Origin of the sequence: Pseudaeromonas paramecii (assembly GCF_039540575.1) — a bacterium.
Taxonomy (GTDB): domain Bacteria; phylum Pseudomonadota; class Gammaproteobacteria; order Enterobacterales; family Aeromonadaceae; genus Pseudaeromonas; species Pseudaeromonas paramecii.
Map to the genome: position 1 here is coordinate 173015 of NZ_BAABFC010000009.1, position 55216 is coordinate 228230.

Annotated in this window: 53 protein-coding genes and 11 tRNA genes (2 of these 64 cut by a window edge); 30 read left to right on the forward strand and 34 right to left on the reverse strand. The window is 60.9% G+C overall.

What is annotated here, in order from left to right; genetic code table 11:
- From flgG to ABD847_RS06260, 8 genes are all read right to left on the reverse strand, one after another.
- On the reverse strand, positions 1-50 hold the 5' end (the start) of the coding sequence (flgG, locus tag ABD847_RS06225; RefSeq protein ID WP_345011104.1) for a flagellar basal-body rod protein FlgG. Its footprint begins 739 nt before the window's first position; the window shows 50 of its 789 coding nt (coding positions 1-50); the start codon lies at positions 48-50; the stop codon falls past the left edge of the window.
- Between the two features lie 17 nt (positions 51-67).
- Positions 68-814, reverse strand: coding sequence for a flagellar basal-body rod protein FlgF (flgF, locus tag ABD847_RS06230; RefSeq protein ID WP_345011105.1), 747 nt, complete (start codon positions 812-814; stop codon positions 68-70).
- A 169-nt stretch (positions 815-983) separates the two neighbouring features.
- On the reverse strand, positions 984-2294 hold the full coding sequence (gene flgE / locus ABD847_RS06235; RefSeq protein WP_345011107.1) for a flagellar hook protein FlgE: 1311 nt from the start codon (positions 2292-2294) through the stop codon (positions 984-986).
- Between the two features lie 29 nt (positions 2295-2323).
- Positions 2324-3007: a flagellar hook assembly protein FlgD gene (locus tag ABD847_RS06240; RefSeq protein WP_345011109.1), complete on the reverse strand. Its 684-nt coding sequence runs from the start codon at positions 3005-3007 to the stop codon at positions 2324-2326.
- A 10-nt stretch (positions 3008-3017) separates the two neighbouring features.
- Positions 3018-3443 carry a flagellar basal body rod protein FlgC gene (gene flgC / locus ABD847_RS06245; protein ID WP_345011111.1) on the reverse strand — a complete coding sequence of 142 codons (426 nt, stop codon included), beginning with the start codon at positions 3441-3443 and terminating at the stop codon, positions 3018-3020.
- Positions 3440-3847 carry a flagellar basal body rod protein FlgB gene (gene flgB / locus ABD847_RS06250; protein WP_345011113.1) on the reverse strand — a complete coding sequence of 136 codons (408 nt, stop codon included), beginning with the start codon at positions 3845-3847 and terminating at the stop codon, positions 3440-3442. Before flgB ends, flgC begins: the two co-directional genes overlap by 4 nt.
- A gap of 56 nt (positions 3848-3903) precedes the next feature.
- Positions 3904-4728, reverse strand: a complete 825-nt coding sequence (locus ABD847_RS06255; protein WP_345011115.1) for a CheR family methyltransferase — start codon at positions 4726-4728, stop codon at positions 3904-3906.
- A 22-nt stretch (positions 4729-4750) separates the two neighbouring features.
- Positions 4751-5662 (reverse strand): chemotaxis protein CheV, encoded by a 912-nt coding sequence (locus ABD847_RS06260; RefSeq protein WP_345011117.1) that lies wholly within the window; start codon positions 5660-5662, stop codon positions 4751-4753.
- Positions 5663-5832: 170 nt separating this feature from the next.
- Here ABD847_RS06260 and flgA point away from each other — a divergent pair, with 170 nt between their 5' ends.
- From flgA to ABD847_RS06275, 3 genes are all read left to right on the forward strand, one after another.
- A complete protein-coding gene (gene flgA / locus ABD847_RS06265) occupies positions 5833-6549 on the forward strand; it encodes a flagellar basal body P-ring formation chaperone FlgA (RefSeq protein WP_345011119.1) in 717 nt (238 codons plus the stop codon).
- A gap of 86 nt (positions 6550-6635) precedes the next feature.
- Positions 6636-6971 (forward strand): flagellar biosynthesis anti-sigma factor FlgM, encoded by a 336-nt coding sequence (gene flgM, locus ABD847_RS06270; protein WP_345011121.1) that lies wholly within the window; start codon positions 6636-6638, stop codon positions 6969-6971.
- Entirely contained in the window at positions 6968-7387 is a 420-nt protein-coding gene (locus ABD847_RS06275; protein WP_345011123.1) for a flagella synthesis protein FlgN, read from the forward strand. Before flgM ends, ABD847_RS06275 begins: the two co-directional genes overlap by 4 nt.
- A gap of 43 nt (positions 7388-7430) precedes the next feature.
- Here the strand turns inward: ABD847_RS06275 and ABD847_RS06280 are convergent, their stop codons facing one another.
- Complete coding sequence (locus ABD847_RS06280) at positions 7431-7853, reverse strand: LPP20 family lipoprotein (RefSeq protein ID WP_345011125.1); 423 nt, start codon at positions 7851-7853, stop codon at positions 7431-7433.
- Between the two features lie 9 nt (positions 7854-7862).
- Positions 7863-8474 carry a FlgO family outer membrane protein gene (locus tag ABD847_RS06285; RefSeq protein ID WP_345011128.1) on the reverse strand — a complete coding sequence of 204 codons (612 nt, stop codon included), beginning with the start codon at positions 8472-8474 and terminating at the stop codon, positions 7863-7865.
- A 163-nt stretch (positions 8475-8637) separates the two neighbouring features.
- Between ABD847_RS06285 and ABD847_RS06290 the strand changes: the two genes are divergently transcribed.
- The 4 genes from ABD847_RS06290 to ABD847_RS06305 all read left to right on the forward strand — a co-directional run bounded on the left by ABD847_RS06290 (position 8638) and on the right by ABD847_RS06305 (position 11266).
- Positions 8638-9804: a flagellar assembly protein T N-terminal domain-containing protein gene (locus tag ABD847_RS06290; RefSeq protein ID WP_345011130.1), complete on the forward strand. Its 1167-nt coding sequence runs from the start codon at positions 8638-8640 to the stop codon at positions 9802-9804.
- Between the two features lie 80 nt (positions 9805-9884).
- Positions 9885-9960 (forward strand) — tRNA-Arg (locus ABD847_RS06295).
- Positions 9961-10096: 136 nt separating this feature from the next.
- Positions 10097-10420 (forward strand): YebG family protein, encoded by a 324-nt coding sequence (locus tag ABD847_RS06300; protein ID WP_345011132.1) that lies wholly within the window; start codon positions 10097-10099, stop codon positions 10418-10420.
- Between the two features lie 12 nt (positions 10421-10432).
- Positions 10433-11266, forward strand: coding sequence for an SDR family oxidoreductase (locus tag ABD847_RS06305; RefSeq protein ID WP_345011134.1), 834 nt, complete (start codon positions 10433-10435; stop codon positions 11264-11266).
- Between the two features lie 21 nt (positions 11267-11287).
- Here the strand turns inward: ABD847_RS06305 and ABD847_RS06310 are convergent, their stop codons facing one another.
- Positions 11288-11623 (reverse strand): DUF1904 family protein, encoded by a 336-nt coding sequence (locus ABD847_RS06310; RefSeq protein WP_345011136.1) that lies wholly within the window; start codon positions 11621-11623, stop codon positions 11288-11290.
- 12 nt (positions 11624-11635) lie between these two features.
- On the opposite strand from ABD847_RS06310, the gene ABD847_RS06315 reads away from it, so the two are divergent.
- From ABD847_RS06315 to ABD847_RS06335, 5 genes are read left to right on the forward strand one after another with little or no spacing between them, the layout of a single operon-like run.
- Positions 11636-12544 (forward strand): TraB/GumN family protein, encoded by a 909-nt coding sequence (locus ABD847_RS06315; RefSeq protein WP_345011138.1) that lies wholly within the window; start codon positions 11636-11638, stop codon positions 12542-12544.
- A complete protein-coding gene (gene smrA, locus ABD847_RS06320; protein ID WP_345011140.1) occupies positions 12541-13137 on the forward strand; it encodes a DNA endonuclease SmrA in 597 nt (198 codons plus the stop codon). Before ABD847_RS06315 ends, smrA begins: the two co-directional genes overlap by 4 nt.
- Before the next feature lie 30 nt (positions 13138-13167).
- On the forward strand, positions 13168-14658 hold the full coding sequence (locus ABD847_RS06325) for a carboxypeptidase M32 (protein WP_345011142.1): 1491 nt from the start codon (positions 13168-13170) through the stop codon (positions 14656-14658).
- Positions 14655-15200 carry a hypothetical protein gene (locus ABD847_RS06330; RefSeq protein ID WP_345011144.1) on the forward strand — a complete coding sequence of 182 codons (546 nt, stop codon included), beginning with the start codon at positions 14655-14657 and terminating at the stop codon, positions 15198-15200. Before ABD847_RS06325 ends, ABD847_RS06330 begins: the two co-directional genes overlap by 4 nt.
- Positions 15187-15672, forward strand: a complete 486-nt coding sequence (locus ABD847_RS06335) for a methylated-DNA--[protein]-cysteine S-methyltransferase (RefSeq protein ID WP_345011146.1) — start codon at positions 15187-15189, stop codon at positions 15670-15672. The genes ABD847_RS06330 and ABD847_RS06335 overlap by 14 nt, the downstream gene beginning before the upstream one ends.
- Before the next feature lie 12 nt (positions 15673-15684).
- Here the strand turns inward: ABD847_RS06335 and ABD847_RS06340 are convergent, their stop codons facing one another.
- The 4 genes from ABD847_RS06340 to ABD847_RS06355 form a co-directional block, all read right to left on the reverse strand.
- Positions 15685-17556, reverse strand: a complete 1872-nt coding sequence (locus ABD847_RS06340) for a peptidase U32 family protein (RefSeq protein WP_345011148.1) — start codon at positions 17554-17556, stop codon at positions 15685-15687.
- 74 nt (positions 17557-17630) lie between these two features.
- Positions 17631-18926: an L-cysteine desulfidase family protein gene (locus ABD847_RS06345; RefSeq protein ID WP_345011150.1), complete on the reverse strand. Its 1296-nt coding sequence runs from the start codon at positions 18924-18926 to the stop codon at positions 17631-17633.
- Positions 18919-19590, reverse strand: a complete 672-nt coding sequence (locus ABD847_RS06350; RefSeq protein WP_345011461.1) for a helix-turn-helix transcriptional regulator — start codon at positions 19588-19590, stop codon at positions 18919-18921. Before ABD847_RS06350 ends, ABD847_RS06345 begins: the two co-directional genes overlap by 8 nt.
- 249 nt (positions 19591-19839) lie before the next feature.
- On the reverse strand, positions 19840-20361 hold the full coding sequence (locus ABD847_RS06355) for a VC2046/SO_2500 family protein (protein WP_345011152.1): 522 nt from the start codon (positions 20359-20361) through the stop codon (positions 19840-19842).
- Positions 20362-20488: 127 nt separating this feature from the next.
- Between ABD847_RS06355 and ABD847_RS06360 the strand changes: the two genes are divergently transcribed.
- The 6 genes from ABD847_RS06360 to xthA all read left to right on the forward strand — a co-directional run bounded on the left by ABD847_RS06360 (position 20489) and on the right by xthA (position 23517).
- A tRNA-Tyr gene (locus tag ABD847_RS06360) sits at positions 20489-20573 on the forward strand.
- A 25-nt stretch (positions 20574-20598) separates the two neighbouring features.
- A tRNA-Tyr gene (locus ABD847_RS06365) sits at positions 20599-20683 on the forward strand.
- A 26-nt stretch (positions 20684-20709) separates the two neighbouring features.
- Positions 20710-20794, forward strand: a tRNA-Tyr gene (locus ABD847_RS06370).
- Between the two features lie 29 nt (positions 20795-20823).
- Positions 20824-20908: transfer RNA gene (locus tag ABD847_RS06375), tRNA-Tyr, on the forward strand.
- A gap of 118 nt (positions 20909-21026) precedes the next feature.
- Positions 21027-22691, forward strand: a complete 1665-nt coding sequence (locus tag ABD847_RS06380; protein ID WP_345011154.1) for a response regulator — start codon at positions 21027-21029, stop codon at positions 22689-22691.
- Positions 22692-22710: 19 nt separating this feature from the next.
- The gene (gene xthA, locus ABD847_RS06385) at positions 22711-23517 is read left to right on the forward strand and encodes an exodeoxyribonuclease III (protein WP_345011156.1); all 807 of its coding nucleotides are present in this window, start codon (positions 22711-22713) and stop codon (positions 23515-23517) included.
- On the opposite strand, the gene ABD847_RS06390 is transcribed toward xthA, so the two are convergent.
- The 7 genes from ABD847_RS06390 to asd all read right to left on the reverse strand — a co-directional run bounded on the left by ABD847_RS06390 (position 23434) and on the right by asd (position 31422).
- Positions 23434-25446, reverse strand: coding sequence for a DUF3857 domain-containing protein (locus ABD847_RS06390; RefSeq protein WP_345011158.1), 2013 nt, complete (start codon positions 25444-25446; stop codon positions 23434-23436). The two genes, xthA and ABD847_RS06390, sit on opposite strands and share 84 nt — an antisense overlap.
- A gap of 3 nt (positions 25447-25449) precedes the next feature.
- A complete protein-coding gene (locus ABD847_RS06395) occupies positions 25450-26148 on the reverse strand; it encodes an ABC transporter permease (protein WP_345011160.1) in 699 nt (232 codons plus the stop codon).
- 2 nt (positions 26149-26150) lie between these two features.
- Positions 26151-26891, reverse strand: coding sequence for an ABC transporter permease (locus ABD847_RS06400; RefSeq protein ID WP_345011162.1), 741 nt, complete (start codon positions 26889-26891; stop codon positions 26151-26153).
- A gap of 59 nt (positions 26892-26950) precedes the next feature.
- Positions 26951-27727, reverse strand: a complete 777-nt coding sequence (locus ABD847_RS06405) for an ABC transporter substrate-binding protein (protein WP_345011164.1) — start codon at positions 27725-27727, stop codon at positions 26951-26953.
- A 49-nt stretch (positions 27728-27776) separates the two neighbouring features.
- A complete protein-coding gene (locus ABD847_RS06410) occupies positions 27777-28547 on the reverse strand; it encodes an ABC transporter ATP-binding protein (protein ID WP_425568414.1) in 771 nt (256 codons plus the stop codon).
- A gap of 186 nt (positions 28548-28733) precedes the next feature.
- Entirely contained in the window at positions 28734-30149 is a 1416-nt protein-coding gene (locus ABD847_RS06415) for a Sapep family Mn(2+)-dependent dipeptidase (RefSeq protein WP_345011166.1), read from the reverse strand.
- A gap of 160 nt (positions 30150-30309) precedes the next feature.
- Positions 30310-31422: an aspartate-semialdehyde dehydrogenase gene (gene asd / locus ABD847_RS06420; protein ID WP_345011168.1), complete on the reverse strand. Its 1113-nt coding sequence runs from the start codon at positions 31420-31422 to the stop codon at positions 30310-30312.
- A gap of 210 nt (positions 31423-31632) precedes the next feature.
- Between asd and ycaO the strand changes: the two genes are divergently transcribed.
- The 4 genes from ycaO to pflA all read left to right on the forward strand — a co-directional run bounded on the left by ycaO (position 31633) and on the right by pflA (position 37759).
- Positions 31633-33390: a 30S ribosomal protein S12 methylthiotransferase accessory factor YcaO gene (gene ycaO / locus ABD847_RS06425; RefSeq protein WP_345011169.1), complete on the forward strand. Its 1758-nt coding sequence runs from the start codon at positions 31633-31635 to the stop codon at positions 33388-33390.
- 321 nt (positions 33391-33711) lie between these two features.
- Positions 33712-34542, forward strand: a complete 831-nt coding sequence (gene focA, locus ABD847_RS06430) for a formate transporter FocA (RefSeq protein WP_345011171.1) — start codon at positions 33712-33714, stop codon at positions 34540-34542.
- A gap of 45 nt (positions 34543-34587) precedes the next feature.
- On the forward strand, positions 34588-36870 hold the full coding sequence (pflB, locus tag ABD847_RS06435) for a formate C-acetyltransferase (protein WP_345011173.1): 2283 nt from the start codon (positions 34588-34590) through the stop codon (positions 36868-36870).
- 142 nt (positions 36871-37012) lie between these two features.
- Positions 37013-37759 carry a pyruvate formate lyase 1-activating protein gene (pflA, locus tag ABD847_RS06440; protein WP_345011175.1) on the forward strand — a complete coding sequence of 249 codons (747 nt, stop codon included), beginning with the start codon at positions 37013-37015 and terminating at the stop codon, positions 37757-37759.
- 60 nt (positions 37760-37819) lie between these two features.
- Here pflA and yfbV read toward each other — a convergent pair whose 3' ends face one another.
- The gene (gene yfbV / locus ABD847_RS06445; protein ID WP_345011177.1) at positions 37820-38242 is read right to left on the reverse strand and encodes a terminus macrodomain insulation protein YfbV; all 423 of its coding nucleotides are present in this window, start codon (positions 38240-38242) and stop codon (positions 37820-37822) included.
- Positions 38243-38523: 281 nt separating this feature from the next.
- Here yfbV and ABD847_RS06450 point away from each other — a divergent pair, with 281 nt between their 5' ends.
- A complete protein-coding gene (locus ABD847_RS06450) occupies positions 38524-39729 on the forward strand; it encodes an acetate kinase (protein WP_345011179.1) in 1206 nt (401 codons plus the stop codon).
- Positions 39730-39814: 85 nt separating this feature from the next.
- The gene (gene pta, locus ABD847_RS06455; protein WP_345011181.1) at positions 39815-41986 is read left to right on the forward strand and encodes a phosphate acetyltransferase; all 2172 of its coding nucleotides are present in this window, start codon (positions 39815-39817) and stop codon (positions 41984-41986) included.
- Positions 41987-42163: 177 nt separating this feature from the next.
- Here the strand turns inward: pta and ABD847_RS06460 are convergent, their stop codons facing one another.
- A complete protein-coding gene (locus tag ABD847_RS06460) occupies positions 42164-43207 on the reverse strand; it encodes an AI-2E family transporter (protein WP_345011183.1) in 1044 nt (347 codons plus the stop codon).
- A gap of 119 nt (positions 43208-43326) precedes the next feature.
- Here ABD847_RS06460 and ABD847_RS06465 point away from each other — a divergent pair, with 119 nt between their 5' ends.
- The 3 genes from ABD847_RS06465 to ABD847_RS06475 all read left to right on the forward strand — a co-directional run bounded on the left by ABD847_RS06465 (position 43327) and on the right by ABD847_RS06475 (position 45120).
- Positions 43327-44223: a TIGR01777 family oxidoreductase gene (locus ABD847_RS06465; RefSeq protein WP_345011185.1), complete on the forward strand. Its 897-nt coding sequence runs from the start codon at positions 43327-43329 to the stop codon at positions 44221-44223.
- 61 nt (positions 44224-44284) lie between these two features.
- Positions 44285-44863 carry a sigma-70 family RNA polymerase sigma factor gene (locus tag ABD847_RS06470; protein ID WP_345011187.1) on the forward strand — a complete coding sequence of 193 codons (579 nt, stop codon included), beginning with the start codon at positions 44285-44287 and terminating at the stop codon, positions 44861-44863.
- A complete protein-coding gene (locus ABD847_RS06475; protein WP_345011189.1) occupies positions 44863-45120 on the forward strand; it encodes an anti-sigma factor family protein in 258 nt (85 codons plus the stop codon). The genes ABD847_RS06470 and ABD847_RS06475 overlap by 1 nt, the downstream gene beginning before the upstream one ends.
- Before the next feature lie 26 nt (positions 45121-45146).
- On the opposite strand, the gene ABD847_RS06480 is transcribed toward ABD847_RS06475, so the two are convergent.
- Both ABD847_RS06480 and ABD847_RS06485 read right to left on the reverse strand, forming a co-directional pair.
- Positions 45147-47579: an ABC transporter permease gene (locus ABD847_RS06480; RefSeq protein ID WP_345011191.1), complete on the reverse strand. Its 2433-nt coding sequence runs from the start codon at positions 47577-47579 to the stop codon at positions 45147-45149.
- Positions 47576-48259, reverse strand: coding sequence for an ABC transporter ATP-binding protein (locus tag ABD847_RS06485; RefSeq protein ID WP_345011465.1), 684 nt, complete (start codon positions 48257-48259; stop codon positions 47576-47578). The genes ABD847_RS06480 and ABD847_RS06485 overlap by 4 nt, the downstream gene beginning before the upstream one ends.
- 4 nt (positions 48260-48263) lie before the next feature.
- Between ABD847_RS06485 and ABD847_RS06490 the strand changes: the two genes are divergently transcribed.
- From ABD847_RS06490 to ABD847_RS06500, 3 genes are all read left to right on the forward strand, one after another.
- Positions 48264-48887, forward strand: coding sequence for an arylesterase (locus tag ABD847_RS06490; protein WP_345011467.1), 624 nt, complete (start codon positions 48264-48266; stop codon positions 48885-48887).
- Positions 48888-49008: 121 nt separating this feature from the next.
- Positions 49009-49689, forward strand: coding sequence for a response regulator (locus ABD847_RS06495; RefSeq protein ID WP_345011193.1), 681 nt, complete (start codon positions 49009-49011; stop codon positions 49687-49689).
- Position 49690: 1 nt separating this feature from the next.
- A complete protein-coding gene (locus ABD847_RS06500; RefSeq protein ID WP_345011194.1) occupies positions 49691-51145 on the forward strand; it encodes a HAMP domain-containing sensor histidine kinase in 1455 nt (484 codons plus the stop codon).
- Positions 51146-51293: 148 nt separating this feature from the next.
- On the opposite strand, the gene ABD847_RS06505 is transcribed toward ABD847_RS06500, so the two are convergent.
- The 8 genes from ABD847_RS06505 to ABD847_RS06540 form a co-directional block, all read right to left on the reverse strand.
- A tRNA-Ala gene (locus ABD847_RS06505) sits at positions 51294-51369 on the reverse strand.
- Between the two features lie 10 nt (positions 51370-51379).
- Positions 51380-51455, reverse strand: a tRNA-Ala gene (locus ABD847_RS06510).
- 45 nt (positions 51456-51500) lie between these two features.
- Positions 51501-51576: transfer RNA gene (locus tag ABD847_RS06515), tRNA-Ala, on the reverse strand.
- Positions 51577-51616: 40 nt separating this feature from the next.
- Positions 51617-51692, reverse strand: a tRNA-Ala gene (locus ABD847_RS06520).
- A 209-nt stretch (positions 51693-51901) separates the two neighbouring features.
- Positions 51902-53311 carry a glutamate--tRNA ligase gene (gene gltX, locus ABD847_RS06525; protein WP_345011196.1) on the reverse strand — a complete coding sequence of 470 codons (1410 nt, stop codon included), beginning with the start codon at positions 53309-53311 and terminating at the stop codon, positions 51902-51904.
- Positions 53312-53416: 105 nt separating this feature from the next.
- Positions 53417-53491 (reverse strand) — tRNA-Gly (locus tag ABD847_RS06530).
- Between the two features lie 19 nt (positions 53492-53510).
- A tRNA-Gly gene (locus ABD847_RS06535) sits at positions 53511-53584 on the reverse strand.
- Between the two features lie 109 nt (positions 53585-53693).
- On the reverse strand, positions 53694-55216 hold the 3' portion of the coding sequence (locus tag ABD847_RS06540; RefSeq protein WP_345011198.1) for a sensor domain-containing diguanylate cyclase. 16 nt of this gene lie beyond the right edge of the window; the window shows 1523 of its 1539 coding nt (coding positions 17-1539); the start codon falls outside the window, past its right edge; its stop codon occupies positions 53694-53696.

A 55216-nucleotide genomic window follows, 5' to 3' on the forward strand; every position in this document is an offset into this window, starting at 1 on the left:
GTCTGCTGGGCGTCGAGCCCCGTCTTACTGATCCACAATGCCGGATTCATAATCTTCTCCTCGTCGCTTAGCTCAGACGCAACAACTGGGTATGGGCTTCATCGTTCTTCTGGGCGGTCTGCATCATCTTGACCTGCGTCTCAAACTGCCGCTGTAATCGGATCAGGTTGGTCATCTCATCCACCACGTTGACGTTACTGGCTTCCAGGGCACCGGAGACCAGCTTGACGTCAGCCGAGGCCGGCTCAGCCTGGCCGTCCTTGCGGCGAAACAGGCCATCATTGCCCTTGTCCACGCTACGGATATCCGGATTGACCAGCTTGATGCGCTGAAACTCTTCCATGCCGTTGGGTGCCGCCCCTTCGGGACGACCGACTATGGTGCCGTCCTTGTTGATGGAGATTTTCTCCAACGGCAGGGGCAAGACTATGGGTTGACCCGCATCATCCAGCACATTGAGTCCATTGCTGGTCTGCAGCACCCCATAGGGGGAGAGCTGCAGGTTGCCCATGCGGGTGTAGGCCTGACCACCTTGGGCGTCCTGAACCGTCAGCCAGCCGTCACCTTCCACCGCCACATCCAGATCCCGCCCCGTGGTCATCAAGCCGCCCTGGGCAAAACTCTGGCCCGGACGTTCCGTCATGGAGAACACCCGGGACGGCAGACCGTCGCCAAAGGCCTGCATGGCCCGCGCTTGCTCCAGGTCCGCTTTGAAACCAACGGTGTTGGCGTTGGCCAAGTTATTGCTGCGCAACGTCAGGCTGTTCATGTTTTCTTTGGCGCCCGACATGGCCAGGTACAACAGATGGTCCATAACCCACTCCAGTCAAAATGGTGACTTAAGTGAGACGAAGCAAAGATGATGCCAAGTAATGTTCAGCGGCTAGCGAAGCGGGAGAAGGAGGAAAATAAGGGGGTAACGACCAGGCTAAAAGTCAAAAAAAACGGGCAGCCTGTCAGCTGCCCGTGAGGTGATGCCGGTGTTAGCGGATCTGCAGTATGGTCTGTTGCAAGGTACTGTTGACCTCCAACGCCCGAGAGTTGGCCTGGTAGTTGCGCTGGGCCGTAATCAGCTCCACCAGCTCAGAGGTCAGGTTGGAGTTGGACGCCTCCAAGGCCGAGGACTGGATCTTGCCGAAGGTACCCGTATTGGCCTGCCCCGGCACCGCATCGCCGGACGATAAGGATGCCTTCCAAGAGGTATCACCCACCTGAGTCAACCCTTGTGAGTTGGGGAAGTTCGCCATGGCGATAGCCCCCAGCTTGGTGGTGGTGCCGTTACTGTAGGTGGCCGCCACCAGACCGTCTGCGCCGATATCCACCTTGGTCAACCGACCGACGGTAGAACCATCCTGAGACAAAGCCGTCACTTCAAAGGAGGACGAATATTGCGTAATGCTATCGAAGTCAATCTCGATGGTCTGAGTACCATCGGCGCCATTAGTGATGATGCCGGCGCCCCCGCTGCCCAGCTGTTCGGTCACAATGGGATTGGGATTGGGGTTAGTGGCCACTGTGGTATCCAGCAGGCCCTGAGAATTAAATACCAGGGTGGCACCTGACGGCACTGAGCCCCCAGGCGTATACCCGCCGGTAATATCCACCGGTTGATCATCCATATAGCTGAACATGCGCCAGGTATTGGTGGCCGTCGAGTCTTTGACGAAGTAGTGGGTCATGGTGTGAGACTCACCCAATGAGTCATACACCACCACTGACGTAGAAGAGGTATAGGTATCGGAATCAGTGGGATCAAAATTGGCAGGATCCAGGGCTGTGGAGCCCGCCGGCAAGTTCATGCTCATGTTGACCTTTGAGGTCGCTTCCGGACTCCCCGCCGCATCCGGAATCCTCAAGGGAATAGTGGAGTCCAGGCTGACCGTCTTGGGAGTGCCATCATCGTTGACGTCATAGACCTGCAGGTAATCGCCCTGGGCTGTGGTGACATAGCCACTGGAATTGAGCTGAAATGCCCCAGCCCGCGTGTAGGTGCGATCCAGATCGCCGATATTGGCTGCGGTGACGAAGAAGCCGTTCCCTTGAATCGCCAGATCCAGCGAGTTATTGGTGAAGTTCAACGCCCCCTGGTGAAACTGCTGAGCAACGGTCGAGGTGGAAACCCCACTGCCCACCTGGGTCTTGGCATTGGCAAAGATCGAGGAGGAGTACACATCGGCAAACTCGGCGCGTGACCCCTTGAAACCAACCGTGTTGACGTTGGCAATGTTATTGGCGGTGACATCCAGGTGTTTCTGGGCCGCATACAGACCACTCAGGGCAATATTAAATGACATGGGTATTACCTCTCACTTAGCGCCGACGGCTAGTTGGATATTTCCAGGATCTGCGACAACGGTATGCTGCCTATCCCTTGAACCTTCACTACGGTGGCAACCTGGCTGTTGCCGAGCGTGACGCTCTCAACTTGCCCGTAGGTCAACACCCCCAAATCCTGTCGTTCACTCCCCACCAAGCCATTGGCCTTGAAGGTATAGGTACCGGTTGGTGCGGGGTTTCCATTCTTGTCCAAGCCATCCCACTCGAAGCTGTAATTCCCGGTCTGTTTGCCATCGATGGCAATCTCGCGCACCAGGTTCCCATCAGCATCCGTGATGCTCATCTTCAAGTTGCTCGCCCCATCCCCTGTGGTGACCACCCCTTTGACGGTATCGCCTTGTGTCAGGTAGCCGTTACTGGTGGGTGACAACACCTTCTGACCCACCAGGCTCGATGCCATCAACGCCTGGCTGGAGGTCATGTTGTCGTTGAGACTCGTCATCTGGGTGTTGAGCTGATTGATACCATCGGCCGTGGTGAACGAGGCCATCTGGGAAATCATCTGGGAGTTGTCCGTCGGTTTGAACGGATCCTGATACGAAAGCTGCTGCGTCAGCAGCTTGAAAAAATCTGCCTGCCCCAGGGTGCCGTTACTACTGCTGCTACTGGTGCTGCTAGTCTGGGTTGACGCCGTGGTGGTGACGCCGGTCAAGGCGCTATAGTCAGCCATGCTCTACTCCTTAGCCCTTGCCCAGCCGCAGCGTCTGCAACAACATCTGCTTGGCGGTATCGGCCACTTGCACATTTGTCTGGTAGGAGCGGGAGGCACTGATCATGTCCGCCATCTCTTCGATAGGATTGACGTTCGGCTTGTAGATGAAGCCATCCTTGTCCGCCATGGGATGATTGGGGTTGAACTCTTTTAGTAACGGCGCATCGCTCTCGACTATGCCTTGCACCTGCACGCCCACTGCCTCGCTCCCCGGCTGTCCACTGCCGGCTTCCTGCAACATGGCGGCAAAAACTGGCCGCCGCGCCCGGTAAGTCTCATCCACACTGGAACTCACGCTGTCGGCATTCGCCAGATTACTGGCGGTGGTATTCAAGCGCACAGACTGGGCACTCATGGCCGAGCCGGCAACATCAAAAATCCGAAAGAGACTCATACTTGATCTCCTTTGAGCGCCTTAAGCAAGCCATTGATCTTGCTGTTAAGAAACTCCAATGAGGTTTGATACTCCAGACCATTTTCCAGGAAGGCACTACGCTCCTGCTGGAGATCGACGGTGTTTCCATCCCCCGTATCGGCCTGCAGCGGCACCCGATATTTGAGCGTGCCACTCATGGCGCTGGCGCCAGCCAGGTGCTGGTTATTGGTACGCATCAATTCTGTGGTTCCACTTTGCAAACCCTGGGCCTGACTCAAGGCACTGGAAAAGTCCAGATCCTGGGCCTTGTAGCCGGGGGTATCGGCATTGGCAATGTTGCCAGCCAGAACCTCGGCCCGCTGAGAACGCACCCCTATGGTGTACTGGTGGATCCCGAATGCTTTGTCGAATGAAATGGTCATGGCGCACCTCCTGCTAGAAATTAAGCAAAAGGTGTGCCACTGGCTAGGGAGGGAGGTTATTTGAGCTTGTAGACAATCCCCGGATTACACCGGATCATCTCAAAGCGGTCGGTTAAGCCAGTCAGAGACTCAGAGGCCCCCAACATCAGATAGCCACCTGGATTCAGGCTGCCAGCGAACTGGTTGAGTATCTTGGACTTGATCTCAGGAGAGAAGTAGATCAACACATTACGACAAAAAATGATGTCAAACTTGCCCAACAAGCTATAGCTATCCAGCAAGTTGAAGGGACGAAAAGACACCAATTTTTTGACTCTGTCACTCACCCGCATCTTGTTGCCGTCGCACGCTTCGAAAAATTGACGCTTACGTTCTACGGACAAACCCCGAGCCAATGCCAGATTATCGTAGATGCCTTCCTTACATTGGTTCAGCATAGAGGCAGAAATATCCGTCCCCACAATCTGCACTCCACCCGGCAGGGTGCCAGGGCGCTTCATCTGCTGCTCCAATGCCGTGATGGCGATGGAATAGGGCTCCTGGCCCGAAGAGCTGGCGGCAGACCAGATCCGCAAGGTTTTGCCACTCTTACCCAGCTCAGGAAAGATACGATCCGTCAGCAACTGAAACGGATAGGTATCCCGAAACCATAAGGTTTCGTTGGTGGTCATGGCATCCACCACCGCCATTTTGAGATCCCGTTCACGGGGATCCATGGCTCGCTTGATCAGATCGGCCAATGTATCGGCACCGTATTGACCAACAAGAGGAGCGAGTCGACTCTTCACCAGATACTGCTTATTGGCGCCCAGCACTATGCCACTCTGGGCCTCCAAAAAGGCACTGAACTGTTTATAAAGCTCGTCGGACAGTGTCTTCATTAATCTTCTTCAACTCGTTGTTTTACAGGGCGTCTTGAACGGCCTTGGCCAGTTCGTCCGGATGGAACTTAGCGATGAAGTTGTTTGCTCCCACCTTCTGTACCATCGCCTGGTTGAACACGCCACTCAAGGAGGTATGCAATATGACGTGCAGATCCTTGAGCCCAGGATGATTACGGATCTCCGCCGTCAGGGTATAGCCATCCATTTCCGGCATTTCAATATCCGAGATAACCAAGCCAATCTGTTCAGTGATCGGGCCCTTTTCCAACATGTCCAGCAACATAGTCAGCGCATCTTTCCCATCCTTGGCCAACAGGCATTTGACACCGATGGCATTGAGCGCACGCTCAACCTGTTTGCGGGCCACGGAGGAATCGTCTGCGACCAGCACCATGCGACCACGGGTATGATGCGCCTCGCTTGAGGCAACCACATCATCACTGACATGGGTATTGACCGGCGAAATCTCATCCAGGATCTTTTCAACATCCAGGATCTCCACCAGCTCGCCATCCACCTCGGTGACGGCTGTCATATAGTTGAAACGCCCTGCCCCCTTGGGTGGAGGCAGGATAGCTTCCCAATTCATATTAATGATGCGCTCTACCGAACTCACCAGAAAACCCTGCACAGAGCGGTTGTATTCGGCAATGATGATGAAGCACTTGGAGAGATCCTGGATGGGCTTACCGCCAGTGGCCAGGCTCAAGTCGATGACGGAGATGGTCTGCCCGCGAATATGGGCCACACCGCGAACAAACGGATGCAGCTTGGGCATGACGGTTAACGCCGGACACTGCAGTACTTCGCGCACCTTGAACACATTGATGCCAAAACGTTGACGCCCCACCAACTTGAACAACAGCAACTCCAACCGATTCTGGCCAACCAGCTGAGTCAGTTGGTTTACGGAATCCAAGATACTCGCCATAATTTACTCCATTTTTGGCTCAAGGCTGCAGCCGTCTGACGGAACCCGTGCGCACGGGCATGTCTTTTGCATACCCTTTATGTCACAAGACCTGAGTAGGTCATCATATGAGCTGAGGCCTGGATATTGCTTCGCATCCACCTCAGATTGCAGGATCAGTATAAGTCTATATGAGCCTATTGTGCTTTATCGGCAAGAAGATGGAAACGATTAGTGGGCGTTACTTGATAGCGCTCTCATTGCTATCCACCCTTCCCTGCCAGGCTGCCGACGGTCAGCTGGTGCGGCAATTTGCCGAACAGTTTGTGCTGGATCAGATGACGGTGGATCCCACCAGCCGAGTTGAAGTCAGCGCCGGCCCGATTGACGATCGCCTCGGTCTCCATGCCTGTGACGGCCATCTGACCGCCCGCCTATCCGGCAGCGCAGAAGTACGACGCACCAATAGCGTTTATCTTAGATGCGAAGCCGAGCCCAAATGGGATATCTACTTACCGGTGCGTGTTAGGGTCTTGCGGCCTTTCGTGTCTGTCACCGAGGCAGCCCCGCGGGGCACAGTGCTGAGCGAAGGCTTAATGAGCATAGAGTTTATGGATGAGATATTACTGCGCGGCGATACCTTTACCGAGACGGCTCCGCTGGTAGGTAGCAGACTAAAGCGGGATCTGCGTCCTGGCCAGCCTGTGCGGCAGAACCAGATTTGTGTAGTATGCCGTGGTGATCAGGTGGAAATTCAGGCCCTCACCGGTGGCATGCAAATCAAGACTCAGGGAACCGCCCTGCAAGATGGTAGTTTCGGTGAGGCGATTCGCGTGGAAAACAGCCGCTCGAAGCGGGTGATCCAGGCCGTGGTAGAAAGCACTGGCAAGGTGAATGTGAATCTGTAACAGGGCGCAAAAAATTTTCTAAAGTTCGTATGCTCGGTGCCGATAAACAGGCATGACGCGAGATTGGCGACCAACAGGTAACTATCATGGCCATACACAACATCAATAACATGCTGGGTAACCAGTCCACCAAGGTGGCAAGTGGCAATACCAGCAGCCAAGCCGCCAGCAGTGCTGCCGACAATGCCGAGCAAGCACAGCAGGCCAAGGGCAGTGTACGCCAGGATGCTGTGGTGCTGACTGATCAGGCCCAGCAACTTGGTCGGGTTCAGCAGCGGCTGAGCAATGCCCCTACCACCAATCAAGCCAAGGTTGAGGCGCTCAAGTCTGCCATCGACAAAGGCGAATACAAGGTGGATAGTCAGCGGGTAGCCAAGAAGATGATGAGCATGGAATCCGATCTGGAAAAACTCTATCGATGAGCCCACTACTCGACCTGCTTCAACAGCAGGAAGATACGTTAAACCAGATGCTTGCGCTGCTTGAGGAGGAATTTGGCCTACTCAAGCAGCGCAAGGCTTTGGCGCTCCCGGAATTAACCGAAAAGAAACAACAACTCCTGGCCACCCTCGCCCAAAACGACCATGCCATCGCCGAAGCGTTACCGGATACCAATCTGCAACAGGAGTTTGCCGCCTTTCGTCAACGAATTCTGTCGCAGCTACAAGCCTGCCAGGAGCGTAACGAGGTCAACGGTAAGCTCATCGAACTGAATCTGCTCTCCAATCGCAAATTGGCCGCGGAGCTATGCCAGCTGCGGGACAAGAACAAACTCACTTACGACAACCGCGGCAACACCCAACCAGGCAAGAATGGTTCACTAAATATCAAGGCGTAAAAAAACCACTACAAGGTGGTTTTTTTATTTTGCCTGCCGTCCCTTATTGCGCCCCTTCCAAGCGGTACAGGTCATAGAGTACCTGAGTATCCAGCTCCAATTCGGTAGCATACATGTTGTCCAACGGATAGCTCTGCACTACCCGGGCACCCCGCACCATCCCCTCCACCGACGCCTGCAACTGATTGCTGGTCTGCACCGCATCACGCAATGTAGTGGCCCCTTGGATCTGCTGGCCATACACCTGCTCGGTTAATTCCCGATAGGCATCGAGTTTGGAGGCACGGATCGCCTGCAGCACCTTCTCCGACCGGCTTGGACCAGGCTGGATATCGATGACGGCATAACCGACCGCATGGAGCACCGGAAAGCGCGTCGGCGTCGCCTGTTGATAACGGACATAATGAGTGCTGGAGCAGGCCGACAACAGCAAGGCTGCCGACATCCAGAGCACAAGACGTTTCATAACCGCCCCTTAGTGCGTCAATTGTACCGAGTTACCATACCGGCCAGCCGGGTAATCCCCCCGCACCAGCATGCCCTTGGTCACCGTCACGGCCCTACCCGAGTCCAGCCCCCCATTGAGCTGACTACGGGGCACAAACCCCTGAGCCGTGGCCTCGACCATGTGGGTCTTGAGATTAATGATACGGGCGTTGATCACGATACCACTGCTGTTAGGAGCCATGGTGCCGGTCAACACGCGCGACAAGGGCACCCGCTTGGCCAGCTCCATCCAATCTCGGCTAAACACAAAGTCCCCTTCGGGTGTGACCTTGATGCTGCCGGTGATCTTGTAATCCAAAACCAGCTCACCCCGACGATGCAACTCATGGATAAAGTCTTCCGCTAACTGTTGGCCCAACCAATTGCTGCTGTCCAGGCTACCCAAGTTAACAAACGATGCTACCGCTATGGGTTTCATCCCTGTGTCCCCGGCCAACTTAGTCTCAAACAGATGGTCGGCCAACTGAGACACTGTACTGCTCAACTCCATGCCCTGGGATTGACTGGCCATCTTGGGGGTACGGCTAGAGCAGGCTCCCAATGGGACCAACAGAGCCAACACTAATGCCATTTTTTTCATGAGCAACTCCACACTCACTGCGCTGTTACCGTTTATCGGCAAATAAATGCATTCCTTAAGCCAAACGCCACGTTTGTATAAACATTAATTTTCAAATACACCATACAAAAGGCATGAAGATTGCTTTATTGCGTCAAGAAACATAGATCCGATAGGTTGCACTATGACATCACGCTGGCTCGTCCCCCTGCTCTTGCTGCTGGCTCTTCCTGCAACGCTGCAAGCCCAATGGTATCAGGTCACCGGCAGTGCCCCGCTGGTGAAGGGAGAGCTGGAATATGCACGGCAACAGGCACTGGAAGATGCCTTGCGTCAGGCACTGCTACAAGCCGGTGCCAACGTCTCCAGCCTGCAAGGCCTCAAAGACGGCGCCCTCAGTCAGGATATCTTTCTTATCCGCTCCAGCGGTGACATTCGCCAGTACCAGATTCTCCAGGAAGAGGAACGCAATCAGCGTCTTTACATCAAGGTGCGGGCCAATATCCGCAGCCAGCTACAGGCCTGCGAGGGCCAGCAGTATGCCAAAGGTATCTCCCTCATCCGCTTTAGCCTGGTCAATCCCGAACAGGCCAGATACGGCCATCTATTTGACATCAACAAGGCGGTGACCCAGGCACTCTACCAACGTCTGCAAAATCAGCGCCAAACATTTGTCACACAACGCTGGCTGGATGCCAACCTGGGGCTGACCCCACAATTTTTCGCCCAGGGCGATGTCCGCATTACACCGCAGATACAGCAATTGGCGCGAGACACCGAAAGCCAGTACCTGCTGTTCGGCACCCTGGATGATCTGTCATTACGCCAGACCGATGATGGACTGATCAGCCAATGGTTTTCCCATCCCCTGCGTGCGTTTGCACTTCATCTCTATCTGTTTGATGGTCTCAGCGGCAAGTTGCAACAGACGTTGGAGTATCAAAGCGAGGCCCCCTGGACCTTCGATAAACAGGCCAAGTTAAACGTCTTTGAACAGACGTTCTGGCAATCGCCGTATGGTGCCGAGATAGGGCAGCTGCTGGATCGTGCCAGTCAGGATCTCACCTTGCAATTGCGCTGCGACAAACCAGCCGGGCGCGTGGTCAAGGTCGATGGCGATGAGTTTCATATCAACCTGGGAAGTCGAAATGGGATTCGCTTGGGTGAGCGCATGCTACTGCAACACAAGGCGGACTATCGGGACGACAGCGGTATGACTCGCAGTGACCGCCGCCCGGCGGCCGGCATCATGGAAGTCAAGCGCCTGTATGAGGACAGTGCCGTACTGCGCACACTCAACCAGTATGCCCCGGGCAATGTACAGATAGGTGATCTGGCCGTCATGGAATAAGCGCTTAAATAACAACCAGTTGAGTCCAGTTGTGGATCTTGGACGCCCCTTTGATATAATGCCGGCGCCTTAGATGGCCGGTCCCCATAGTTAAACAGGATATAACTAGCCCCTCCTAAGGGCTGATTCCAGGTTCGAGCCCTGGTGGGGACGCCAAATCACTGTTTCTTGCCGTAGCAAGACACGCCTAAAACCCGCACTGCCTCGGCATGCGGGTTTTTTGTTGCATTCGTGACGCCAACTGAATACTGTTTATTTTTACAGTCAACCCACAAGACAGGAACCCGATCCCATGGCAGTGGAAATCAAATACGTGGTGGTACGTAACGGCGAGGAGAAGATGACGTTCGCAAGCAAGAAAGAGGCGGATGCCTATGACAAGATGCTGGACATGGCCGATCAACTGACCCTGCTGCTGGCCGAGGCGCCCGTTAACCTGTCCGAAGATGCTCAGGAGGCCCTGGCCCTCTACCTGGCAGGCCAGAAAGAGGCGCTGCAACAGATCCTCAAGGGCGGCAGCCTGAGCGTCAGCGAGACCAGCGATCTGAGTGAAGTACCCCAGCCCGACAGCAAGCCTGCCCGTAAGCCACGCAAGGCTGAGGCCGATGCGGCCTAAGGCGGAACAGTCATGACCCAGACAGTGCTGATCACCGGCTGCTCCAGCGGCATTGGTCTGGCCGCCGCCCGCGGCCTGCGCCAGGCGGGTTTCCGGGTGCTGGCCACCGCTCGCCAGCCGGCCGATGTGGCCGCCCTGGCGGCGGAGGGGTTTGCCGCCCATCGGCTGGATCTCACCGACGAGGCCAGCATAGAGGCGGCCGCCCGGTGGGCCCTGAGTCAAAGCCAGGGCCAGCTGTGGGGGCTCGTCAATAATGGCGCCTACGGCCAGCCCGGCGCCCTCGAGGATCTGCCCACCGACGCCCTGCGGCGGCAATTTGAGACCAATTTCTTCGGCTGGCATCACCTCACCCGGCAACTATTGCCGGCCATGCTGGCCAATGGCCAGGGGCGCATCGTGCAGGTGGGCTCGGTACTGGGACTGGTGGCCATGCGTTTTCGCGGCGCCTACAACAGCAGCAAGTTTGCGTTAGAAGGCTACACCGACACACTGCGGCTGGAGCTGCGGGGCAGCGGCGTACATGTCAGCCTGATTGAACCTGGCCCTATCGAAACCCGGTTTCGGGTGCATGCCCTGGCCGCCTTCCGTCAGGCCATCGATCTGGACCACAGCCGCCATGCCAAGGAATATCGGCAAACCTTGCAGCGGCTCGGGCGGGCGGAAGGCAGCCCTTCCGGCCCCTTCACCCTGCCGGCAGAAGCCTGTCTGCCGCCACTGCGCCATGCCTTGCAGGCCAAGCGACCCCGCCGGCGCTATCAGGTGACCCGTCCGGCCAAGTGGTTCTATTACCTCCGGCGTCTGCTGCCCACCGCCTGGCTGGACGCCCTGCTGGCGCGCTCAGCCTAAGCGACAGCGTTTGGCATCGGCTCAGCCGTAGTGCTGGCCGTTGTCGTAATAGGCGGTACGGGTTAACGGCAGCACCACCACGGCCACCTCGGTTTGGGCGCCCAGCTCGGCCTGCACCGCGGCTGTGATGAGCTTGGCCGCGGCGTCCTGCACCGCCTGGCCACGATCGAACCACAAGAGTTCGACGAAGGGATAGCCGGTGCCGGGCGCCGGCGCAATAATGAATTCGGTGTGTACCCGCTCCAGGGTAAAATGAGCCACGGGCGCACCGGTCAGCTCGCTGAGCTGCTGCACCAAGGCCGGCGCCAGCTGGGCCAAGGGCTCAGTCGCTATGCCGCGAAAACGAAGATGAGGCATGAGGATCTCCATATGCAAAAAAACCGGCCACATCATAGCCGCCCCGTCCGCTGGATGACAGCCTGCCTGCTGTGTCTGGGTCTATTGCCCCTGTGGGCCCAGGCCATGCCGGGTCTGTGGCAAGCGCAAAAAGGCGAGCAGACCCTGTGGTTGCTGGGCTCCATCCATGTGGGCACCGCCAGCCTCTACCCGCTGGACTCCGCCATCATGCAGACCTGGCAGCAGGCCGACGAGCTGATATTGGAAACCGATCTGCGCCAGCTCGATGGCGCCGCCCAGCAGGAGCTGTTGCAGCTGGGCCGTCTGCCGGCGGGTCAGAACCTGGCAGATCGCCTGCCCTCCCCCCTGTACCGCCAGGCCGTCCAGGCCGCCCAACGCCAACATCTGCCGCCAGAGACCCTGCAGCCCTTGCAACCCTGGTTCGCCGCCCTCACCCTGACTCAGGTGGCCATGCAGCAGGCCGGTTACCAAGCCCAATACGGGGTGGATGAGTTTTTCGTGCGTCAGGCCCAGATCAGCGGCAAACCCATCGTGGGCCTGGAGCAGCCCATAGATCAGTTTCGTTATCTGGCCGGTCTCAGGGAGCACGAACTGGCCTTCTTGCAAAACACCCTGGAGCAGCTGCCCAGTCTGAGCACCCTGTTGCCCGATCTGATCCAGGCCTGGCAGGCGGGAGACACCCAGCGCCTGCTGACCCTGCTCAACGAAGAACAGGGCCCGCCCGAGCTGCGGGACTATCTGCAAACCCAGCTGCTGGAGCAACGTAACCTGCGCTGGCTGCCACAGCTGATGGACGCCCGGCACCAGAAGGCCTTCGTGGTGGTGGGCGCCCTGCACCTGCACGGCCCCCAAGGCCTGCTGGCCCTGCTGCAACAGGCCGGCTATCGGGTGGCCCCCATCTTGGCGGAGACCGCCTCATGAGCGCCGCCCTGCCCCAGACCGAAGCCAGCCTGTTTGCCCAGCAGATGCAGGACGTCAAACCCCTGACGGCCGACGCCAGGGTGCGGCTACAGGGCCAGAGTCTGGACGAGGCCGCCCGCCAGGCCCGTCAGCAGGCGGCGCAGCAGGCCGACACTCAGATCCCCCACCCCTTCGGCTTTGAGGCCGTCCCCCTGCTGGATCCCCACGAGGTGGTGAGCTTCAAGCGCGATGGGGTGCAGGAGGGAGTGTTCCGCAAGCTGCGCCTGGGGCAGTACCAGATTGAAACCAGCCTGGATCTGCAGGGCATGGGGCTGGAGTCCGCCCGTCATCGCCTGCTGGAGGTGCTAGGTCAGTGTCAGCAGCTGGAGATCCGCAGCCTGCTGATCCGCCATGGCCGCGGCCTGCAGAGCCAACCGCCGGCCCAGCTCAAGAGCCATGTCTGCCACTGGCTGGGCCTCTGGCCCCAGGTGCTGGCCTACCATAGCGCACCGCGCCCGCTCGGCGGCAGCGGCACCACCCTGGTGCTGCTGCGCAAGGGGCAGCAGGATAAACAACACACCCGGGAGCGCATCCAGAAGCGCCTGCCGGAGTAAGTCATCACCGGATTAGTCAAAGGAAACGCCATGAGTTACGCCCTGTTAAGCCGCCGCTTCCACCAGTTGCATCACTTTGCGCATCTCAGTGCCATCTGCGGCTGGGATCAGGCCACCATGATGCCCGAAGGCGGCAACGACGCCCGGGCCGCCGCCCTGGCGGAGCTCTCCTTGCTGATGCACGAACGCCTCACCGCGCCGGAACTGGCCGACTGGTTTGCCGCCGCCCAGGCGGAGTCCCTGACGCCTGCCCAGCAGATCAGCCTTCAGGAGATGCAACGCCGGCATCGGCAAGCCAGCGTGCTGCCCGGCGATCTGGTGCAGGCCAAGTCCCTGGCGGGCTCCGGTTGCGAGCACGCCTGGCGGCGCCAGCGGCGGGAGAATGACTGGGCCGGCTTTCTGACCAACTTCCAGGAGGTGGTCGCCTTGAGCCGTGAGGAGGCCGCCATTCGCGCCGAGGCCAATGGCGGCCGCCCCTATGACAGTCTGCTGGACCTGTACGAGCCAGGCATGAACTGCACGCAGATTGACGGCCTGTTCGCCGAGTTGCAGCAGTGGCTGCCGGATCTCATCCGCCAGGTGACCGAACGCCAGGCAACCGAGTCGGTGATCCTGCCCCAGGGGCCCTTTGCCACCGCGGCCCAACAGGATCTCGGCCGCCAGATCATGGGACTGCTGGGCTTTGACTTTAGCCGTGGTCGTCAGGATGTCAGTGCCCACCCGTTTTGCGGCGGCGTGCCCAGCGATGTGCGCATCACCACCCGCTTCGATGAGGCGGACTTCACCCAGAGCCTGATGGGCATCATCCACGAGACCGGCCATGCCCGTTACGAGCAGGGCCTGCCGGCCCAGTGGCAAGGGCTGCCGGTGGGGGAAGCCCGCTCCATGGGCATCCACGAAAGCCAGAGTCTGTTCTTTGAGATGCAACTGGCCCGTCACCCTGGCTTCGTCGCCCAGCTGCCGCCCTTGCTGGAGGCTAGCTTCGGCCCGCAGCCGGCCTTTGCCGCCGACAACCTGGCCCGTCTCTACACCCGGGTGGCGCCGGGCTATATTCGGGTGGATGCGGACGAGGTGACCTATCCGGCCCACATCATGCTGCGCTACGAGATAGAAAAACGGCTGATCGAGGGCGACATCGAAGCCCGCGATATCCCCGAGCTGTGGGACCTGCGCATGCAGCAGTATCTGGGGCTCTCCACCGCCGGCAACGACAAAGATGGCTGCCTGCAGGACATCCACTGGACCGACGGCAGCTTTGGCTACTTCCCCAGCTACACCCTGGGCGCCCTGTATGCCGCCCAGCTGGCCGAGGCCCTGCAACAGCAATTAGGCAGCTTTGCCAGCCTGCTGAGCCAGCCTGATGGCCTGGGCAACATCTTCGCCTGGCTGCAGCAACATATCTGGCAGCAGGCCAGCCTGCTGGACACCGATGCCCTGATCCGGCAAGCCACCGGCACCCCCTTGAGCGTGGCGCCGTTTCGCCGCCACCTGCAGGCCCGTTATCTGGGGAGGCACGCATGACCAAGATCCCATCCCGTTTATTGCTGCTCTTGAGTGTGTCCCTCAGCGTCCCGCTGACGGCGGCGCCCTGGTTACTGCCCGAGCAGGGCGATTATCAGCTGGAAAGCGGCTCGCCCCAGTATTGTCCCGAGGGGCACCTGGTCTATCTGAGCGAGGCCAGGGTGCTGATGCTGGATGCCCGCAGTCATTTCACCCTGCCGCCGCCGGGCCAGGCCAGTGCCCGCTGGCAGGAGCGCGGCGAGAGCGGTTGTCAGTACGATACCGAATTTGTCTGGCTGGGCCCCCAGCGCTTCGAGGTGCATCACAGGGTCAGCGGTTGTGCCGAGCTACTGCCCGATGGCGAGATGATAGAGCGGCTGGACTACAGCCAGGCCGGTCGACTGCACTACGAGCAGCTGGGCGGTGCTGAACAGGCCGCCCTCTCCTGCGAATACAGCTGGATCCAGCCTTTCACCAGCCAGGCGCCCAGCCCGGCCAGCCCAACTCAAGGCCCAACGACTCAAGGCCAATCAACCCAAGGAGAGCATGATGCTGCGTTATGATGAGTTGGCCAGCCCCCGCGGCCTATTGCGGCTGGCACTGGATGAGGTGGGCCTGGCCCAGGTGAACTTTATCGAGTCTGACGCGGCGCTGCCACCCGCTGGCTGGGTGCAAGACCCGGCCGCCCTGGCCCCCTTCGTGGCACAGTTTGCCGCCTACTTTGCCGGCGAACTGCATACGTTTGATCTTCCGCTCTCCCTGCATGGCACCGACTTCCAGTGCCAGGTCTGGCGGGCGCTGGCCCAGATCCCCTACGGCCAGACCCGCAGCTACGGCCAGCAGGCCGCCGACCTGGGCCGCCCCACCGCAGTCCGGGCAGTCGGCGCCGCCAACGGTCGCAACCCCTTGCCCATCGTCCTGCCCTGCCACCGGGTGATCGGCGCCAACGGCCAGCTCACCGGCTATGCCGGCGGTCTGGAACGCAAGCGCTGGTTGCTGGCCCACGAGGCCCGGGTGCTGCAGGCGCAGGGCTGAAACCCCGCGCCCTCAGCGCTTGGCGGGTTTGAGCCGCCCCAGTACCTGCATCTCGCAGCGCACACAGTCAAAGCGCAGGCGAAACTGATCCTGGCCTATGGTCAGGGTCAGGGGGTCGGGCTTGAAGCCGTCCTCCCGCTCCTTGGGACACTGGCCAAAGCTGTAGCGCAGGCAGTGGCGGGTGATCATGAGCGGCACCTCACGGGTCTCCTCTCCGGCTTCAAACGCCGGCGCCGTCTTGCCCGCCCCCAACTGTTGATAGAAGGCCGCCGCCGCCGCGTTGTAGATGTTGGCGAGGTAACTCAGCCGCTGGCCCCCCAGCATGGGCAACGGCAGCGTAACGGGACGGGCTGCCGGGCGCCGATAATCAGCCAGCCGCGCCGCCATCAGCGCCTCGATGCCGTCCCGACGCAAGGCATTGAGCTGCGCGCTGGGCACGAAGGGCAAGGTGGGCAGATCCAGCACCACCGCCTCGGCATAGAAGTCGGTGTTGCCCAGCTTCTGCAGCTGTTCGGTGAGCTGAGAGCGCGCCTTGGTCGCGTCCTTGGCCGCCGGATGGGGCCCGGGGAGCCACACCTGGGCCTGACAGCCTGACTCATCCCGCAGCGCCAGGCACAGATCGTCACCGACCTGCCCCAGGGTCAGGGTCACGCCTATTCGGCGCTGAGCCGACGGCTTGGCCAGCAGGGCATTGAAGGCCTGATCCTGATTGCGATACAGGGCCGTCCCCACCTTGAGACCCGCCACCGATTCGGCGGGAAACAGCCGCAGCCCTTCGGCGCGGTTGACCCGCACCCCCACCAGATCCTTGCCGCGAAAATAGGTCAGGCCATCGCCGTTATGAAACTCAAACCCCGCCGGCGCCGCTACCTCGAACCACACAGGCCCCTTGCCGGGCGGGCTTAGACGGCTCACCTTCCCAACTGGCTCGCCGGCGTACTTGGGGGTGGCGAAGTTGCTGATCTCCGGGCTGCGCCCCAGCAGGAAGTAGTCGGTGTGCCCGCGATGAAAACTCTTGGCCGGGTTGGGCGTGAAGCTGTAGCTGCAGCGCCCGGCAGAGGCCGGCGCCAGCTCGGGGCGCTGGGCGAGCAAGGCGTCGAGCTGCTGACGGTACCAGGCGGTGACATTCTTGACGTACTCAGGCCCCTTGAGGCGCCCCTCTATCTTCAAGGAGCGCACCCCGGCATCCACCAGATCCAGCAGGTGCTCACTCTGATTGAGATCCTTTAACGACAATAGGTGCTGGTCCGCCGCCAGTACCTGGCCATCGGCACCGGTCAGGGTGCAGGGCAGACGACAGATCTGAGCGCACTCGCCGCGGTTGGCACTGCGGCCCGTCATGGCATGGCTGATGTAGCACTGGCCGCTGTAGCTCACACACAAGGCACCATGAATGAAGGCCTCCAGGGTCACCTGGGTGCCTTGGGCTATGGTCTGGATCTGGTCAAGGGACAGCTCCCGGGCCAGCACCACCTGGCTGAAGCCCAGCTGTTCCAGCAGACGCACCTTGGCCAGATCCCGGTTGTCGGTCTGGGTGCTGGCATGCAGGGCGATGGGCGGCAGATCCAGCTGCAGCAGCCCCATGTCCTGCACTATCAGGGCATCGGCGCCAGCCGCATACAGCTCATGGGCCAGCCGGCGCGCCGGCTCCAGCTCGGCATCGGTCAGCAGGGTGTTGAAGGCCACGTAGACATGGGCATGGAAGCGGTGGGCAAACTGACACAGCGCATCTATGTCACTGACGCTGTTGCCGGCAGCGGCCCGGGCCCCAAAGCCGGGGCCGCCGATGTAGACGGCATCGGCGCCGTGCAGTATGGCCTCCCGGCCCTGGGCCAGGTTCTTGGCCGGTGCCAGCAGTTCCAGGGGTTGATGGGCCCGAGTCATGGCGCTCTCCAGGGTCAAAAATCAGGCGGCGAGTATAGCAGGCCGCCTGACGCGAACCTTGATCCCACGCCGGATCAGCGGGCGGCCTGGCCCTTGCGGCGCATGATCTGGATGATCTCCTCGTCGGTCTGGCGCATCCCCTCCCGGCTGAGCCGCCCCAGGTTGGCGATGGTCTGCTCGGCATCCGCCTCGACGATCCCCTCCCGCGCCGGCACCCCCAGGCCGTTGGCCGCCAGCAGGGCAGCCTTCACCGCCGCCGAGGCGGAGGTGGAGACCTTCATGGAACAGGCACTGCCGGCGCCGTCGCAGATGATGCCGGCCACGTCGCCGATCATGTTGTTGATACACAGGCGGATCCGCGCCAGATCGCCCCCCAGCAGCCAGGTGATGGCCGCCCCCGCCCCCATGGCGGCGGTGCTGGCGGCGCACAGGGCGGAGAGCTTGTTCTGGTAGGTCTTGATGTGAATGGCCAACAGGTGGCTCATGGCCAGGGCCCGCAGCCGCTGTTCGTCGGAGACCTGCAGGAAGCGGGCGGCGGCCACCACCGGCATGGTGGCGGCGATGCCCTGGTTGCCGGAGCCCGAGTTAGACATGGCCGGCAGCATGGCGCCGTCCATACGGGCATCCGAGGCGGCGGAGGCCAGCCGCATGGCCAGGGTCATGAGATCGTCCGACAACAGGCGGCGCTCGATCTGCTCGGTGAGGATGCGGCCAATCTGCAGGCCATAGCCCCGCAGCCCCTCGTCGGCCAGCGCCTGGTTGAGCTGCGCCGCCTCGGCCAGGAAGGCGATCTGATCCAGCGGCACCTGCAGGGCGAACGCCACTATCCCTGCCAGATCCAGGGTCGGCTTGTTGATCAGGCTGACCGCCGGATCACTGCTTTGGCTGTGGATGAGCTCACCGTTTTTCTCCAGCAGCACCACCCGGGTGTGGTCGGTACAGATGACGGCCCGCGCCTGCTGCTCACCCGCCTCGGCCAACACCTCGGCATACAGGGCATCGGGCACGTCTTTGACGTCCAGGCTCACCGCCGGCAGCAGCGCCTTGGCCCGCTCGACTTGCGGCTGAGTCAGGCCTTTTAGCACCTCCAGCCCCGCCTCGGCGTTACCGGCCAGGGCGCCGGCGGCGGCGGCGATGGGCAGGCCCGTCATGCCGGTACCCGGCACCCCCACTCCCATGCCGTTCTTGTACAGGTTGCCGCTGACCCACACCTGCAGCCGGTCCGGGTCCTGGCCCAGCAGGCGCCGGCAGTGGGCGGCCGCCAGGGCCACGGCGATGGGTTCGGTACAGCCCAGGGCCGGCACCACCTCGCGGCGCAGCAGTTGCACCAGTTCCTCCCAATGGGCAGTAACGGCGGGGGACTCACTCATGGTCGGACTCCTGGACAGCGGCCAATCTGGCCTTGTGATTGCGAATATGCAGATAGACGGTATGGCGGCTGACGCCGAGCCGCTCGGCCACCAGGTTGATGGCCTCCTTGATGGTGAAGATGCCCTTGTCGTACAGGGCCGAGATGATCTGGCGATTACGCCTAGCGGCGCTGAGATCCGGCGCGGCAGCCACCTGACTCATCACCTGGGCCACCAGATCCTCCAACGACGGTGCGAAGCTCTCCTGAAACAAAGGAGCAGCCCCCGACTCAGAGACCGGCAGGCTGAGGGCCCCCAACAGACTGCTCAGGGGGGCATCCAGATTGAGGTTGATACACAGCATGCCGATGGGGCGGCGGGCGGCGTTGTGCAGCGTGATGGAGGCGCACTTCATCAGCTTGCCGTCCGGGCTGCGGGCGAAATAGCTGCTCCAGCAGCTGCCGGCCTGCTGCTGCAGGCGGCTCAGTGCAAAGTCGGTGGCCGGCGCGCCTACCTGGCGACCCGTGATATGACCGTTGGCGATGTGCACCACGGAGCGGGCCGGGCTGTCAAAACCGTGCAGCACCACCTCACACCCCTCGCCGAACAGGGCCGCCAGGGCATCCACCACGGGACGAAAACTGTCGATCAGGTGCCAATCCGCCGCACCAAAGGCTTTTTCCATCGCCACTTAAAATTCACGCCTCGCTCACGCATCGGGCGCTCAGTGTAACCGCAACTCAACTTTTGTTAACTCAAAAACGCACACACAGCCAAAAAATGGCCGACGCGGCGCCAATCGGATAAGTCTAATTAACATCTGTTGATTCTATTTATCGCGGAACGGGCAGAGCGGACCCTGGCCAGCCACGGCAGCAAAGGTAAGCGCTGGCCACACACCAGAGGCCACCGAGGGGCATGGCGCAACGGCAGCTTAGCGCGGCAGCCAACTCTGGCGGGTCAAGGCCTCGGCATCGTGAATGGCATCGAGCATGGCGCTGGGAGGGGCATGCAGAGGCTCGTGGGCCAGCAGTTCGCCACGGCGAGCCAACTCGTGCTTGTGGCGGGTCAAGGGCGGCAGGTTGTCCCACACGCCCTGGCCCAAGGCAAATTGGGCGGGTACCAGGGCCTCTGGCCTGAGGGCATCGAACAAGCGCACCGCCGCACCACCGCCTTCGGCCAGTTGTTCTGCCATGGTCAAGGCCTGGGTCATACTGCCATCGTGGGCCGCCAATGGGCGCTGGGCCGGCAGGCCAAAATGGTCGCGCCAATGATCCTCCGCCACCTCGGGCAGCGGCGGATCCGACACCCAGGCCTGATCCTGTACATCCGGCGACAGCATGGCCAGCATCAGGGCAAAGTCCGCCTGACGCTGGCCTTGCAGCGCCTGGTTGAGGTCCTGCCCCAATTGCAACTCATCCACCAGACAATGGCGGCGTAGGGTGTCGGTCAACATGGAAAAATCGCCTATTAACTAAGCATCTGCTTGTTTATCGGCGTTTTTTGCTAAAAGTTGAGGAAAAGTTTTTTAGCCCAGGGGTTCACAACCGCCAAAGATCTGATACTATGCGCCCCGCGCTTGTGGAGGGGTTCCCGAGCGGCCAAAGGGATCAGACTGTAAATCTGACGGCTCTGCCTTCGAAGGTTCGAATCCTTCCCCCTCCACCATCCAATTTGTCAAAGGTTACCCCGTGGAGGGGTTCCCGAGCGGCCAAAGGGATCAGACTGTAAATCTGACGGCTCTGCCTTCGAAGGTTCGAATCCTTCCCCCTCCACCATCTAATTTATCCAAAGGTTACCCCGTGGAGGGGTTCCCGAGCGGCCAAAGGGATCAGACTGTAAATCTGACGGCTCTGCCTTCGAAGGTTCGAATCCTTCCCCCTCCACCATTCTTCCTGCTGTATATTCTTTTCCCCGTGGAGGGGTTCCCGAGTGGCCAAAGGGATCAGACTGTAAATCTGACGGCTCCGCCTTCGAAGGTTCGAATCCTTCCCCCTCCACCATCTTTTGTCCTTGTCGTATCCCTCTTCTGATCCAACATTTGCCTTGGTTAACGGGCTCTTGCACGCCAAATTCGGTATAGTAAAGCCAAGTAAACTCCCAATAGGCCCCCAATCACCCATGAACGAGACGACCCAGTCCGCCCCCGATCGTCCCTTCAAGAACAAGCGGGTGCTGCTCATCGATGATCAGCGCAGCTTTCAGGTGATGATGAAGGCCATGCTGCAAAACGTGGGCCTCAACAAGGTCACCATACTGGCCACCGCCGAAGAGGCCCGTCGCCGTTGCAGCAAGGAAAGCTTCGACATCTACCTCATCGATTACAACCTGGGCAGTGGCGAAAACGGGCGCCAGTTACTGGAATACCTGCGGGAAGCCAAGTTGCTGCCGCCCCTGGCAGTGGTCTTCATCGTCAGCGGCGATAACTCCCGCTCCATGGTGCTCAGCGCCCTGGAGAGTGAACCAGACGACTACATGATGAAGCCCTTCTCCCAGGATCAGCTGCGCCTGCGCCTGCTGCGCGCCCTGCAACGCAAGCAGAGCCTGGCCGGCGTGTTCCGCGCCCTGGCGGAGCAGGAGCCCCAGGCGGTGATCCAGGCCTGTGACGAGGCATTGAAGGATGAGAACAACCGCTACGCAAATTACTGCCGCTGCCTGATGGCCGAGATGCTGCTGCGGGAGCAGGAACCGCAACGGGCCCACGATCTGCTGATCCAAGCGCTGAACGATGTGGAGTCCAGCTGGATGCGCATGAGCCTTGGCAAGGCCTGTTACCTGCTGGGCCAGCATGAGGCGGCGGTGGAACACCTCAAAAAGGCGGTGCAGGACAGACCCCTGATGGTGGAGGCCTACCGATGGATGGCCTCGGCCCAGCTGGCCGCCAGCCACAATGACGCCGCCATGGAAACCCTGGAGCGGGCCATCCAGATCTCGCCCCAATCCGGCATGCTGCATCAGCAGATGGCGGAAGTCAGCCTGGCACGGGAGGACTATCTCAAGGCTAAGGACTCCCTCTCCACCTTGATGGAACTCAACCGCTTCTCGGTACAGCGCACCCCCCAGGCCCTGGGCAACTACATCCACTGCCTCATCCTCTACGCCTTGCACAGCGAGGACCCCTATCACATCGCCAACCTGCAAAAGCAGGTCAACTCGGCCCTCTATCGCTGCCGGGATGCCCTGCTGACCACTGAGTTCGATTACGCCGCCTTCGAGCAGGTGTGTCAGGCGCGGGTGCAGATGGCCCGCGGCGATCTGGTGCGTGGCAAGAAGATGCTCTACAAGGCGCACCAGAACTACATGGCCGAGCCCGAGCGCATGCCGGAAGCCTTGCTCAGCGAGACGGTGCTGGGCCTGCTGCAGCTGGGTGAATTTGAGTATGCCGACCAGCTGCAGGCCTGCCTGAGCGAGTCGGCCCTGGCCGACCCCATGGTCAGTCAGTGTTTAAGCTCGGCACGCCATGATAGCCTGTTAGCCGAACGCAACCAGAAGTATCAGGAGCTGAACGAGCAGGGGATACTGGCCTATAAGAACGGCCACCTGGACGAGGCCCTGCTGTTCTTCCGTGATGCCCTGCGCCGGGCGCCGGCCAACACCAGCGCCGCCCTCAACAAGATACAGGTCCTGATCCAGCTGCTGGGCCAATACAAGAAGGACCGCGGCACCGAACTCTACGAAGAGTGCCGCGCCACCTTGTCGGCCCTGGATGCGGTGATCCTCAATCAGACCCAACGGGCCCGCCTGGACGAGCTGCACGCCGAATTCGCCCAGCTGCGCCGCCCCTGACCTTTTACGCGAGACCGCCATGAAGATAGTGTCATTCAACATCAACGGCCTGCGAGCCCGCCTCCCCCAATTGGCCGCCCTGATCGACAAGCATCAGCCGGACATCATTGGCCTGCAGGAGACCAAGGTACACGACGAGGCCTTTCCATTGGCCGACGTTGAGGCCCTGGGCTATCAGGTATTCTTCCACGGCCAGAAGGCCCACTACGGTGTGGCCCTGCTGTGCAAACAGACGCCCAGCGAGGTGATCCGCGGCTTCCCCTGGGATGAAGAGGATGCCCAGCGCCGCATGATCATGGGCCGCTTCGCCTTGGCCGATGGCCGTCAGTTGACAGTGATGAATGGCTACTTTCCCCAGGGCGAAAGCCAGGACCATCCCACCAAGTACCCGGCCAAGCGACGTTTCTATGCCGATCTGCTGCGTTACCTCGATGAGCAACACAGTCCGGAAGAGGAACTGGTGGTGATGGGGGATCTGAACATCTCCCCCACGGACCTGGATATCGGCATTGGCGAGGCCAATCGCAAGCGCTGGCTGCGGGATGGCAAATGCTCCTTCCTGCCGGAAGAGCGGGAGTGGCTGGGCAAGCTGCATGCCTGGGGCCTGGTGGACACCTATCGCCATCAGCACCCCCAGGTGGACGATCAGTATTCCTGGTTCGACTATCGCAGCAAGGGCTTTGACGAAAACCGGGGCCTGCGCATCGATCTTATCCTGGCCACGGCCCCCCTGTTGCCCCGCCTAGTGGAAAGCGGCATCGATTACCCGCTGCGCGCCGTCGAGAAACCCTCCGATCACGCCCCCATCTGGGCCACCTTTGACTAGGTTTTCCTTGGCCGCCTGAGTGGGCGGCCCCAGGGTCAGGCTCAGCTCCTCCCGGGCGGACAACACCTTCTGCCGGTAGTCCGCCAGTTTCTCCGCCGGCACCCGGTCGGTGAAATTCTCATACTCGTAGCGTACCCGCAGCAAACGGGCATTGGGCTGGGTCACCCGCACCGAGAAATGGAACAGCTCATTACCTTGCTCGGCATGGTAGGGGTTGATCGTCCAGGGTTCGGGAAAGTGATACTCCAGCACCTGAGTGACCTTGCGGGGCGCCCCCAGATCCAGCGGTTGCCGCCGCTCCGGCGACACCCGCGTCAGGTAGTCCTCCAGCAGATCCCCATAGATCTCCAGCCCCTGCTGTTTCACCTGGGCAAACCCGTCAGGCAACTCGTAATGTTCCTGCACCTGCAATCGGTTGAGGCTCAGATCATCCTGTAGCTGAGGCAACCCCAGGCTCTTGAGACCAGGAAATTGCCGGCGGTAATAATCGCCAAAGCGCCGCGCCAGCTTCTGCGGTGTGGTGCGCTGCCACTTGCCCCGCTGGCTCTCCGCCAGGGCACCGCTGTAGTGGGTGTCTATGTCCAACGCCGTCTTATCCGCCGTCAGGCGGCTCACCTGCTGCAACTCCAGCTGCGGCAAACGATACTCGCCATCCATGCTGGTCAACGCCCGGGTCTGGGGGGATAACACCAGCGCATGGCGGTAGTAGGGCACCCCCAGACTGGCCAGGGAACGCCCCTGGTTGAGATCCGTGCCATCCAGCCAGTAACGCTGGCCCGCCAACTGCAGCGTCACTATGACATGGTCAAAGGCATAGGGACTGGGCAACTGCGCCGGCAGCGTCGCCCCCTCGTCCAGGCTCACCAGCGCCGCCTTGGCATCCAGCCCCTGGGCCCGCAGCAGCGCCAGCAAGAGCACCGCCTTGTCCTTGCAGTCCCCATAACGTCGATAGAGGGTGTCCGCTGCCCGACGCGGCCGGTGAGAGCCGATGCCGTCCTCCATTCCCAGATAGCGGATCTCGTGCTGGACAAAGTGCAGCGCCGCCATCACCTTCTCATCCTCGCTCTGGAGCCCCTCGCCTAACCGGGCACTGAGCGCCTGGATCTCAGGGCTGGGCGCTGCCGCCTGCTCGTACAGCGGCAAGGCCCAGGCTACCACCGCCTGCCAGCTGGCAAATTCACTCAGGGCCACCTCGGCATAGGGGGTGTAGCCACCGGGCAGCTGATCTTCCTCCTCCACCGCAGGCACCCGCGTCTGCTGCCAACGCCACTCCTGCCAACCCGGCCTGGCCTGCACCTGCCAGTGGGCGCCAGTGGGGGTAAACGCCGAATTCAGCTGACGACCGTCCCCCAGCAGGATGCGCAGCTGCTGCTGCGCCACCGGCTCGCTCCACTGCAGGCTCACCCGATCGCTGAACAGGCCCCCCATCACTGGGTTGTAACCGCTCAGGGAGAAGCTGTAATCCAGCACGTCGCCCACCCGGATGTCCGGCAGGATCAGGTAGGCCGTCTTGCGTCCCGAATAGAGAAACCGCCCCAAATCCGGCTCCCGCTGAAACAGTCGCAGCTCCTCCGGCTCCAGCCGATCCAACCAGCGTCCCTGTCGCCAGACGCCCACCTGGTGGATGGTGAGGGTCTCGTAACTGGGGTCAAAATCCAGTGCCAGCTGGGAGCCTTGCTCTAGGCCTTCGGTACTGGTGATGGCCGTGACGTAATGAAAAAACTGCTGGGTCTGCTCCCCCAGCTGCCACTGGCGATCCACCAGCAGATACTCCTCACCACCAGGTGCCTGAGCTTGGTCCTTGGGCGCCGGGGCGCTCACCGCCTCCACCCAAGCAGGAGTCGGGGCAAACTGCACCTGCTCGGCCGCCTGGGCATGGCAGCCCAGACCGAGGAGGCAGCAGAGTCCGTAGCGCAGCATTCGCAACATGGTTCAGGCCTGTACTCTGGGTCTAAGGTGGGCATACCAGCGCCGTTCCAAGCGTCGGAACAGGCCGATGAGGCACAGGCTCAGACACAGGTAGAGGGCACCGGCGGTGATAAAGGCTTCGAAGGGGCTGTAATAGCGGGAATTGATGATGCGGGCGGCACCGGTGAGATCCACCACAGTGATGATGCCCGCCACCGCCGAACCGTGCAGCATGAAGATCACCTCGTTGCTGTAGGCTGGCAAGGCCCGCCGTGCGGCGCTGGGCAGCAAGATGTTCTTGAAGGTCTGCCATTGCGTCATGCCGAAAGCCAACGCCGCCTCCTTCTCCCCTTTGGGAATGGTGTTGAGGGCGCCGCGAATGATCTCCGCCGTGTAGGCGGCGGTATTGAGGGCAAAGGCCAGCAGGGCGCAAAACCAAGCCTCCTGCAACCACTGCCACAGCCAGCTCTCCCGCAGGGCCTGCCACTGGCCGGCACCGTAGTAGATGATAAACAGCTGCACCAGCAAGGGGGTGCCGCGGAAGAAATAGATGTAAGCCCAGGCCGGCAGCCGCAGCAACGGATTGCTGCTGTTTCGCGCCAGGGCCATGGGCAGCGCGATGCACAAGCCCAGCACCAAGGATACAGCCACCAGCCAGCTGGTGTTGATAAGGCCTTCGAGGTAGGTAGGCCATTCATCGGCCAGGATGGAAAAATCAAACATGCTTACCTCGAGACGATGGCGTAGTGACGTTCCACCCACTTGAGCAGCAGGGTGGAGAGGGCGGTGAACACCAAGAAGATCAGCGCCACAGCCATGTAGAAGGTAAAGGGCAGCTGGGTCGTGCCCGCCGCCAGACCGGCTTTGCGCACCATGTCGTCCAGACCTATGATGGAGACCAGCGCCGTGGTCTTGAGCAGCACCAGCCAGTTATTGCCAAAGCCCGGCAGGGCATGGCGCACCATCTGGGGAAACAGCACCCGACGAAACACCTGCAGCGCCCGCATGCCATAGGCATAGGCGGCTTCCAACTGGCCCTTGTCTACCGCCAGTATGGCGCCGCGGAAGGTTTCCGCCATGTAGGCACCGAAGATGAAGCCGATGGTCAGCACACCGGCGATGAAGGGGCTGACATCCACGTACTCCGGCAGATAGGCGACCCATTCGTGCTGAGGATCCCCACCGGCCAGCCAGCCATTCAACCAGTCATTGCCCCAGGAGCAAAGATTGTTCACCAGCACCTGGCCACCGAAGAACAGCAGCATCATGAGTACCAGATCCGGCACCCCACGCACTAGCGTGGTGTACAGGGTGGCCAACTGCCGGGCCGGGCGAAAGGCCGATAACTTGGCCAGGGCGCCCAGCATGCCCAGCCCCATGGCCAGTAACAGCGACAGCAGCGCCACCTCCAGGGTCATCCATGCCCCTTCCAGCAAGGAGGTTTCATAGCCTTTAAGATCCAACATGTCCTGATCCCAGTTAAAACGGGCCCATGAGGGCCCGTTGTTACCCCTATATCAAGGGCTTACTCGCCGTAGGCGTCGAAGTCGAAGTACTTGTCGTTCACCGCCTTGTACTTGCCGTTGGCGCGGATATCCAGAATCGCCTTGTCGAACATGGCCTTCAGCTCGGTATCCTGCTTGCGGATGGCCACACCGGCACCCTCACCAAACCAGCGCGGGTCGGTCAGACCCGGGCCCACCAGCTCGTAGTTGGCGCCGTCTTCTTTCTTGATCAGGCCATCCACCAGGGAAGCATAGTCGGCCAGCACATAGTCGATGCGACCAGACTTCAGATCCAGGTACGCCTCTTCGGCGGTCCCGTAACGCTTGATGTCGGCGGAGGGGAAGTTGTCCGTGATGTAGGTATCCATGGAGGTAGCCCGCTGTACCCCGACCTTCTTGCCGGTCATGAAGGCATCGGTCAACTCCAGCGCAGTGCCCTTCTTGGTGGCGAAGCGGGCCGGTACGTGTTGATACTTGATGGAGAAATCGACGCGCTTCTTACGCTCCGGGGTGATGTCCATGGTGGAGATGATGGCGTCGTACTTCTTGGCCAGCAGACCCGGGATGATGCCATCCCAATCCTGCTTCACGATGGTGCACTTGACCTGCATCTGCTCACACAGGGCGTTGGCCATATCCACGTCAAAACCTTTCACCTCGCCACTGGGCTCGGTCCAGGAGAAGGGGGGGTAAGCACCTTCGATCCCGATGCGTACGCTCTTCCATTCCTTGGCTTGAACCTGCAGCGAGCCCATCAGGCAAGCCGCCATCACACCCAACAGCACCTTGTTCTTCATTCCTTTCACTCCTTGATTATGTGCCCTCAGGGGGCTAGTAATGCGCCGACTAGTAAGCCGACGAAATAAACTGCCGGAAACGCTCGGAGCGGGGATTGGCAAACAGCTCTTTCGGCTCCCCCTCCTCTTCCACCAGGCCCTGATGCAAGAACAAGACCCGATTCGACACATCCCGCGCAAAAGACATCTCGTGAGTCACCACCAGCATGGTGCGCCCCTCCTCGGCCAAACCACGCATCACCCCCAACACCTCGCCCACCAATTCCGGATCCAGCGCCGACGTCGGCTCGTCAAACAGCATGACCTCAGGATCCACCGCCAAGGCCCGGGCGATGGCCGCCCGCTGCTGCTGACCACCGGACAGATGCCCAGGGTAATAGTCGCGCCGCTCATACAGGCCTACCTTATGCAACAGGGCTTCGGCCCGCTCGATGGCCTCGGCGCGGGGCACCTTGAGCACCTGGATCGGCACTTCGATGATGTTTTGCAGGACGGTCATGTGCGACCAGAGGTTAAAGCTTTGAAACACCATGGCCAGCCGGGAGCGAATGCGCTCCACCTGACGCATGTCTTCGGGCAGGCGCTCCCCCAGCCGGTTGGTTTTCATGCGGATCAGCTCACCGTGGACCCGCACCTCGCCGGAGGAGGGGGTCTCGAGCAAATTGATGCAGCGCAGGAAGGTGGACTTGCCTGAGCCGGAGGAGCCGATGATGGAGATGACATCGCCCTTGTTGGCGGTGAGGTTGATCCCTTTTAGGACCTGATGGGAGCCGAAATACTTATGTAAGTCACTGACTTGCAGGGTGGCCACTTCGTTCATGCAAACAACCTTGTTCTTTTGGATCCGTTGAGACCACCTCAGGCGGCTCTTCCATAACACCTGTATGGAAAATACCAGCATGATCACAAATTACAAGATGCATGTTGAACGAAAGCTGGCCAATGGCGAATTTTAATTCACGTTTATCGCTTCATTCGCGATAAATAGCCATTCCAAACGCATAGTTCATGAGCTGACAGCCATTTCTGCCAAGGATAGCCGCTGCAGCTGCGCCAAGGCCTCGACGTAGATGGTGCAGGCCTTCAACAGCCCCTCTACCGAGATAAATTCGTTGGGCATGTGTTCCACTCGGGGGTGCCCCGGTAACAAGGCGCCGAAAGCCACGCAGTTAGTAATCGCTCTGGCATAGGTGACGGCGCCGGAAGAGCGAGGCCGCGCTCGCTCGCCAGTCACCGTCTCGTAGGCGCGGCTCAATGCCTGGACAAAGGGGGCGTGGGCCGGCACAAACATGGGCTCCAGGTGATCAAACTCCTCATAGCGCCATCCCAGACGGGCCACCGCCTCCCGCATCAACCTATGGTATTCCTGCCGACTGAAGGTCACCGGCACCCGGACATCGATGCCAATCTGGCAGCCGTGGCTGTCCAGTTTTAGCTTGGCCAGATTCACCGTCAGCTCCCCGCTGAGTTCGTCCCGTACCGTCCCCAGCAGGGCGCGCATGGAGGTATCCTCACCTATCACCAGTGAACAGAGTCCCAGGGCCGGATGACGATAGCCGATCCCCTGTAGGGCACGGCAGAGCCGGACGATGGCATTGACACCGGCCTGGTTACAAACGGAGGCATGGGCCCCCTGGCCCAGCACCAAGGTGGCATTGTCCTGCTGCCGCCAGGGATAGCCCAACAGATCCAATTGCCGTTGCAGCTTACGTTGCTGAGGACCCGTGTATAGGGCCCGATCCGGCACCGCATTGAAGATGTCACCACAATCTAGGGTCAACTCCTCACAAGGAGGACCGTACAGATACGCCTGGATCAAGCGCTTCTCCGCATTGACCAGGGGGAAGGCCGAGTCTGGACAGAAGCTCACATCTGGCAGCCGCTCCCACTGCTTGTAACGCTGAATGCAGCGCCCCAGCAGCTCCTGATCGGTACCAAATACCACGCGAACCCTATGCCGCAGGCCCGGACCGTGGCGCTGCAGCAGATGTAAGGCATACAAACAGGCCAGGGTTGGCCCCTTGTTATCCTGGCTGCCCCGCCCATAGAGACGGCCATTACGCAAGACACCGGTAAAGGGATCAGAAAACCAGCTGCTGGGCTCACCGGCCCCCACCACATCCAGATGGCAAAAGATACCGATGAGCCCCTCCCCCTCGCCGACATCGGCATAGCCATAATATCCATCCGGATCCTTGTAGGTAGCAAAGCCCAAACGCCGGCAGATGGCCAGGGTGGCATCGAGACAATCATCGATGGGTTGGCCAAAGGGGCTGCCTGAGTGATCGAACTGAAAGTAGCTGGGATAGCCGATGAGTTGGCACAGATCCGCCAGCATGGCGTCAGATTGGCTCTGTACCAAGGCTTGCCAGGTTGGTGTTGCTGACGAGGACAGTGTGTCCGAGACCTCAGGATCCCACATGAAAAACCCTTATTCGAATGCATTTATTTTCGATTCGACTAAGCCTAGGCGTCAAAAAAGCGCTTCTCACCTGTGAAGAATGACAGGGCTACCGACCGCATAACGGTCATAAAAAAACAGGCCGCACTCAGGCGGCCTGTCACAGGAGATGCGGTCTGGCTTACGCCTGGTGCAACAGAATGTTCAGCATGCGGCGTAGCGGCTCGGCGGCCCCCCACAACAGCTGATCCCCCACCGAGAAGGCGGACAGGAAATCCGGCCCCATGTTCATCTTGCGCAGGCGGCCTACCGGCACCTTGAGGGTGCCAGTCACCGCCGCCGGAGTCAGCTCCTTGACGGTCAGCGACTTGTCGTTGTCGATGACCCGCACCCAGTCGTTGTGGCTGGCCAGCATCTGGTGAATGTCGTTGAGGGGCACATCTTTCTTCAACTTGATGGTGAAAGACTGGCTATGGCAGCGCAGGGCACCGATGCGCACACAGTTTCCGTCCACCGGGATGGACTGGCTGCGGCCCAGGATCTTGTTGGTTTCCACCATGCCCTTCCACTCTTCCTTACTCTGGCCATTAGGCAGGGCCACATCGATCCAGGGGATTAGACTGCCGGCCAGCGGCGCGCCAAACTGGCTGGTGGGGAAACTCTCCTCACGCATGGCCGCCGTGACCTTGCGCTCGATATCCAAAATGGCAGACGCCGGATCCGCCAGCTCGGCGGCCACCACATCCCGCAAGGCCCCCATCTGACTCAGCAACTCCCGCATGTGACGGGCACCGGCACCGGAAGCCGCCTGGTAAGTAGAAGAGGAAATCCACTCCACCAGGTCGTTGGCGAACAGGCCGCCCAGCCCCATCAGCATCAGGCTGACGGTACAGTTACCACCCACATAGGTCTTGATCCCCTTATTCAGGGCATCATCAATCACCTTACCGTTGACCGGGTCCAGGATGATGACGGCATCATCGGCCATCCTCAGGGTAGAGGCCGCATCAATCCAGTAACCCGGCCAGCCGGACTCCATCAGCTTGGGATAGACTTCCTTGGTGTAGTCACCGCCCTGGCAGGTGATGATGATGTCCATGGCCTTGAGCGCCTCCAGATCGAAGGCATTCTGCAACTGACCGGCATCCTTGCCGAAGTTCGGCGCCGCCTGACCGGCCTGGGAGGTGGTGAAGAAGACGGGGTCGATACGCGCAAAGTCGTTCTCTTCCACCATGCGCTGCATCAGCACGGAACCCACCATGCCCCGCCAACCGATCAAACCTACTTTTTTCATCTTTGTGTCCTGCCATGGAATCAATAAAAACTAAGGAGATCACATTACGGATTGGCAGCCAGGGTGCAAGTCGATTTCCGCAATATTGTGTGCCGTAGGTTGCAATGCAGGGTCGCTTCGCCCCCTGGCACTGGCGTGCATTTGTCCGTAAGATAGCGCCGCCTAGCCCTGTGCAACATGTCATTTACATCCTGTCCTTGGAATCATCCCATGCAAACATTTATTCCCGGCAAAGACGCCGCCCTGGAAGAGAGCATCAGCCGCTTCCAAACCAAACTCCGTCAACTGGGTTTTGACATAGAGGAGGCTTCTTGGCTCAACCCTGTGCCCCACGTCTGGTCGGTGCATATCCGGGACAAGGAGTGCCCCCTGTGCTTTACCAACGGCAAGGGTGCCAGCAAGAAGGCCGCGCTGGCCTCGGCGCTGGGGGAGTATTTCGAGCGCCTGTCCACCAACTACTTCTTCGCCGACTTCTATCTGGGGCAGGAGATCGCCGACGCGCCTTTCGTCCATTACCCAGATGAGCAGTGGTTCCCCATTCCCGATGATGGCGAGCTGCCCGACGGCCTGCTGGATGATTACACCCGCAACTACTATGACCCGGACGGTGAGCTCTCCGCCGACATGCTGGTGGATCTGCAATCGGGCCATGCCGACCGCGGCATCTGCGCCCTGCCCTTTGTCCGGCAGGATAACGGCCAGCGGGTGTTCATCCCCATGAATATCGTCGGTAACCTGTATGTCTCCAACGGCATGAGCGCCGGTAACACCCCCACCGAGGCCCGCACCCAGGGTCTCTCCGAGGTGTTTGAACGCCACGTGAAGAACCGCATCATCGCCGAGGCGCTCTCCCTGCCGGAGATCCCCACCGAGGTGGTGGCCCGCTACCCCGGCATCCAGGAAGCCATCGCCACCTTGGAGAGTGAAGGCTTCCCCATCTACTGTTACGACGCCTCACTGGGTGGCCGCTACCCGGTGATCTGCGTGGTACTGCTCAATCCGGCCAATGGCACCTGCTTCGCCTCCTTTGGTGCCCATCCCCGTTTCGAGGTGGCCTTCGAGCGGACCGTCACCGAACTGCTGCAGGGCCGCGGTCTCAAGGATCTGGATGTGTTCGCCCCGCCCTCGTTCGATAACGACGAGGTGGCGGATCAGCACAACCTGGAGACCCACTTCATCGACTCCTCCGGCCTCATCAGCTGGGATCTGTTCAAGACCGAGCCGGACTTTGAATTCGCCGACTGGAACTTTGCCGGCAGCACAGAGCAGGAGTTTAACCACCTGCTGGGCATCTTCCATGAGCTGGAGCAGCCGGTGTATATCGCCGATTACCAGCACCTGGGGGTGTATGCCTGCCGTATCCTGGTGCCCGGCATGTCCGACATCTATCCCGCCGAGGATCTGGTGTTGGCTAACAACAACATGGGGGCCGGCTGGCGTGAGGCCGTGCTGGCGTTGCCTGCCAGCCAAGGCAGTCCGGCAGACTATGCCGAGTTCCTGCAAAGCCTGGAAGACGAAGGGTTTGATGATCAGACTCGGGTACGGGAGTTGCTGGGCATCGCCGCTGACAAGGGCACCGGCTGGCACACCCTGCGGGTGGGGGAACTCAAGTGCCTCTTGGCCCTGGCCGCCGGCCAACTGGACGAAGCGGCCCACTGGTGCCAGTGGACCCAGGACTTCAACGCCAGCGTCTTTAGCGCCGAACGCAGTGCCTTCTACCGCTGCCTGGGCCAGAGCCTGCACCTGTTTGCTGAAGAATCCCGCGATCCGGCGGCCTATCGCGCGGCCTTCGAACGTCTGTATGGTGCCAACACAGTGGCAGCCGCCTGGGCTCATATCGAGGGCAGCCAGCGCTTCTACGGCCTGGTAGCCGATGACGGCAGCCTCACGCAATTCAAGGCTCACCAGCAGTTGCTGGCCACCTATGCCAAGCTGCAGCGGGCCAAGCAGTCCCATTGGGGGGTCTGAACCTGACGACAGCACCACGGGCGGCCATGACCGCCCTTTTTATTGCTCGCTTTTCATCCCGAGGGTGTACACTGAGGCCGCAGGCAACCGCGGTGATAGATGGGGAACCAAATCAATGGGACTCTGTCGAATATAAAGTTGCCGAGGTGGGCGGAATATGATGCATACTACTTACAGTTTTGTAACCCACTGACGTCTCGAGCGTGAGCGATGTAGTAAAATTACATAATCAACCCGGCGAAATTGATCTAAGGCAATTTTGAACAATTTCTTTGTTGATATGATTACTACAGGATAATTACCACAGCGGAAGCCCCCACAGTGAAAGCAGAATCCCCCTTTGACTGTTTGAAGCCGGAAGCCATCGCCGCCCTGGCCGAAGACATCACCTACGGCAAGGCCACCAAGCCTGTCGCCAAGACCTTCCAACTGGCTATCTTTGCCGGTGCCTTTATCGCCATCGCCTTCATCTTCTACATCACGGTCGTCTCCCAAGGCGGTAGCAAGCTGGCCGGTGGCCTCTGCTTCTCCCTGGGCCTGATCCTGTGCGTGATTCTGGGCGGTGAATTGTTCACCTCCACCACCCTGACCCTGGTGGCCAAGGCGGCCAAGCGCATCACCTGGGCCCAGATGCTGCGAAACTGGGCACTGGTTTACTCTGGTAACCTGGTGGGCGGTCTCATCATGGTGGCGCTCATCATGCTGTCCAGCCAGTACACTTCTGGCAATGGCCAATGGGGTCTGACCGCTTTGAATGTTGCACAACATAAGATACATCATACCTTTGTCGAGGCCGTGGCCCTGGGTATTCTGTGTAATCTCATGGTCTGCCTGGCCGCCTGGATGGCCTTTGGTGGCCGCACCATGACCGACAAGGCGCTGATCATGGTGCTGCCGGTGGCCATGTTCGTCGCCTCCGGCTTCGAGCACAGCATCGCCAACATGTTTATGATCCCGACCGGCATCGCCATTCATGCCCTGGCCGGCCCCGAGTTCTGGACTGCGATCGGTGCAGATCCGGCCAAGTACGCTGACTTGACCGTTAGCCACTTTATCTTCAAAAACCTGATACCGGTTACCATTGGCAACATCATCGGCGGTGGCGTCATGATCGGCCTGACTAACTGGTTTATTTTCCGTCGCCATCACTGATGGCGCGGGAAGCTTAGACAATCAATACCGAAGAGGTAATGAAACATGGCAGAGCTTAACGAAAAGTGTCTGAAGGCTTGGGAAGGCTTCCAACCCGGAGCCTGGCAGACTGAAGTCAACACCCGCGACTTCATCCAGAAGAACTACACCCCGTACGAAGGTGATGAATCCTTCCTGGCCGGTGCCACCGACGCCACCACCAAGCTGTGGGACAAGGTGATGGAAGGCATCAAGGAAGAGAACCGCACTCACGCGCCCATCGACTTTGATACCGATCTTCCCTCCACCATCACCTCCCACGATGCCGGCTACATCGAAAAGGATCTGGAGAAGATCGTTGGTCTGCAGACCGACAAACCGCTCAAGCGCGCCATCATCGCCTTTGGCGGTATCAACATGGTGAAGAACTCTTGCGAAGTGTACGGTCGCCATCTGGATCCTCAAGTTGAGAAGATCTTCACCGACTATCGCAAGACCCACAACCAGGGCGTATTCGACGTCTACACCAAGGACATCCGCAACTGCCGCAAGTCCGGTGTCATCACAGGTCTGCCGGATGCCTACGGCCGTGGCCGTATCATAGGTGACTACCGCCGCGTCGCCCTGTACGGTGTGGACTTCCTGATGAAGGACAAGTTCGCCCAGTTCAACTCCCTGCAAGCCAAGATGGAAGCCGGTGAAGACCTGGAAGCCACCATCCGCCTGCGTGAAGAGATCAACGATCAGTACAAGGCGCTGGCCCAACTGAAGGAAATGGCTGCCAAGTACGGTTGCGACATCTCCGGCCCGGCCACCACAGCTCAGGAAGCCGTCCAGGCCACCTATTTCGGTTACCTGGCTGCCGTTAAGTCTCAAAACGGCGCCGCCATGTCCTTCGGTCGTACCGCGACCTTCCTGGACGTCTACTTCGAACGCGATCTGAAGAAGGGTCTGATCACCGAGCAAGACGCTCAGGAAATCATCGACCACCTGATCATGAAGCTGCGTATGGTGCGCTTCCTGCGTACCCCTGAATACGACACCCTGTTCTCCGGCGACCCGATTTGGGCCACCGAATCCCTGGGTGGTATGGGCGTTGACGGTCGTACCCTGGTCACCAAGAACAGCTTCCGTTACCTGAACACCCTGTACACCATGGGCCCGTCTCCTGAGCCGAACATGACCATTCTGTGGTCTGAACAGCTGCCCATGGGCTTCAAGAAGTTCTGTGCCAAGGTGTCTATCGATACCTCTTCCGTACAGTATGAAAACGACGACCTGATGCGTAACGACTTCAACAACGATGACTATGCCATCGCCTGTTGTGTGTCGCCGATGATCGTCGGCAAGATGATGCAATTCTTCGGTGCCCGCGCCAACCTGGCCAAGACCATGCTGTACGCCATCAACGGCGGCGTGGACGAGAAGCTGAAGATCCAGATCGGCCCCAAGACCGAACCGGTCAAGGGCGAGTATCTGGAATTCAACGACGTCATGGATCGCCTGGATCACTTCATGGACTGGCTGGCCACCCAATACGTCACCGCCCTGAACATCATCCACTACATGCACGACAAGTACAGCTACGAAGCTATTCAGCTGGCGCTGCACGACCGTGACGTGATCCGTACCATGGCCTGTGGTATTGCCGGTCTGTCCGTGACTGCCGACTCCCTGTCCGCCATCAAGTACGCCAAGGTTAAGCCGGTGCGTGATGAAGACGGTCTGGCCGTCGACTTCGAAATCGAAGGCGAATACCCGCAGTTCGGTAACAACGACGAGCGCGTCGATGCCATCGCCTGTGATCTGGTTGAACGCTTCATGAAGAAGATCCAGAGCCACAAGACCTACCGCAACGCCATACCGACCCAGTCCATCCTGACCATCACCTCCAACGTGGTGTACGGTAAGAAGACAGGTAACACCCCGGATGGTCGTCGTGCCGGTGCGCCGTTCGGCCCGGGTGCCAACCCGATGCACGGCCGTGATCAGAAGGGCGCCGTCGCCTCTCTGACCTCCGTGGCCAAGCTGCCGTTCGCCTATGCGAAGGATGGTATCTCCTACACCTTCTCCATCGTGCCGAACGCCCTGGGCAAGCAAGAAGATGCCCAGAAGCTGAACCTGGTGGGTCTGATGGACGGTTACTTCCACCACGAAGCCAACATCGAAGGCGGTCAACACCTGAACGTCAACGTGATGAACCGTGAGATGCTGCTGGATGCCATGGAAAACCCCGAGAAGTATCCGCAGCTGACCATCCGCGTTTCCGGCTATGCCGTTCGCTTCAACTCCTTGACCAAGGAGCAGCAACAGGACGTCATCACCCGGACCTTCACCCAGTCCATGTAATCTGGGTTGCAGGAACGCCAAACCCCCGGCTTGCCGGGGGTTTTTTTATGCCGGTTCTCCTGCCTCAAGCCGGCTGCGCGGGTGCCTTAATGGCCCATCTGTAATACACTATTGCCATTTACAGACCCTTTCGGAGCAAACCATGACAGTCAAGGGACGCATCCATTCCGTCGAAACCTGCGGGACCGTCGATGGACCCGGGATCCGGTTTATCGCCTTCATGCAAGGCTGCCTGATGCGCTGCAAGTACTGCCACAATCGCGATACCTGGGATACCGAAGACGGTCGCGAAGTCACGGTAGACGAGCTGATGAAGGATCTGATGACCTATCGTCACTTCATGAACGCCTCGGGTGGGGGAGTCACCGCCTCCGGCGGCGAAGCCACCTTACAAAAAGAGTTCGTCACCGAATGGTTCAAGGCGTGCAAGGCTCAAGGCATCCACACCTGCCTGGACACCAATGGCTTCGTTCGCCACTACGATGCCGCTCTGGATGAGCTGCTGGATAACGCCGATCTGGTGCTGCTGGACATCAAGCACATGAACGACGACGTCCACATCCCCCTCACCCACGTCAGCAACAAATACTGCCTGGATTTCGCCCGTTATCTGGCCAAACGCGGCAAGAAGATGTGGATCCGCTACGTGGTGGTACCCGGTTGGAGCGACGATGAAGCTGGCGCCCAGGCCCTGGGCCAGTTTATCCACGACGAGCTGGGCGACTGCGTGGAGCGGGTGGAATTGTTGCCCTATCACGAGTTGGGCAAGCACAAGTGGATCGCCATGGGCGAGAAGTACGAGCTGGAAGGGGTGCGCCCGCCCAGCAAGGAGACCATGGAGAAGATCAAGGGCATCATCGCCCAGTACCATCCCAGTGTCTGCTACTAAGCCAGTCGACAAGCATAAAAAAACCACGGCCTGCCGTGGTTTTTTTATTGCCCGCCCGACTTACAGATCCAGGAAGGCGCGATCCAGCTTGTCAAAGGCCTGTCGCAGGGTACGGGCCAGATCCAGATAGCGAGGCGAAGACGGCAGAGCTGGCTGACCCAGCTTGGCATTCACCTCGAAATACCAGCGGGTCAAGGATGCCGGCAAAGGAGCACGGGCCCGTTGCCCCAACCAGTAAAGACCTTGCAGGGGCAAGCTCAGCATAAACAGCACTGAGGTGAACACCGAGGGCCACCACTGGGCCAGGCCATATTGCCATTGCAGCAACAGACTGACGCCGGCCAGTCCGGGTAACACCTTCAGCGCCAGCCTGACGGCGGCAATGACGCGCGGTTCGGGAAACAGGGCCCCCAGCACTTTTTCCTGGGGCCAAATGCGCATGTAATCGAGGCCTATCTGAAACCAATTGTTGAAAACAGCCATATCAACTTCCTCTTGCCATATACCGCACAAAATACAGGGTTTTATCCGCCAAAAAAGAATATTTTGTGATTTTTAACTTTCCCTGTATGCTGTGCCGCGCTCGAATTTTGACCCGGTCACCGGGCCTTTTCGAGCCTGCCAGACGGGCCCAGCCGACGCTCTATGCCGGCCATCCGTAACCTGGCTCTGTGTCACCTTAATGTAAGAATACGTGATATTCCCGGAAAAGCCTGCTTTTCCGGTCTGTAAACCCCCCTTTGACAAGATAGGATTTACGACGAATGAGCAGCAAGCTGGTTCTTGTACTTAACTGTGGCAGTTCTTCTTTGAAGTTTGCCGTCATCGACGCCGCCAGTGGAGAGGAACAGCTCTCCGGCCTCGCCGAATGTCTCCACCTGGACGACGCTCGTATCAAGTGGAAGCTGGACGGCAACAAGGGTTCCGCCGAGCTGGGTGCCGGTGCTGCCCACCAGGAAGCGCTCGATTTTATCGTACGGGAAATCCTGGCCAATAAACCTGAGCTGAACGACAATCTGTTCGCCATTGGCCACCGTGTGGTTCACGGCGGTGAGAAGTTCACCCGCTCCGTCATCATCAATGATGAGGTGATCCAGGGGATTGAGGACTGCGCCACCCTGGCCCCGCTGCACAACCCGGCTCACCTGGTTGGCATCCGCGCCGCACAACTGGCCTTCCCCGGTCTGCCCAATGTGGCCGTGTTTGATACCGCTTTCCACCAGACCATGCCGGAACAAGCGTACCTGTATGCCCTGCCCTACAAGCTGTACAAGGAAAACGGCATTCGCCGTTACGGCATGCACGGCACCAGCCACTACTACATCAGCCTGCAAGCGGCTGAAATGCTGAACAAGCCGCTCAACGAGCTGAACATCATCAACTGCCATCTGGGCAACGGCGGTTCTGTCTGTGCCATCAAGAACGGCCAATCTGTCGACACCTCCATGGGCATGACCCCGCTGGAGGGTCTGGTGATGGGTACCCGCTGTGGCGACATCGATCCGGCCATCATCTTCCACCTGCATGACACCCTGGGTTACAGCGTGGAGCAGATCAACACCATGCTGACCAAGGAGTCCGGCCTGCTGGGCCTGACCGAGGTGACCAGCGACTGCCGTTACGTAGAAGACAACTACGACAGCGAAGTGGCGGCCAAGCGCGCCATGGATCTGTACTGCTACCGCCTGGCCAAGACCATCGGCAGCTATGTGGCTGCTCTGGATGGTCGTCTGGATGCCGTGGTGTTCACCGGCGGTATCGGTGAAAACTCCGCGCCAATCCGTGAGCTGACCCTGAACCGCCTGGGCCTGCTGGGCTTCAAGGTCAACCCGGAAGCCAACCTGGCGGCCCGGTTTGGCAAGCAAGGTATCATCACCGAGGAAGGCAGCACCATTGCCATGGTGATCCCCACCAACGAGGAGTGGGTTATTGCCCACGACGCGCTGGAATTGGTGGAAGCGAGCCACTAAGCGAGTACAATGTTGAGGCTGCCCAAGGGCAGCCTTTTCATTAGCCGTCCAACAACAAGAGACACGCACTCAAGGGGATATATAAGTGGCACGCACTATTATGCTTATCCCGATTGGCTCAGGTGTTGGCGTCACCTCCGTCAGCCTCGGCATGATCCGAGCGATGGAGCGCCATGGCGTCAACGTCAGCTTCTTCAAGCCTGTTGCCCAACCGAGACCCGGACACTCTGGCCCAGAAACGTCCACCGCCGTCATCCGCGCCGGCTCCAACATTACCCCTCCGGAACCGCTCTCCCTGGCTTATGCCGAGAACATGATCACCTCCAGCAACACCGCCATCCTGCTGGAAGAGATTGTGGCCCTGTATGAGAGTCACGTGAAAGAGAGCGGCGCCGAAGTGGTGGTGGTCGAGGGCCTGGTGCCGGTAGACAAACAGCCGTTCGCCAACAAGCTCAACTACGACATCGCCACCGCCCTGGATGCCGACATGGTGTTCGTCACCCACCCGGGCAACGACTCCAGCCAGAAGCTCAAGGAGCGCATCGAGCTGGCCTGTTCCAACTTTGGCGGCATCAACAACAAGCGCATCGTCGGTTGCATCATCAACAAGGTGGGCGCCCCGGTGGACGAGCACGGCGTCACCCGCCCGGATCTCACCGAGATGTTCGAAGCCCACCACAGCGGTGGCGAGCTGGCCAGCAATCTCGAAGTGCTGCAATTCTTCGGCAAGAGCCCCCTGCGCATCCTCGGCTGCATCCCCTGGAACACCCAGCTGATCGCGCCGCGTGCCAAGGATCTGGCCAAGCACCTCAACGCCAGCACCATCCATGAAGGCGAGCTGACCCTGCGCCGCCTGAATCAGGTGACCTTCTGCGCCCGTTCCATTCACAACATGGTGGAGCACTTCCGTCCCGGCAGCCTGCTGGTGACCTCCGGCGACCGTTCCGACGTCATCGTCTCCGCCTGTCTGGCGGCCATGAACGGCGTCAAGCTGGGTGCCCTGCTGCTCACCGGTGGCTACCACCCTGAGCCCCAGGTGATGGCCCTGTGTCAACAGGCCATGGCCACCGGCCTCCCCATCCTGATGACCAGCACCAACACCTGGCAGACCGCCGTCAGCCTGCAGAACTTCAACGTCGAGATCCCGGCCGATGACGTGACCCGCATCAAGCTGGTGCAAGACTATGTGGCTGGCCACATCGACAAGCACTGGATCGAGTCCCTGACCGCCGTCTCCACCCGTTCCCGCCTGCTGAGCCCGCCGGCCTTCCGTTACCAGCTCACCGAGCTGGCCCGCAAGGCCAACAAGCGCATCGTGCTGCCGGAAGGGGATGAGCCGCGGACCGTCAAGGCTGCCGCCATCTGTGCCGAGCGGGGCATTGCCCGTCCCGTGCTGCTGGGCAACCCCGACGAGATCCGTCGGGTGGCCGAACAGCAGGGCGTGGTACTCAACGATCGCGTCGAGATCATCGATCCGGCCGTTGCCCGCGAGCGCTACGTGCCCCGTCTGGTGGAACTGCGCAAGGCCAAGGGCATCACCGAAGTGGTGGCCCGCGAACAGCTCGAAGACAACGTGGTGCTGGGCACCATGATGCTGGAGCGCAACGAGGTAGATGGTTTGGTGTCCGGCGCGGTACACACCACCGCTAACACCATTCGTCCGCCGCTGCAGATCATCAAGACGGCCCCGGGTTCCTCCCTGGTCTCCTCCATCTTCTTCATGCTGCTGCCGGATCAGGTGCTGGTATATGGCGACTGTGCCATCAACCCGGATCCCAATGCCGAACAGCTGGCTGAGATCGCCATCCAGTCTGCGGACTCTGCCGCGGCCTTCGGCATCGAGCCCCGCGTGGCCATGATCTCCTACTCCACCGGTACCTCAGGCGCCGGCGCGGACGTGGACAAGGTGCGCGAAGCGACCCGCCTCGCCAAGGAGAAGCGCCCGGATCTGATCGTGGACGGCCCGCTGCAGTACGACGCCGCCATCATGGCCGACGTCGCCCTGTCCAAGGCGCCGAACTCCCCGGTGGCCGGTAAGGCCACAGTGTTCGTGTTCCCGGATCTGAACACCGGCAACACCACCTACAAGGCGGTACAGCGCTCCGCCGATCTGGTGTCCATCGGCCCCATGCTGCAAGGCATGCGCAAGCCGGTGAACGATCTGTCCCGTGGCGCCCTGGTGGATGACATCGTCTACACCATCGCCCTGACCGCCATCCAAGCCGAGCAGGCCGTACAGGCCGGTCAGGCCAACTGAGGCCTGTCGCTTAAACACAAAAGGCCCCTGACGGGGCCTTTTTTATGCCTGCCGGCTGACCTGTGGCCAACCGAGCAACAATTCAAGTCTAATTCCTTAATAAACAACCACTAAGTGGAATAATTCCCGGTTTCTCGCCAGTAATCTACACAGTTACCCACAGGATCTGGGGATAACCTAAGCTCTGGGCAACCCTTCACCGTTGGACAGCAGAGCCGACAACCAGCCCAGCCCCTGGGTGGACTCCACCCCGATCTTCACCACCATGGTCAGGGGCACCGACAGCAGCATGCCCACCGGGCCCAGCAGCCAGCCCCAGAAGATCAAGGAGAGGAACACCACCAGATCCGAGATCCCCAGTCCCCGCCCCATCACCCGCGGTTCGATGAGATTTCCCGCCACAAAGTTGATGACCAGGTACACGGCCGCCACTCCGGCTGCCCCCACGGGCCCCAGCTGCAACAAGGCCAGCAGCACAGGCGGCACGGCGGCGATGATGGAGCCGATGTTGGGAATGTAGTTGAGCAAGAAGGCCAGCAGCCCCCACAGGGGGGCGTAGTCCACGCCGATAAGCCAGACCGCCAGACCGGCAAACAGGCCGGTGCCCAGGCTGATCAGCGTCTTGATGGCCATGTAGCGATTCACCGAGTCCAGGAAGCGATCCAGCTGGGACATACGCATCTGGGGATCCTCCAGCGCCAGGTGCAAGCGTCTGGGCAGGCTGGCCGCCTCCATCAGCATGAAGATGACGGTCAGCAGCAACAAGAACAGATTGGACATCAGGCTGGAGAAGCCCTTCAGCATGTTACTGGCCAGGTTCATGGCCATGCCGGGATCCAGGTACTCCATCAGCAGATCCGGCGTCAGACTGATGTTGAAGCGGGCCAGTTGTCCGGTCAACCAATGGAAGTTGGCCCCCAGCTCGCTGCGATAACGGGGCACATCCCGGGCAAAGCTGTTCACCGAACTGCCCACCATGCCGGTGAGTCCCAGCAGCAGTATCACTATGATGGCCACCACCAGCAGGATGGCGAGCCCCCGGGGCAGGCGCCAGCGCACCAGCAGATTGACCAGGGGGTGACAAATCATGGCGATGAAACAGGCCAACACGAAGGGCACCACCACCAGGGAGGCCGCCTTGATCCCCGCCAGCACCACCACCACGCAGGCGCAGCCCAGCAGGCCGCGCAGCAAGGGGGAGAGAGACGACTCGACACTCATGACTCAGACTCCAACTCAAACCCAGGCTCCACTGTAAAGCAGCGTCAGCCGAATACCAACTGAAACGCTGGCGCGCCATTTGCGCTAAGCTGGCAACAGGCATCGGCCGAGGAGTTCTCATGCATCTACTCATCACGGGCGCCAGTGGCTTTATCGGCCAGGCGCTGTGCCAGCACTGGCAAGGCAAACACCAACTCACCCTGGTGAGCCGGGATCCCGCCGCACACAAGCCAGCGCGCGGCGGCCGCCCGCTGCCCTGGGTCAAACTCAGTCAGTTGCAGGATCTCACCCCCTACGACGGTATCGTCAATCTGGCCGGAGAACCCATCATGGCGCACCGCTGGCGCCAAGCACAACAGACCGCTATCGGCCAGAGCCGCTGGCAGATCACCGCCCGCCTGGTGGATCTCCTGAGTCGTAGTCAGCCCAAGCCCCGGATCTGGCTCAACGCCTCGGCCATCGGCTACTACGGCTGGCACGGCGACGAGCCCCTCACCGAAACCCAAGGCCCTGTGACGCCCGGCTTCACCCACGACATCTGTGCCCGCTGGGAGGCGCTGGCCATGGAAGCCAGCCAGTGGGGCGCCCGTGTCTGTCTGCTGCGCTTTGGCATGGTGCTGGGCAAACAGGGCGGTGCCCTGGCGCAGATGCTGCCCGCCTATCGCCTGGGGCTGGGCGCCACCTTGGGCGATGGCCAGCAGATCTACTCCTGGATAGCCTTGCCGGATCTGTTGCGCGCCCTGGACTTCCTGCTCAGCCACCACGACTGCCAGGGGCCTTACAACCTCACCAGCCCACAACCGGTTTGTCAGGCGGACTTCTCCCGCCAGCTGGCGGCGGCCTTGCAGCGGCCCCACTGGCTGCACCTGCCGTCCGGTCTGCTGGGCCTGCTGCTCGGAGCACGTGCCGACCTGCTGCTCAAGGGACAAAAGGTCCTGCCCAGCCGACTGCAGGCGGCGGGCTTTGTGTTCGACTACCCCAGCCTGGCCCTGGCCCTGCCTGCCTTGCTGCGCTGACGCTGGATCTGCCACCACACTGCGGTTAATCTGCCCACACCCACGTGGCCAAGGAGAGCCCATGCCCAGACTGGATGACCCGCAGCAGTGGCTGCCCCGCCATGGCGATGCCCTCTATCGCTATGCACTGCTCCACCTGCGTGACGCCGCCTTAGCCGAAGAGTTGGTACAGGAAACCCTGCTGGCCGGGCTGGAATCTCAGCACAATTTTGCCGGTCAGAGCAGTACCCGCACCTGGCTGGTGGCCATTCTCAAACACAAGATGCTGGACCACTACCGACGCCTGCGCCGTGAGCAGCCAGAGGCCGAACCGGATGCCCAGCTGGCCGACTTGCTGGATCCTGCCGCCAGTCAGTTTCTGCCCGACGGCCACTGGACCCAGCCCCTGCAGCGCTGGGGCGATCCCCATGGGCTGGCCCAGCGGCAGCAGTTCCTGCTGGCTCTGGAGGAATGCCTGGCCAGCCTGCCACCCCGGCTGGCCCGCCTGTTCATGCTGCGCACCCTGCTGGATGAGGCCAGCGAGACCCTGTGTCAGGAACTGGCCATCACGCCGACCAATCTCTGGACCCTGTTATACCGGGCACGGATGGGCTTGCGCCGCTGCCTGGAACGGGACTGGCAACAAGGGGAGTCTGTCTGATGATGATGTCCTGTCGCGCCGCCAGCCGCCTGCTGAGTGAACAGCAGGAGCGGCCCCTGCGGCTGGGGGAGCAGTTGGCCCTGCGCCTGCACCTGTCGCTGTGTGGCAACTGCCTCCAGTTTGCCCGGCAGCTCACCGGTCTGCAGCTAAGTCTGCGCCAACTGAGCCAGCAACAACTGGACGATGCCGGACCCGAATTGTCTGGCGATGCCCGGGCGCGGATTGCCCAGGCCTTGCAACAATACAAACGGCGCTAGATGCGAAACCGTCTGTCAACCTCGGCTTAAAAGGCGCGCAAGCGCGCGCCCAGCGCCTGACGCAGCTGCTGCGCCACCATCAGTGAGGTGGTTAGCCACACCAGCAGCGCCCCCATCACCGGCAGCCCCAGCCACAAGGCCGGCAGGCTCCGCCAGGGCAGCAGACTCCATAGCTGATGACTGAGGCGCAAGGCCACCTCTGCCCCCAGTGCCGCCGCCAGACCGGCCAAGGCGCCCAGGGTCAGCAACTCCCAGCGCAGCGCCCCCTTGAGCTGCCCGGCACTGGCACCCAGGGTGCGCATCAACACCAGCGAAGGGCGACGGCGAGCCAGCTCCGCCTGCACCTGCACCAGCAGCACCAAGAGACCGGCCAGGGTGATGAGCGCCGCCATCAGTCCCAGCGCCTTACCAATCCGTTCACTCATGGCCTGCAGCTTGGCCATCAGTTCGTCCACGTTGATCAGGGTCAGGGCGGGGAACTGCCGCACCAGCTCCCGCTCCAGGGCACTGTCCGGCGACAAACGCAGGCTGGCCATGGCACTGCTGGGCTGCTCGGCAAACAGATCCGGCGAGAAGATCATGAAGAAGTTGGGCTGCAGATCCTGCCAATTCACCTGCCGCAAACTGCTGACCCGCGCCCGTACCGCTTGCCCAGCCAGATCGAAGCTCAACCAGTCGCCCAGCCCGATCCCCAGTCGCGTCGCCACATCAGACTCGACCGATACCTGCTGCCCCTGCCCCGCCTGCCACCAGGCGCCGGCCAGCAGGCGATTGTGTGCCGGCAACTGAGCAAGCCAGGTGACGGTGAGCTCCCGGTGGATGCCTTCACGCCCCAGCTCCCCCTCCTGCTGGGTCACAGGCTCATCGTTGATGGCCGTCAGGCGCCCCCGCAGCACGGGATAATAGGTGGGCGCCGCAATCCCGTGGGCGGCCAGCAGCCGGTCGAGCGGTGCCTTGTCCTGGGGCGCTATGTTCAACACGAAGCGATTGGGCGCGTCTGCCGGCAGTTGGGTCCACAGGTCGGACAGCAAGGCCTGGCGCACGCCCAACAGCAAGCCCAGCAACATCAGCGGCAAGGCCAGCACCTGGGCCTGCAGCGCACTACGCCACCCCTGGCGCCGCAGCTGCCGCACCGCCAAGGCCAGCCCAGAGCCGGGGCGCCCCCGGGGTAGCAACCACAGCAACAGCCGCACCAGCAGGGTCAGCACCAGCCCAACCAGCAAGAGTCCCGCCAACAGCGCCAGGGTGAGCGGGCCATCCCCAGTCACCAGCCAGCACAACAGCAGTGCTCCCAACAGCAGCACGGGCAGTCCCAACCAATCGGGCAGTCCGGGTTTCAGCCCCTGGCGCAGCACCCGCAAGGGCGGCACCTTGAGCAGTTGCAAGAAGGGCCAGAGGCTCAACAGCACGGTGGCCAGCACCGCCAACAGGCCCCCCAGCACAAAAGGCCAGGGGCCCGGCGACGGCAGCGTCTTGGGCAACAGATCCCCCAGCAGCAGGATAAATCCCTGCTGCAACAGCATTCCGGCCACCCCCCCCAGCAGTCCCCCCACCAGCGCCACCGCCAGCAGCAAGCCGCTCATCAGCCCCCAAAGGGTTCGCCGACGGGCCCCCAGCACCTTGAGCAGGGCCATCATGTCCTGCTGGCGCTGGGCAAACCGGCCCATGGCCAGGCTGATGGCCATGCAGCCCAGCAGCAGGCCAATGAGGGCGGCCAGGCGAAAGAAACGCTCACTGCGGGCCAGAGACTGACTCATCATGCCCTCCCCCTGCCCGGGGCCCACCAGCTGCTGGCCAGGCTTGAGCTGAGGTTTCACCTCGGCCTGCCAGGCAGCCAGGGCCGCCGCCGGCCCCTGGAATTGATAGCGGTAGCTCAGGCGGCTGCCCGGCAGCAGCAGACCACTGCGCTCGGCATCCGCCAGGTCGATGAGGGCGCGGGGGGCCAGCAAGACAGGCGAGAAGCCCTCGTCGGGTGTCTGCAGCACCCGCCCAGCCACCTGCAGCTCCAGCTCGCCCAGTTCGACCGTCTGCCCCACCGCCACCTGCAAGCGCTGCATCAGCTCGGGAGAGAGCCAGATCCGGCCGGCGGCGACGGTGGCGGGTGGCTCCAGTTGCAGTTGACCATAGAAGGGATAACCGGGCCCCACCGCCTTGATGCTGGCCAGCTGCAGGGCGTCTTCGTGAAACAGCATGGAGTTGAACACCAGGGTCTGACTCCAGGCCAGACCCTGCTGCCGGGCCGCAGCCAGCCAGGTATCCGGTACCGTCTCGGCACTGCGCAGCTGCAGATCCCCGGCCAGAAACTCCCGGCCGCCCTGGGTCAGGGTCTGTTGCAGACGATCCGCCACCAGGGCCACGCTGAGCACGCAGGCGACGCTCAGGGCCAAGGCCAGCACCACGGCGCGCAGCTCCCCCCGCCATAGCTCGCGGCCGACGAGCCGCAGCAGCAGGCGGCTCATGCCTGTGGCTCCAGCAGGCGTCCGGCCGACAGCCTGAGCTGGCGACCACAGCGGGCCGCCAGGGCTTCGTCATGGGTCACGATCACCAGGCTGGTACCATGGCGCCGGTTGAGCTCGAACAGCAGATCCGTGATGTGCTGCCCGGTCTGGCTGTCCAGGTTGCCGGTGGGCTCGTCCGCCAGCAGCAGCGCCGGCTGCCCCATGAAGGCCCGGGCGATGGCCACCCGCTGCTGCTCGCCGCCGGACAACTGACTGGGCAGGTGATCGAGGCGCTGAGCCAGCCCCACCTCCGCCAGCAGCGCCCGAGCCGCGCCTTCCGGGTCGGCCAAGCCAGCCAGCTCTGCGGGCAGCATGACGTTCTCCAGCGCCGTGAAGCTGGGCAGCAGCAAGAAGGATTGGAAGATGAAGCCCAGCTGCCGGGCCCGCAGTGCCGCCCTGGCCTCCTCATCCAGTTGGGTGATCTCCTGCCCCGCCAGCCGGATGCTGCCACTGCTGGGCAGATCCAGTCCGGCCAACAGTCCCAGCAGGGTGGACTTACCGGAGCCCGACGCCCCCAGCAAGGCCAGACTCTCCCCTGCCTTGACATCCAGCTGTATCCCTTCAAGGATGGTCAGGGTCTGGGTGCCCCACTGCAGTCTGTGGGTCAGATCCCGCACTTCTATCATCAAGGGTGATGTCATGCGCATGCTTCTCGTCTGTCTGTGGTTTGTCTTTAGCATACCTGCCTGGGGGCAGGGATACAGCCTACTGGTGCTGGGGGATAGCCTGAGCGCCGGCTATCGCATGGCCGCCGAGCAGAGCTGGCCAACCCTGTTGACCCGGCAACCGCCGCTGGCCGGTGCGCCCCTCACCGTCATCAATGCCAGCGTCAGTGGTGAAACCAGCCAGGGCGGCCTGACCCGGCTGCCCGCCCTGCTGCAATCCCATAGCCCCGATTGGGTGCTGGTGGAGCTGGGCGCCAACGATGGCCTACGGGGCCTGCCCGTCAACCAGACCCAGGCCAATCTGGCAGCCATCATCACCCAGAGTCAGGCGGCCGGCGCCCAGGTGGTGCTGATGCAGATCCGCTTGCCCCGCAACTATGGACGCCGCTTCATTGACCGTTTCGAGGGGATCTATCCCGCCTTGGCCAAGCAGTTCCAGCTCCCCCTGATGCCCTTCTTGCTGGAGTCCCTCTACGATCAGCCTGCACTCTTGTTTGAAGACGGACTGCACCCGCGTGCCGAAGCCCAGCCGCAGATCGCCGCGCAAATAGCGGACTTTCTGGCGCCGCTGTTGACTGCCAACCGATCCAATGGCGCCAGCTAATGCCAAGCGAAACCACTAACATGTAAAAACAGGTAAAAGAAAGCGCATAGAGATCCAGCCCCTTGTCCGGGCTAGGGCAACTCGTATCATGAACCCTCCCTGAGCAGTAGGATGAGTAACAATGACCCGGGTATTGCTAGTAGATGACGATCTGGACCTGTGCGCCATGCAGGCCGAATACTTGACCATAGAGGGCTATGAGGTGGTGCAGGCCCACGATGGCGAAACCGCCGTCCACCACGCCCTAGCTGAATCGTTCGACATCATGCTGCTGGATGTCATGTTGCCCAAGCTCAACGGTGCCGAAGTGCTGCGCAAGGTGCGCGGCAACAGCATGATGCCGATCCTGATGCTCACCGCCAAGGGGGACGACATAGATCGTATCCTGGGCCTGGAGCTGGGGGCCGATGACTATGTGGCCAAGCCCTGTACTCCCCGCGAGCTGGTGGCGCGCATCCGCGCCATACTGCGTCGCAGCCAGCCGCAACCGCAAGGGCTGGCGGATCACCAGATCGGTGCCCTGCGCCTGGCCCCCAGCCGCCGTCTGGCCTACTGGGACGAGCAGGTGCTGGATCTCACCAGTACCGAATTCAATCTGCTGGAAGTGCTGGCCCGCCATGCCGGCCGCGCCGTGAGCAAGGAAGAGCTCTCCAGCCAGGTGCTGGGCCGCAGCCTGACCCGCTACGATCGCAGCATTGATGTCCATATCAGCAACCTGCGCCAGAAACTGGGCATGCTGTCCGATGGTCGCTCCCCCATCCAGACCATTCGAGGGCTGGGCTACCAGCTGTTAGCTGCCTGATATGAGAAGTATTTTCTGGCGGATCCTGCTGACCTTCTGGCTGACCCTGGTGCTGCTCTTGGGCGGCACCAAGCTGGGCTCCATGATCTATGAAGAGTACAAGAACCAGCTGAACGACCCCATAGACAACTCCCCCATGAGCCGCCAGATCATGGAGGCCATGGGCAACGTGATACGCCAAGGTGGCATTCCCCTGCTCAACACCTTCTATCGCCTGCGGCCGGTGCCACCGCCGGAGTTGTTCGGCCCACCGGATGACCGCAATGGCTTGCTGGAACCGCGTCTACCGCCGGAACGGGGCATGCCCCCACCCGAGACGCAGATCCGCGTCACCGATGGCCAGGGCCACGAGCAGGTCGGCCTATCCGTTCCTCCCGGGATCTGGGCGCGGGTGCAGTCCCTGATCCAGCAGCAGGATCCCCGGGTGCTCACCGCCAAGGCCCCCGATGGCCAGACCTATTATCTGTTCCGTCTGCGTGACAAAAATGCACCTTCGGGCTTTTTTTTCCTGTTGCACCACCCCCTGACCTTTCCCTTGCTGATGATGCTGGCCAGCCTGCTGTGCAGCGCCCTGCTGGCGGCCCATCTGGCCAAGCCCATCCGCCTGCTGCGGGATGGCCTTCGTCAGGTGGCGGACGGCCGCTTCGATCTGCAGATCGGTCAGCAGATGGGCCATCGCCAGGACGAGCTGGGTCAGCTGGGGCGGGATGCCGATCTCATGGCTCAGCGGCTCAAGAGCCTGATCGGCGCTCAGCAGCGCCTGCTGCACGATGTCTCCCATGATCTGCGCTCCCCCCTGGCCCGGGTGCAGGTGGCCCTGGGGCTGGCCCGCCAGAGTCCGGATCGCTTTGACGATGCCCTGTCGCGTATCGAGCATGAGACCCACAGGCTCAATCAGATGATTGAAGAGGTACTGACCCTGGCCAAACTGGAGGCCAGGGTCCCCATCAGTGGCGATGACTACCTGGATCTGGTGTCCCTGCTGCAAAGCCTGGTGGACGATGCCCGCTTCGAATATGCCGCCGAGGGGCGCCACTTCGACCTGCTGCTGGATACCGAGGAGGACATACTGCTGCATGGTCGGGCCGAGCTGTTGCTGCGGGCCTTCGACAACCTGATCCGTAACGCCGCCCAGCACAGCCCGAGGGGCACGCCGGTACACCTGACGGTCACGGTCAATGCGCCGGCCAATCAGGTGGTGGTCAGCTGTTGCGACCAGGGACCGGGTGTGCCTGAGGCGGATCTGGAGACCATCTTCACCCCCTTCTACCACCACGATCAGAGCCAGGGCAAAGGGTTGGGGCTGGCCATCGCCAAGCGGGCGATAGAGGCCCATGGCGGAACCATCCTGGCCCGTAACCGGGAGCAAGGTGGATTGGCCATTCTGGTGACCTTACCCATAGCCCAGGCCAACATGGCTAAGGAGCTGTCCATGGAGGCAGCCCCCGGGTCGTAACCGGCAACGTGAGTCCAAACCCTCCCGCTCGCGGTGAAGGACCAAGCGCAGCAAGACGGAGTGACGTCCCCTCAGGCACTGAAGGGACGTCACTCTATGGTGAATGGGAAAAAGCAAAAGGCCCGTCAGAGACGGGCCTTTTGTGATTTGGTGGAGCTACGCGGGATCGAACCGCGGACCTCTTGCATGCCATGCAAGCGCTCTCCCAGCTGAGCTATAACCCCAAATCAAGGTTGGTGGAGCTAGACGGGATCGAACCGTCGACCTCTTGCATGCCATGCAAGCGCTCTCCCAGCTGAGCTATAGCCCCACAAATCTGTGGTTTCGAACGCCTGAGCATTCGACTGAGAATATTTGGTGGAGCTACGCGGGATCGAACCGCGGACCTCTTGCATGCCATGCAAGCGCTCTCCCAGCTGAGCTATAACCCCACTACAGGTGCGAATACGTATCGCGACGTTTTCTGGAAGTTGGTGGAGCTACGCGGGATCGAACCGCGGACCTCTTGCATGCCATGCAAGCGCTCTCCCAGCTGAGCTATAACCCCACAATCGCAGGCTTCCAGAGTGCTGGACTCACCGTGTTAACCGGCGAGCGAGGCGCATATTAGGCAGCCGGCCCCTGTGTGTCAACAAAAAAATCGCCCTGCCTGACTGGTCGTCCAAATCCTCGCCAGCCTGACCAAAAAGCCTGCAAGGTGCCGCCTCAGGCCAAAAAAAACCCCGGCGTAGCCGGGGTTTAGCGAACCAGTCCGCCTCAGGCGGCTTGACTGGCCAGTTGGGCAATCACCTTGTCCAGGCGTGCCAACACCCGCTCGCGACCTACCAATGCCATCACGGCATCGATGGAGGGGGACTGGCCCAGACCGGTGACGGCGACCCGCAGGGGCATGCCCACCTTGCCCATGCCCAGCTCCAGCTCAGCGGCGGTAGCTTCAATGGCATGGTGCAGGGGTTCCACTTCCCAGCTGGTCAGGGCAGCCAGCTTCTCCCGCAGCAGTTGCAGCGGTGCCAGGGCGCCGGCCTTGAGGTGCTTCTTGGCCGCGGCCTCGTCAATGGCCTCATACTCCTCGAAGAAGTAACGGCTTTGTCCCGCCATCTCCACCAGGGTCTGGCAACGCTCCGCCAGCAGGGTCACCACCTCGGTCAAGGCCGGGCCCTGGCTGAAGTCGATGCCCTGGTCGTGCAGGTGCCACTCCAGGTGCTTGGCCACATAGGCGGGATCCAGGCTGCGGATGTAATGGTTGTTCAGCCACTTGAGCTTGTCGGTGTTAAACGCAGAAGCCGACTTGTTGATGGCGTTTAGGCTGAAGTACTGGATCATCTCGGCCATGGAGAAGATCTCCTGATCGCCGTGGGACCAACCCAGGCGCACCAGGTAGTTGAGCAGGGCCTCCGGCAGATAGCCGTCATCCCGATACTGCATCACGCTCACGGCGCCGTGGCGCTTGGACAGCTTGGCACCGTCATCCCCCAGAATCATGGAGACGTGGGCAAACTCGGGCACAGGGGCCCCCAGGGCCTTATAGATGTTGATCTGACGGGGGGTATTATTCACATGGTCCTCACCCCGCACCACATGGGTGATCTCCATGTCCCAGTCGTCGATCACCACACAGAAGTTGTAGGTGGGGGCGCCATCGGTGCGACGGATGATGAGATCATCCAGCTCGCTGTTGGCAAATTCGATGTGGCCACGCACATGGTCATCGAAGGCCACCACGCCATCCTGGGGATTGCGGAAGCGGATCACATGGGGTTCGTCGGCGCTGTGATGGTGCTGACCATCGCGGCAGCAACCATCGTAACGGGGCTTCTCACCGGCGGCCATCTGCTGTTCACGCAGGGCTTCCAGGCGCTCCTTGGAGCAGTAGCAGCGATAGGCCTTGCCTTCGGCCAGCAGTTGGTCGATCACCTGGTTGTACCGGTCAAACCGCTTGGTCTGGTAGAAGGGACCCTCTTCCCAGTTCAGCCCCAACCAGTTCATCCCCTCCATGATGGCGTCGATGGCCTCCTGGGTGGAACGCTCCAGATCCGTGTCCTCGATACGCAGCACGAAGGTGCCCTGGTGATGACGGGCAAACAGCCAGGAATAGAGAGCGGTACGGGCACCACCGACGTGCAGGAAACCGGTGGGACTGGGGGCAAAACGGGTTTTGACTTTCATGCTTAAACGCCTTGTAAGAGAGATGCCCTGAGGGGCCGACGAGAAATGGCGGCTATTCTAGCACTCAGGCCAGATCAGGCCAACGACCGGGACATCAGGCGAAATTGGAGCGGGCAGCGGGAATCGAACCCGCATCATCAGCTTGGAAGGCTGAGGTAATAGCCATTATACGATGCCCGCCTGGGCAAGAAGGGATAAGTGGAGCGGGTGATGGGAATCGAACCCACGCTATTGGCTTGGGAAGCCAAAGTTCTACCATTGAACTACACCCGCTGCGGTGCGCACTACTATAGGGATTTTTTACGTCAACGCAATGGGCAGGCCTCCGCTTTCTACCCTGGCCCCCACCGATTGCTCAGGCTTTAGGCAAACTGTCGTCGCTTTACCCAGAGGACAGGGGCGGCAATTGCTGGCCCCGGGCGCAGTTACGTCCCGCCCCCTTGGCCTGATAGAGCGACTCGTCCGCCACCATGTGCCAACGGCGGCCGTTGTCCTTGCCCTGCGGAATGCCGGCGGTATAGCCGCAGCTGACCGTCACCCGGTTGGCACAGCGACTGCTGGCATGGGGAATGTCCAACTGGGCCACATTCTGGCAGATCCGCTCCGCCACCTGGTGGGCCACCGCCAGATCGGCGCCTTCCAGCAACACCACGAACTCCTCGCCGCCATAGCGGGCCACCAGATCCGACACCTTGTTCACCGAGCGAGCGATGGCCATGGCCACCTGTTGCAGCACCTTGTCCCCTTCCGGGTGACCATAGTGGTCGTTAAACGGCTTGAAGTAATCCACATCAATCATCAGTAACGCCAGCGAGCCACTGGCCTGCTTGGCCCGCAGAAAGGCCTGGGTGAATACTTCCTCAAAGCGGCGGCGGTTGGCGATGCCGGTGAGGCTGTCCTCATAGGAGTAGCGGGCCAGGATCTGCTGCTTGATGGCCAGTTCGTCCAGCAGGCCGACGAAGCTGTTGCTCAGACGGCCAATTTCATCGTTGCGCGTCGGCGGTGCCGGAATGGCCTGCAGATCGTTGCGCCACACCAGCCCGACATACTGCTCCAGCTGGCGCAAGGGTCTGAGCACCAGCCGATGGATGAGGTAGATGAACACCAGGGTCAAACCACCCAGCGCCACCGCCGTGAAGACCCAGGCGTACTCCAATGTCTCACCGGCCAGTTGGCCCAACTCACTGCTCACCTGCACCGTCAGCAGCAGGCTGGGCACACCCGGCTCCTGCCAAGGCTCCGTCACATGGGTCACCCGGTGATCTTCGATGCGATAGCGGGAAAAATCCTGCGGCGCCGATACCTGGCTCAACGAAAAAGGCACCCCGGCGATCTGTGCCAAATGGTCAAGATAAGCCGGGGTCAACAGCCGTCCCATCAGCAGGGCACCGTTGACCGGCCCCTGTTTGTCCGAATGCAGCACCGGCTGCAGGCTGATGGCCATCAGGCCGGAGGGCGTCGGCACTATGCCTTCAAAGCTGTCTGTCTTATCACCCGAGGGGCGGGAAAACAGCGCGCGGAACAGCTGCAGATGCTGCAGATCCGGCGGGATCAGCAGCGTCAAGGCCCTGGGCATCCCCGCCTCGTCCTGCGAGGTCAGGGAGCTGATCAGGCGCCCTTCCTTGTCGTAGAGCAAGAAGAGATCCAGCTCCAGCCCGTCCATGGTCTCGGGTATCAGGTTCTCGTTGGCGAAGGTGGGATTCGGGGCCGAGGCATAGTCATAGAGGCTGTCCCAGGAAGACCAGTCCTGACTGATGCGCTGCAGATCGTGCAACTCCCGTTGCAAGACCATGGCGACCCTGTGCTGCTGACTGTCGGCAAACTGCTTCTCCATGGAGAGCACCAGCGGGTGCAAAAACAGCCGCACTTCCCCCATCAGCAGCAGTTGCAGCAGCACGAGGAACA

What these genes read in the sequence shown, in the direction of transcription:
- flgF (WP_345011105.1), bottom strand. Translation starts at nt 814, where the DNA reads ATGGACCATCTGTTGTACCTGGCCATGTCGGGCGCCAAAGAAAACATG.
- flgE (WP_345011107.1), bottom strand. Translation starts at nt 2,294, where the DNA reads ATGTCATTTAATATTGCCCTGAGTGGTCTGTATGCGGCCCAGAAACAC.
- ABD847_RS06240 (WP_345011109.1), bottom strand. Translation starts at nt 3,007, where the DNA reads ATGGCTGACTATAGCGCCTTGACCGGCGTCACCACCACGGCGTCAACC.
- flgC (WP_345011111.1), bottom strand. Translation starts at nt 3,443, where the DNA reads ATGAGTCTCTTTCGGATTTTTGATGTTGCCGGCTCGGCCATGAGTGCC.
- flgB (WP_345011113.1), bottom strand. Translation starts at nt 3,847, where the DNA reads ATGACCATTTCATTCGACAAAGCATTCGGGATCCACCAGTACACCATA.
- ABD847_RS06255 (WP_345011115.1), bottom strand. Translation starts at nt 4,728, where the DNA reads ATGAAGACACTGTCCGACGAGCTTTATAAACAGTTCAGTGCCTTTTTG.
- ABD847_RS06260 (WP_345011117.1), bottom strand. Translation starts at nt 5,662, where the DNA reads ATGGCGAGTATCTTGGATTCCGTAAACCAACTGACTCAGCTGGTTGGC.
- flgA (WP_345011119.1), top strand. Translation starts at nt 5,833, where the DNA reads ATGAGCCTATTGTGCTTTATCGGCAAGAAGATGGAAACGATTAGTGGG.
- flgM (WP_345011121.1), top strand. Translation starts at nt 6,636, where the DNA reads ATGGCCATACACAACATCAATAACATGCTGGGTAACCAGTCCACCAAG.
- ABD847_RS06275 (WP_345011123.1), top strand. Translation starts at nt 6,968, where the DNA reads ATGAGCCCACTACTCGACCTGCTTCAACAGCAGGAAGATACGTTAAAC.
- ABD847_RS06280 (WP_345011125.1), bottom strand. Translation starts at nt 7,853, where the DNA reads ATGAAACGTCTTGTGCTCTGGATGTCGGCAGCCTTGCTGTTGTCGGCC.
- ABD847_RS06285 (WP_345011128.1), bottom strand. Translation starts at nt 8,474, where the DNA reads ATGAAAAAAATGGCATTAGTGTTGGCTCTGTTGGTCCCATTGGGAGCC.
- ABD847_RS06290 (WP_345011130.1), top strand. Translation starts at nt 8,638, where the DNA reads ATGACATCACGCTGGCTCGTCCCCCTGCTCTTGCTGCTGGCTCTTCCT.
- ABD847_RS06300 (WP_345011132.1), top strand. Translation starts at nt 10,097, where the DNA reads ATGGCAGTGGAAATCAAATACGTGGTGGTACGTAACGGCGAGGAGAAG.
- ABD847_RS06305 (WP_345011134.1), top strand. Translation starts at nt 10,433, where the DNA reads ATGACCCAGACAGTGCTGATCACCGGCTGCTCCAGCGGCATTGGTCTG.
- ABD847_RS06310 (WP_345011136.1), bottom strand. Translation starts at nt 11,623, where the DNA reads ATGCCTCATCTTCGTTTTCGCGGCATAGCGACTGAGCCCTTGGCCCAG.
- ABD847_RS06315 (WP_345011138.1), top strand. Translation starts at nt 11,636, where the DNA reads ATGCAAAAAAACCGGCCACATCATAGCCGCCCCGTCCGCTGGATGACA.
- smrA (WP_345011140.1), top strand. Translation starts at nt 12,541, where the DNA reads ATGAGCGCCGCCCTGCCCCAGACCGAAGCCAGCCTGTTTGCCCAGCAG.
- ABD847_RS06325 (WP_345011142.1), top strand. Translation starts at nt 13,168, where the DNA reads ATGAGTTACGCCCTGTTAAGCCGCCGCTTCCACCAGTTGCATCACTTT.
- ABD847_RS06330 (WP_345011144.1), top strand. Translation starts at nt 14,655, where the DNA reads ATGACCAAGATCCCATCCCGTTTATTGCTGCTCTTGAGTGTGTCCCTC.
- ABD847_RS06335 (WP_345011146.1), top strand. Translation starts at nt 15,187, where the DNA reads ATGCTGCGTTATGATGAGTTGGCCAGCCCCCGCGGCCTATTGCGGCTG.
- ABD847_RS06340 (WP_345011148.1), bottom strand. Translation starts at nt 17,556, where the DNA reads ATGACTCGGGCCCATCAACCCCTGGAACTGCTGGCACCGGCCAAGAAC.
- ABD847_RS06345 (WP_345011150.1), bottom strand. Translation starts at nt 18,926, where the DNA reads ATGAGTGAGTCCCCCGCCGTTACTGCCCATTGGGAGGAACTGGTGCAA.
- ABD847_RS06350 (WP_345011461.1), bottom strand. Translation starts at nt 19,590, where the DNA reads ATGGAAAAAGCCTTTGGTGCGGCGGATTGGCACCTGATCGACAGTTTT.
- ABD847_RS06355 (WP_345011152.1), bottom strand. Translation starts at nt 20,361, where the DNA reads ATGTTGACCGACACCCTACGCCGCCATTGTCTGGTGGATGAGTTGCAA.
- ABD847_RS06380 (WP_345011154.1), top strand. Translation starts at nt 21,027, where the DNA reads ATGAACGAGACGACCCAGTCCGCCCCCGATCGTCCCTTCAAGAACAAG.
- xthA (WP_345011156.1), top strand. Translation starts at nt 22,711, where the DNA reads ATGAAGATAGTGTCATTCAACATCAACGGCCTGCGAGCCCGCCTCCCC.
- ABD847_RS06390 (WP_345011158.1), bottom strand. Translation starts at nt 25,446, where the DNA reads ATGTTGCGAATGCTGCGCTACGGACTCTGCTGCCTCCTCGGTCTGGGC.
- ABD847_RS06395 (WP_345011160.1), bottom strand. Translation starts at nt 26,148, where the DNA reads ATGTTTGATTTTTCCATCCTGGCCGATGAATGGCCTACCTACCTCGAA.
- ABD847_RS06400 (WP_345011162.1), bottom strand. Translation starts at nt 26,891, where the DNA reads ATGTTGGATCTTAAAGGCTATGAAACCTCCTTGCTGGAAGGGGCATGG.
- ABD847_RS06405 (WP_345011164.1), bottom strand. Translation starts at nt 27,727, where the DNA reads ATGAAGAACAAGGTGCTGTTGGGTGTGATGGCGGCTTGCCTGATGGGC.
- ABD847_RS06410 (WP_425568414.1), bottom strand. Translation starts at nt 28,547, where the DNA reads ATGAACGAAGTGGCCACCCTGCAAGTCAGTGACTTACATAAGTATTTC.
- ABD847_RS06415 (WP_345011166.1), bottom strand. Translation starts at nt 30,149, where the DNA reads ATGTGGGATCCTGAGGTCTCGGACACACTGTCCTCGTCAGCAACACCA.
- asd (WP_345011168.1), bottom strand. Translation starts at nt 31,422, where the DNA reads ATGAAAAAAGTAGGTTTGATCGGTTGGCGGGGCATGGTGGGTTCCGTG.
- ycaO (WP_345011169.1), top strand. Translation starts at nt 31,633, where the DNA reads ATGCAAACATTTATTCCCGGCAAAGACGCCGCCCTGGAAGAGAGCATC.
- pflB (WP_345011173.1), top strand. Translation starts at nt 34,588, where the DNA reads ATGGCAGAGCTTAACGAAAAGTGTCTGAAGGCTTGGGAAGGCTTCCAA.
- pflA (WP_345011175.1), top strand. Translation starts at nt 37,013, where the DNA reads ATGACAGTCAAGGGACGCATCCATTCCGTCGAAACCTGCGGGACCGTC.
- yfbV (WP_345011177.1), bottom strand. Translation starts at nt 38,242, where the DNA reads ATGGCTGTTTTCAACAATTGGTTTCAGATAGGCCTCGATTACATGCGC.
- ABD847_RS06450 (WP_345011179.1), top strand. Translation starts at nt 38,524, where the DNA reads ATGAGCAGCAAGCTGGTTCTTGTACTTAACTGTGGCAGTTCTTCTTTG.
- ABD847_RS06460 (WP_345011183.1), bottom strand. Translation starts at nt 43,207, where the DNA reads ATGAGTGTCGAGTCGTCTCTCTCCCCCTTGCTGCGCGGCCTGCTGGGC.
- ABD847_RS06465 (WP_345011185.1), top strand. Translation starts at nt 43,327, where the DNA reads ATGCATCTACTCATCACGGGCGCCAGTGGCTTTATCGGCCAGGCGCTG.
- ABD847_RS06470 (WP_345011187.1), top strand. Translation starts at nt 44,285, where the DNA reads ATGCCCAGACTGGATGACCCGCAGCAGTGGCTGCCCCGCCATGGCGAT.
- ABD847_RS06475 (WP_345011189.1), top strand. Translation starts at nt 44,863, where the DNA reads ATGATGATGTCCTGTCGCGCCGCCAGCCGCCTGCTGAGTGAACAGCAG.
- ABD847_RS06480 (WP_345011191.1), bottom strand. Translation starts at nt 47,579, where the DNA reads ATGAGCCGCCTGCTGCTGCGGCTCGTCGGCCGCGAGCTATGGCGGGGG.
- ABD847_RS06485 (WP_345011465.1), bottom strand. Translation starts at nt 48,259, where the DNA reads ATGACATCACCCTTGATGATAGAAGTGCGGGATCTGACCCACAGACTG.
- ABD847_RS06490 (WP_345011467.1), top strand. Translation starts at nt 48,264, where the DNA reads ATGCTTCTCGTCTGTCTGTGGTTTGTCTTTAGCATACCTGCCTGGGGG.
- ABD847_RS06495 (WP_345011193.1), top strand. Translation starts at nt 49,009, where the DNA reads ATGACCCGGGTATTGCTAGTAGATGACGATCTGGACCTGTGCGCCATG.
- ABD847_RS06500 (WP_345011194.1), top strand. Translation starts at nt 49,691, where the DNA reads ATGAGAAGTATTTTCTGGCGGATCCTGCTGACCTTCTGGCTGACCCTG.
- gltX (WP_345011196.1), bottom strand. Translation starts at nt 53,311, where the DNA reads ATGAAAGTCAAAACCCGTTTTGCCCCCAGTCCCACCGGTTTCCTGCAC.